Raw genomic sequence first — 45,289 nt, forward strand, 5'->3', positions numbered from 1 at the left:
CGGGTTTCTGGTCCCCCGGGGGGGGCTCCCGGCCGGCCCCGGGGGGGGGCCGGCGGGTGTGTCCCCCGGGCGCCCGCCCGCGCCGACCCCGGTACGGGGCGGCGCGACCCGGGGGAGGACGCCGGGCCCGGTCTCAAAGCCGGCCGGAGTCGGGGGACTTGCCGAGCGCGGTCACCAGGAGGGCGGCCGCCGCCAGGCCGCCGCCCAGCCACATCACGGCGGTGACGTCGATCCCGTCGGCGGTCAGCCCGCCCAGCAGGGCGCCCAGGGCGATGGCCCCGTTGAAGACGCCGACGAACAGGGCGGACACACCTTCCCGCGCCTGCGGCGCCGAGGCCAGCAGCCAGGTCTGGGTGCTGACCGACACTCCGCCGTACGACAGCCCCCACACCGCGAGCAGCGCCCCGGCGCTCAGCACCGAGCCGCCGAGCAGCGGCATCAGCGCGACCGTCGCCGCCAGCACGGCGCTGATCGCAAGCAGGGTGCCGCGCGGCGAACGCCCGGCGCCCGCACCGGAGGCGAAGTTGCCCGCGACGCCGGCGAGTCCGTACACCAGCAGCAGGGTGCCGATCATCCCCGCACTCGCCCCGGAGACCTCCTCCAGGACGGGCCGCACGTACGTGTAGGCGGCGAAGTGGCCGGTGACCAGCAGGGCCACCACGGCCAGTCCCGTACGCACCCGGGGGCTGCCGAACAGCCGCAGCACACCCCCGAGATGCATGTCCTGTTCGGCGGGGAGCCTCGGCAGCAGGGCTGCCAGCGCGACCAGCACCACCAGCGCCAGCACGCCCACGGTGACGAACGCCATCCGCCAGTCGGCCAGTTCACCGATGTATGTGCCCGCGGGCACCCCGAGCACCGAGGCCACGGCGATCCCGCTGAAGACGAGCGAGGTCGCCGGCCCGACCGACTTCGGCGGCACGAGCCGCACCGCCAGCCCCGCCGCGATCGCCCAGACCCCGCCCATGCCGACGCCGACCAGCACGCGGGCGGCCACCATCACCGCGAAGTGCGGTGACCAGGCGGCGAGCAGGTTCCCCGCGGTCAGCACCGCCATCAGCGCGCACAGCACGGTCCGCCGGTCGAACCGTCCCAGCAGCGGTGTCAGCAGCGGTGCCGACACCGCGCCCACCAGACCGGTGATGGTCAGGGTCAGGCCGGCGGTACCCTCGGTCACCTCCAGCGCGTCGCCGATGGGCGTCAGCAGGCCCACCGGCAGCATCTCCGACGTCACCACGGTGAACGTCGCGCTCGCGACCGCCGCGACGCCCATCCAGCCGCGTGCCGCGGACCATTCGGGTCCCCCTGTGGTCTCCGCAATTTCCTCAGTCTGTGCCATGCCCTCAGCCAACCCGCCGCGACCTGCGGGAACAACGGCCGATCCCTCATCCTTCGATGAGCTGGGCTACTCGATGAACCACGGCCGTGCCGGGACCTGCCGTGCGCAAGCCGTGTAGAAAGGGACATCATGGAGGGAACAGCATGAGCGGTGTGGAAATACGGGAACTGGAGGCCTTCCTGGTCCTGGCCCAGGAGCTGCACTTCGGCCGGGCCGGGGAACGGCTGTACGTCTCGCAGAGCCGGGTGAGCCAGCTGCTCAGGTCGCTGGAACACCGCATCGGCGCCCCGCTCGTCGAACGCACCAGCCGCCGGGTGGCACTGACCCCGCTCGGCGAGAGCTTCCTCGCCGGCCTGCGCCCCGCGTACGAGGCCCTGCGCGCCACCGTCGACGACGCGCGGGCCGCCGCCCGCGGGATGGGCGGGGTCCTGCGCATCGGCTTCCAGGGAACGGTCGACGACTACCTGAGCCGGGCCATCGCCCGCTTCGGCGACCTCTACCCCGAATGCGCCATCGACATCGTGGAGATCCCGCTCTCCGACCCCTTCGGGCCGCTGCGCCGCCAGGAGGTGGACTGCGCGGTGGTCCTGCTTCCGGTGGCCGAGGACGACCTGGTCCTCGGGCCGGTCTTCTCGCGGCAGCCGCAGACCCTCGCCGTGTCGGTGCGGCACCCGCTCGCCGCCCGGGAGTCGCTGTCCGCCGAGGAACTCGCCGACTGCCTGCTCATCGGCATCGGCGGGGGCGCCCCGGACTACTGGCGCAGCGCCCAGGCGCCGGCCCTGACCCCGGGCGGCCTGACCGTGCCGGCCGGGCCGGGCGTCAACACCCTCCAGGAAGGGCTGAGCCTGACCGCGGCCAACCGCGGCGCCATGCTGCTGTGCCGCTCGACGGCCGAGTACCACGGCCGCCGCGACTCCCTCACCTTCATCCCCGTGCAGGGCCTGCCCGACTCCGAACTGGGCCTGATCCGCCACCGCCAGAGGCCCTCGGCCCAGGCCTCCGCCTTCGCCGAGGCCCTCGCCGAAGCCACCGCCCCCTCACAGCCGGCCGCGTAGCGTCCGACGCGGGCCCGCCGGCGGTGGTGACCGGGCTCTGGGGTGATGACGTGGCCGTCGCGCAGTTCCACCACGCGGTCGGCGAGTTCGATCAGGCTGGGGTCGCCGGCGGCGACGAGGATGGTGACCGACTCGCTGCGGACCACCGCCCGCAGCAGCTCCATGATGAAGGGGCCATCCGGAACTCCTGACGATTGCTCCAATTCGGAGGCGGCATCGCGCAAACGACCGGCACGTACACCGGGCGTTCCGCGCCTCCGTACGCGTCCTCGGGGAGGGCATCGACATCACCGGTGAGGGGGCGTGCAGGCCACCTGCTCCGGCGATACCCGCTGCTCGCAAGTCGAGATCGTGCAGAACATCGGCAGCGCCCTCCGCCTCAACAGGGGCTGAGGGCCTCCACCACACCGTCCATGCCTTGCCCTGCGCCCACCATCTCGCAGGCGATCGTTCTGGCAGCGAGGCCTACCGGGCCGTCAGCCCCGCACGACGGTGCACAGCACTGGTGTATGGATGCCGAGGTGAGCGGCCGAGTCGGCCACCGTCGCAGCGAGCCAGCCGACAGCGTCACAGGACCACTCCGCCAACGCGCCGGAGAGCGTCACCCCGTGCGACGGTGGACCTTTCCAGAAGCGGTCGTCGAACGGCGGCCCCGGGAAGACTCCTGGGGGAACGACCTCATCGATGTGGCCGGCGAACACATGCTGGTCCGCAGGAACGATGCGGCGGGCGAACTGGGACGCCAACGAGGGGATCGCCGGGTCGACGCCGCCGTCGATGCGGACCTTCAGCGGCGCCCGTGCCCCGGGGTCGCATTCCCCGAACCAGCCCGTGTCTTCATGGAGGCACCAGTGCGTACGGCGGGCGAGCCGAGGCGTCGATACCCTGCACCGGCAGAAGAACCTGGACCGCGGTGAGGTGCACGGCGCCGATCCGTTCTGTCGTGTCCTGCGCGCAGCGCAGGAACGGTTGCACGGGAAGGGGCCGGTCGTCGGCCAACGCGCTCACGTCGACCTGGAACCACGACCTGCGCCGCCGCGCGATCCGCTGGACCATCCCGGACACGGCTGACCAGGCACGCAACCGCCGAAAGCTCGGCTCCCGGGACGGCCGGCCACCGCGCTACGACCCGGTCGACTACCGCGAGCGCCACGCCGTGGAGTGCGGGATCAACCGCCTCAAGAGGCACCGTGCTGTCGCCACCAGGTACGACAAGCTCGCGGTCCGATACGAGGCGACGGTTCTGATCGCAGTCATCAACGAGTGGCTGTGACTACCTGGTTCCGGCTGGGCGCAATGCGGGTCGTGAGCAGTTCTCGCAGGAGTTCCACGACGAGGCCTGGCTGCCCCACGAAACAGCACCCTTACCCGCCCCCGGGGAATCCTCATCCTGTGTGTTCGTGGTCCGGCTGCAGCACGAATTCTTGGATCTCTGCCATGCCGGGCGCGTAGCCGTCGGAGGTGTCGACCAGCAGACTGGGGGCGCTCAAGCTGATGGGAACGAACCGGTCGGGGTCGTACACGCCGGCCTCCATGTCGGCGAGCAGGGCCTTGTCACCATGGGCGACCCGGTGGCTGTCGTGGTGGACACGGTCGGAGATGCGCCGGGCGATGGTGGACGTGGGAGTGGTGCACCGGATGATCCGTAGGTTGGCGAAGGCCGTGAGCGGCTCCAGTCCGGGGCGCCAGAGCCGGTCCTGGAAGGCCGCTTCGGCGACGACGGTCGAGCCGGCCCGCAGAAGTACGGCGATCGTCGCGAAGAACGCCTCCAGCGCCGGAATGTTGAGCGGGGCGTCACCATTGAGGTCGTGATCGGGGTGGTTCATGACCATGCCCTGCTTGATCTCGTCGCGCAGGATCGCGGGGCAGCCCAGGTGCTGGGCGAGTTCCCGGGCGAGGGTGGTCTTGCCGGTCGCCGGCGGACCGCTGACCACGGCCAGGAGCGGACGTTGGATAGGCACGGGGGGACTCCAGAGGTGGTGGAGGCGGCCGGGATGGAGCCCAGGTTCCAGAGTGCTGCTTGCGGAGCCGGACGGCCATGAAGCCAGGCTGGCGGGTCAGTTTCTCGTGGTCGGTTGGATGGTGGCGGGCCATCGACGGAAGGGGCTGGTGCCAATAGCGGTGTGTCATGCCGTTCGACCGGGGCTCCTCGATGAAGCCGCTGGTGAAGTAGCTGCCGCCGTAGGCAAGCCAGTCCGCCGTGGGGTGGCTGGTCGAGACGACGACCTGCCCTCTGGCCCGCAGGACGCGGGGCGAGTTCCCGCAGCGTGCTGACCCGATCGGGAGGTAGTGAAGGACCAAGGTGAGCAGGACACCGTCGAAGCTCTCGTCGTCCGCCCAGGTGAGGGGCTCGGTCACGTCGTGATGGCGGACTTCCGCGAGGGAGCCGAGGAGCTGGCTGGCGAGGCGGACGAGGACCGCCCTCCTTCCAAGGACCGGAGCCCGCATCCTGATCGAGGTCGGCGACGGCAGCACCTTCCCGGCCGTAGGCCACCTCGCCGCCTACGGGCAAACATCACACCCAGACCCTCCTCTGCCTCGCACGACGCCGGGTCGACGTCCTCATCGCCGTGCTCCGGGACGGAACCTTCAACGAACCCAGCTGCACCAGCGTGATGAGCAGGCAAGAAGACGGACTGGCGGCTACCGCTCCTCGCCTGCACCAGGAACGTGAACCGCCACGTCGTAGTTGCCGATCAGGTCGGCCAGAGCACGCGGACTCACGCCCTTCGCGTTCTGCCGCTCGGGATCGGCTCCCGCCGCCAGCAGCACCTGGAGCGTTGCCGGATCGCCTCGATAGCCGTGTTGCCGTCACGGTCGCCCACATCCACCATCACCCCCGCGACCAGAAGCAACTCGGCAGCCAGCGCGCTCTGGGACTGCGCGGCAAAATGCAGCGGCGTCATGCCTGCCTTGTCTGCCAGGTCCGGATCCGCCCCGCCCACCAGCGCCTCACGCAGGCCAACAACGTCTCCCTGCACAGCGCAGTAATGCACTGTCGAGCGACCCATCCAGTCCAGCCCCTGCCCCGCATCCACCATGGCATCCATCCTCTCCGAGCTTGACGAAGGAGATAGGGCCCCCCGGAGCCGCCCCCCAGGGCAGAATCCGGAACAGGGCAGTCAGCACCTGCCCAAGGCCCGTTCCCCCGATGACGAAATAGCTGTCCCCCGGACGGTCGTCACACCGTGCCGATAGCGTCGGTCCGAGTCGACGACAGGGGCAGCCGATGACTGGGAAAGCGCAGCACGACAGGAGCACCGGGGATCGTGGCAGCACAAGGCGCACTCCGGCCCCCTCGTCCAGCTCGCGCGGGACTGGGAACGACCGCCCCTCCTGCAGGCCGCGCACACCGCCCGTACCGCGTACCGCGTCGATACCTCCCTCGCGGACGGCATCGCCGTCGTGAAGGCCCGAAGCGGCTCCGCCGGACAAGACCGGGTTCGCCCTGGGTCTGGCCATGTCCGTCAACCAGATCGCCATCATCGCCGTGCGCCCCGTGCTGGGCCTGCTGGTCGACCTCACCGGCGGCTTCATCCCGGCCTGGGCACTGCTTTGCCTGCTGACGATCAACGCCCTGGCGGTCACGGCCAAGGCGGAACTCCGCTCCTGTCATGAACTTCTGACGAAATGACCTTCGAGCTTGTGGGGTCACCCTGGGACCGAGTAGTCCGCGGTGCCGCGCGGTGGCATGGACAAGGCCGTCGAAGCAGCCCTGCACATCCGTCGCCGGGACATCAGGCAAGCTCTGTCACATTTACAATCGGCGGCCCGCGTATCGAAGCATGGGCCATCGCTTGGCAAAACGAGGGGAAGAAACAGTGCAACGGATCGGGATCATCGGCGTAGGCGAGATCGGCCGGGCCCTCGTGGACGGCCTGTGTGAGGGCGTCGAGGAGCCACCGGAGCTCTACCTCTCGCCACGGGGCGCCCGTACAGCCGCCGAGCTGTCGCAGCGCTATCCGACCGTGTATGTGTGCGCCGACAACCAGGACGTGCTGAACCGCTCAGAGTTGGTGATCCTCGCCGTCCGCCCCCAGGACCGTGTCGCGGCCCTCTCCGGACTCCGGGTCGGTGAGGACAGGGTCGTGGTCAGCGTCATGACCGGTGTCGCCATCAGCGAGGTGCGCCACATGCTGGGCACCGATGCCCCCGTGGTACGCGCCATCCCCTTGCCCTCCGCGCGCGAGCGCCGGTCCGTCACCGCGACCTGTCCCTTCCACCCGGCCGTGGACGACCTCTTCGATGGCCTCGGTGGGACGCTCCCCGTCGCGGACGAGGCGACCCTCAACGTCTTCCAAATGCTCACGGGCACGCTGACCACCCATTACCAGTACCTGGCCACGCTCGCCGATTGGGCCGTCCGGCAGGGCATTTCCCCCGAGGGGGCGGACCGCTACCTCCGTGGTCTCTTCCAGGACGTCGGGCGCGCGCTGGGCGACGACACGCGCTCGTTGCAGCAGCTCGCGGGCGACCACGAGACACCGAAGGGACTCAACGAGCGCCTGCGCACCACGTGGTTCGACCCGGCCAATACCGAGGCCCTCACCAAGGCGCTCGACGCGCTCCTCGCAGACCTCAAATAGCCGCGTCGGCACAGACCCCCGCACCCCACCTCCCGAACCCACTCAACCAGTCAGAGGAGTGAGCACAGGCGCCCCCAGCAGATCAGCCCACACCCGAGGGTGCGGGCCGCTGTCCCTGATGGCCGTGGACAACGAGGCGTGGCGCTGGGGCGGGAAGGCAACGAGCCCTCTCCACGAGCCGTCGTTGCATGACGCCCGCCTCCGGATTCGCCCGAACATGATCCGCCCGATTGCCTGCATGTTCACTCGGCCCCAACAGGCCCTGCTGTCGTGTGGCTCGTCGCAGTGGGGCCATGGCTCCTCGGCGGGCCCCAGGAGCGACCCGCCGACGGAGCTGTCGTGCACGATCGGTGGTCCCGGCCGCGGGTGCAGCCGGGTCGCCGTACGGGCCAGCGGGGCCAGTCGAGGAAAAGCACGGTGACGTCGAACGGCCGCGACGGGGTGGTAAACATGGCGCTCACAGCGGTGATGCTGCCAGCAGCCCCTGACACAGCTCCTGCCTGGTCTATTGGATCATGCTGGTGTGGTGGGAGCACGTCGTGCAGAAGTAGAGCTGTAGATGGTTGCCTTTGGAGACCTGGATGCCGGGCGGGTTGTGCACAGGGTCGTCGTCGATCACGGCGATGCCTTGCTCCTCAGCCGGAACCCAGCCCCTCCGGTAGTCGCGGGATTCCTCCGAGGCGATGGTCAGCAGCGGGGCCATCACGGTTCCGCAGTTGATGCAGAACCGGTCGGCGGCGTCGGTCAGGCCCCACGGCGGCCACCCGCCGACCTTCCACCCCGGGGCCTCGGACAGTTCGTCGGAGTAGTACTCCTGCGGCTCCTCGTAGGCATCGTCCATCACGATGCCGGCCGCCCGCCAGGCGCTCCAGTCGTTGACCTTTTCTCGTAGTTGTTCGCTCAACTCCAGGAAGTTGGGGTACTCGGTGACCTGCTCCGGGGACAGCACACACGGCTTCGGCATGTAGCCGTCCTGGACGTCGGTCGGAGTGGGCGGTGAGGTGAGGACGCTGCTGACGTCGGCGGCTGTCCGCCAGAACAGCTTGGTCGTCGGTTTGAGGAACGGGGGGTGCTCGGAGGGGCACCACAGCACTTGAAGCAGATCGGCCCGTCGGGGCGGCCGCAGCTCAGGAACGTCGCGCGCGTACAGCTGGGCCACGGGCACCAGCGGAGACACCGGGCCCTCGTGCCACTTGTCGCAGTACGGCCATGGCTGCGAGGCGGGCCACAGCAGCGGCCCGCCGACCGAGCTGTCGTAGGGCGAGGGAGAGCCAGGCCGGGGATGGAGCCGTGTCGTAGTGCGAGCCAGCGGCGTCAGTTCAGGGAAAAGCGCGCTGACGTCGCACGGCCGCGGTGGGGTGGTACGTATGCCGTTCACAGCATCGATAGTGTCAGCCGCGTCGGACAATCGAAGTGCCGACTCGCGTCCGTCAAAGTTCGATGGCACAGGACAGCCACACAGCCCGCCTGGGCGTGCGTGCCGCCGCCCATGACTGCGCTGATGGGCTGAGGTCGCCGGCGGCTCGTAGGCCAGGATTTCATTTTTGTCCTTCGCAGGGTGTTGCGAAGATCGTCCCCATGACCTATTCGTTCTCCGTCGACCGGATTCTCGGAGACCGCTCTTTCGCCGAGATCGGTCACCCCACCCTTACCGTGGTTGACGGACGGCAGGGGCTGCTCGCTGTGGCGGGTACGCACCGTTTTTCCGAGCACCCGACAGTCGGAATCTACGACACCGCCGCCCTGTCCTGCCGTGCACAGATCCGCTCTCGCCTCGGGGTCCAGGCGATGGCCTTCCACCCCACCCTGCCGCTGCTCGCCGTCGGAACTGGTGCCTACGACGGCGGGTACTTCTTCGGCGGTGAACTGCTCCTGCTCAACCTGAGGACGGGAACGACCGTCTCGGCCTTCGAAAATATGGACGGGCGTCAGGTCCAGGGGCTGGAATGGCTCGACGAGCAGCGACTTCGCGTGCTTGTGGCCCCGCCCGATGACTCGCAGGACGAGGAAGCGCACACGCACGGTCACACTGCCGTGGTACGCCGGTCCGACTGGAGCTTGGTGCCGCCCAGGTCCATCACGCCCAACGAGCTGGCCGGCCCCCGGGTGCCAGCGGCCCGTCCCGATGGCAGGGCAGCCGCGTGTCGGCTGGTGACCGAGCTCGGACCGGACTGGGAGCCCCGTCTCGCTGTTCAGGCAGTGGAAGAACTCTCGGACGGCCGGATCCTCGCCACGCTCGACGGAGTGCAGTTGGAGTGCTGGCTCCCGTCGGGGGAACGGGCATGGGCCGTCCCGGATGACGAAGGGGGCCGCGAGATTGCCGTGGCCCGGGACGAGAGCTCAGCCTGGGTCTCCCTCATGCGCCCCGCAAGACACGACCGGCGACGCCTGCAGTCTGTGGTCCGGCTGTCTCTGGCGGACGGTGCGCAAGTGGACCAGGTCGCACCGTCCGGCTACGTGTCGCTGTCGCGTGCGGCGGACGGTGAACCGGTCCTTGCCTCCGCCGGGTACTGGATCCAGGGTGTACCCGTCTGCGCCAGGGCTGCCCTGCGCGTCCGGAACGCCAGCCGCACCTGGTTCCTGTCCTACGCGAAGCAGGAGGGCACCCGGCGTTCGCACCCCGGAGTCCCCTGGGTGGCCACGGCCGAGCTGACATCCGGACGCGAGTCCGGCCGACCGGTCGAGCCGGCGCAGAAGGACACACGAAGGCTGTTCCCCTACTCCTGGGTTCCTGAGGAAGAACACTTCGGTGGGCCCGGCGTCGAAGCCGCCGACGGGAGCCTGGTCCACGCGGGCACGGTCTTCCGGCAGCGGCGCCAGCCCGGTGACTCGTTCGTCGTACGACGCGATGCCTCGGACGGGTCACCTCGATGGGTCTTCCGCACCGACCGCTCCGCAACCGCACTGACCGCCGACGCAAGCACGGTCTTCACCGCCTACGACGACGGCGAGATCGTCGCTCTCAGCCTCGACGACGGCACCGTGCTCCGACGAGACCACCTCACCCTCGGAGACGTGTCCGTCATCCCCACGGCGCTCACCGTCACCCCGTCGGGGCGACTCCTCATCGGGACCCGCGACAGCCGGATCCTCGTCTGCTCCACCACCACGTGACGGCCTCTGAGCGCTTCGATCGGTGAACCCCGCCAACTCAAGCGTTCGGTCACAGGTGTGACTGAGCGTCGTAGGTGGGCCGTCCGGCCGACGAGGCCCGGCAGTTCAGGGTGTTGCAGGGTCAGGCGGTGAGGAGCACCCTGGCGCGGTGTCGGAAGGCTTCGTCCTGGCCGATGATGCGATCTTCGACGCCCGAGCGGACCACCCGGGCGTCGCCGTTGGCGAGTGCGGCAAGCCGGCGCGTTTGGCCTCCGGTCAGTGTGTGGGGGCCAAGTGCTTCCAGAGCGTCGCATGCGCCCTCCGGATCGGCGTCCGATTCGGCCGACCGCAAGGCGGCTTCGGCGAGCGCGGTGCGGTCCAGCGAGGCGGGTTCGCCCACGGCCGTAAGGGCCAGCACCGCGGCCGGTGCCTGTGCAGGATCGTCGAGAGCGGCTTCCAGGCGGGCAGCGAGCGCCCGTCCCGCAGGGCCGAGGAGGACCATCACACGGGCGGCCCGCACCACGGACCACCGGGACCAGGGGTTCTGTTCGGCGCGCGCGAAGACAGAGTCCAGAACGGCGACTACCGCGTCCGCGTCCGCCGTGACACGCCACAGAGCCTCAGCGAGGGCCGTGTCCGCATCCAGTGCGGGGGCCGTTCCGCTGAGCGCCTGGCGCAGGGCAGGCTCCAGCTCGGCTGCCCGGGGACCGAGCTCAGCAGCGATGCTGGCAGCCTCCCCGAGCGCGTGGAATCCAGGCCGGAGGGCCTGTTCGAGGCAGTGCAGCAGCGGCGCGATCTCGCCGTCGAGGTCGTGCAGGGCCTTCGTGACGGAGAGGTCTCCCAGCTCGGCCGCCACCGCCCGCAACGAGGTGATCGCCCGAGCCCGGTCCGCCGGGGCGCAGTGGGCGGCGACGGAGGCAAGGGCTTGGGCGGCCTGGCCGGGAAAATGATGGAGCGCCGCGCACAGTTCGGGCAACGCCGGCGCTGCCTCGCTGCCCCACCCTGCCAGGAGGTTCGTCAGCTGCCAGGGTTCGTTGCCGCTCAGGGCCTCGGGCCGGGCAAGGCGGCCCCGGACCGCGTCGAGGAGTTCGCCGTTGTAGGGGAATGCGGAACTCTCCGGGCTCTGGAGCTCGGAGGCTGCATCGAGCGCCCGCGGGCGCCTCCCGAGGCCGGCGGCCAGGAGCGGGGCCGATTGGTCGGGCGCTATCAGTACGAGTGCGGCCAGGGCCCGGTCGGCATGGTCGTCGTCGTGATCCGGGTTCCGGCCGGCGAGGGCGGCGAGGATGTCCGCGACGGGTGCGGCGACGCTGCCCACTCGGCCCAGGAGGGACGACATGGCGACCACCGACGCCTCGTCGACGGCTGCCGCTCGCAGGTTCCACACGAGTCTCCGCGGGGCACTGCGGGAGAGCATGCAGGCGCGGTCGGCCGCCCAGAGGCCTTCGGCTCGCACCTCGGGCCGGCCATCGTGCAGGGCTGCGTCGACCAGCGCGAAAGCCATCTTGCGCTCCATCCGGCTGCCCCGGCCCAGGAGTGCCTCGACGGCGGCGGCCAATGGCTCGCCGCGTTCGACGTCGAGGTCAGAGCGCAGGGAGTCGGCGGGCAGAAGGACAACATCGTCGTGTGCAGGGGCTCGGTCCACGTGACGCCTGCATCGAGGGAGGCGAACACGGCGGCCATGCGCACCTCGGCCGGATGGGACTCGTCCAGGACGGTGGCGGCCGCCGCCGCCCCCTCCCGTGGGTCGAGTCGCGCGATCCCTCTCAGGACCTCCGCACGCACGAAGGGTTCAGGTTCCTCGTCCCAGCGTGCGCGGAGGGCGGGGAGCGCGATCGCGGTCGCGCGGGTATGGGACACCGTGCAGGCCGCGGTCCGGCGGACATCCCGCTCCGGGGAGGTCAAGAGCGGCAGGAGCAGAGGGAGCCCGTCCGCTACAGCCGCCCGGACCGCGCCCGGTTCCACCCCGGACTCGTCCTCGCTCTCTGCCATGCCGCCGAGCAGCGCCAACACGTCTGCCGTGCGGTGACCGGCCGCCGCGATCCGAGTCAGGAACGGCACCGCCTCCGCGCTGGCGGGATAGACCGTCCCCTGGTGGAGAACGCTTCCGTACAGCTCCGACAGCGCGTCATCCGCCGCGCCCGCGTCGCCGCCGGTCAGAGCGCGCAGCAGATCGGGAAGGTCCTCCGCGCTGCCGTACGCATGGGAGAGGGAAGACCAGGGCCGGGCATCCAGGCCGTCGAGCGGGTGTACGAGATCCATGCACGCATCGTGCCAGCAGCCTCCGACACTCCCCCGCACCCGCTCCCATAGAACCGATCATGGCACTCACCGCTGACAACGAGCCCGTAAGACCGCCGAACCCAAACATCGATCACCACGCAGCGTCACCGGCCACAGAACTTGAGCCAGAGCCCAGTCCTGGCCCCACTCACTGGCCTGTCGGGGCAGGAAGCGTGGGTCGGCCGTCAGGACGTACTGGCTGAGGAGTTCGCGGTTGTGGAAGGCGGAGTACAAGAGGACAGCCAGGTCCGTGAGGGCTTTGCGGTCGCTGCTTGAAACGACGAACGTGCCAGCTTCTGATCCGAAGTGGAGCGTGTCCGCGCTGTCATTGCTCTCGGCGTTGTGCTCCTCGAAGACGTCGGCGAGCTGTTCCATGTCGCCGACGAAGAGATAGAGGCAGTGGGAGGGGTCAGGTTCGCCGGTTTCGTCCAGGTGGAACGGTGCCAGGGCTGATGGGTCGATCATGCGGTGATGGTAGGTGCCCTGGTCCTGGTCTGGACGGGGCGGTTCGTCAGGCTGAGCGGGTGTTCGCCTTTGCCGTCCTGGCTTCGTCTGGGCGAGTCGGTAGGACTCGGTGCCGGCCTCGATGATGGTGCCGTTAAAGGTGAGCCGGTCGACGATGGCCGCGCAGAGCCGCGGGGCGGTGAACGTCTTGGTCCAGCCTCCGAACGATTCGTTCGAGGCGACGCCCCGCCGGTCCAACTCGAGATAGCCCAGCTCATCGATGCAGAGAAGATCGACGCGCCCGTAGCGGGCGATCGTCTTGGACAGCTGCTTCTCGTCGGCGGCCTCGACGAGCTCGTTGACGAGCTTGGCGGCCAGGGCATAGCGGACGCGGCAGCCGGCCATGGCCGCCGCCGTCCCGAGCCCGATCAGCAGGTGGGACTTGCCGGTTCCGGAGTCCCCGATCAGGCACTGCGACTCACCCTTCTTGACCCACTCGCAGGTGGCGAGGTTGTTGACCACAGCCGGGACGACGTTGGAGTTGGCGCTGTAGTCGAAGTCGGAGAGCCATTTCTGGCGGGGGAAGCCAGCCGCCCGAATCCGTCGCTCCGAGCGTCGCCGGTCCCGGTCCTCGCCCTCGGCCATCAGCAGCTCGGCCAGGAACCCCCGGGAGGAGAGATGGTCGCGTTCGGCGCGGGCGACGAGGTCGGGGAACTGGGCTCGCATGGTGGGCAGCCGCAGGACCCGGCAGGCGTGTCGATCGCTGCGTCGGAGGCGGTCTCGGTCAGGTTGTGGTGCAGGCCGGTCATTGCGCGTCCTTCCTGGAGCGGTTCAGCAGCTGGTCCCAGCGGTCGAGAGAGGGCAGGGGACGCTGGTCGGTGGGGAGGCGGACGGCCCGGTGGGCGTTCAGGCTGACCACCTCGCTGGGCTCCGGCCCAGGCAGAGCCGGTGCTGGCCCGGTGACCGTCACGGTGCACACACGGTTACGCCCGGCATAAACGTCTCCCCTCCCGCACGAGCGGCTCACCCCAGGTAGGACACTCTGCCCCGACAACCGCCCGCGGGGACATCCAGGAAGTGGACAGCGCGGATAGCCCAACACCCCACGGTCGCCCCCTCCCGCTTGGCCCGCGGTCGTCGACGCGACCGCCAACCAGCAGTGCGGAACATCCCTAGGCCGACTTCCCATTGGGGCGCTGGTCCCATCCGTACTGTGACCTGCGGGTTTCATAACACTGGCCTCACCGGGGGCGGACAACTGCGTGCTGTCTCAGTCCTGCGGGCTGAGCCAGAGCCCCACGGTGCACGGCCCCGAGCCGAGCGGCGGCGCATCGCCGTCGACGGGGTGGCGGCGCAGGATCGTCCTGTGCCACCACCCCGGGGACGGTTGCGGTGATGCGGGGCCGGGTCAGGCGAGGGGCAGGTCCAGGTAGGACGGCTTGCCTTCGGGTGAGGAGAGGGTGAGCTTGGCGCCGGCCTGGTTGGCGTCGCTGTAGAAGGGGTCCTTGGTGTCGAGGACGAGGATCAGGCGGTGGCCGGCCGGTACGTCGTAGCCGGCGGCCTGGAGCGCGATGTCCGCGACGACCGGCTCGCCCGGGGTGGCGCCCCGGACGGTGAAGGGCGCGTGGGTGATGATCGAGGCGTTGCCGTCGGCAGCCGCGTCGAAGAGGTAGGCGACGAACGAGGCGCTCGCGGCGCTCGGCTGGAAGGTCAGCCGGAGCCGGGGGATTCCGCGGACCTTGGCCGTCTTGGTCAGGGTCTCGCCCGCCCACACGGCGGCGTCCGTGCGGCTGATCTGGTGGGTCGGGTAGACCTTGGGCTTGCCCAGCATTTCGGCGTAGCCGGTCTTGATGATCGCGTCGGCCACGGTGGCCGGTGTGTCGGTGCCGGTGGACAGGACGGTGGTCCAGCCGTTCTGGGGCTTGTCGGCGAGGCCGCCGTCGGTGGCGCCGACCGCGGGCCCGGTCAGGTGGAGGCGCGCGGGGGTCCCGGTCGCCGCCTCCCAGTCCGGGTGGGACTCCAGGGTGGGCAGCAGGGGCTTGCCCCACATGACCTCGCTGACGACCTGGGCGTCGGTGATGCCGTTGTCCGCGCCCTTGAGGTGCTGGTCGAGCCAGCGGTGGGCATCGGTCCAAATCCGGTTGGGCAGGCCGATCAGACCCGACATCTCCGGGGAGGAGTGGTCACCGACCGCCAGGTCGAGACGCTTGGGAGCGGTGAGCGTGCTGAACAGCTCCAGCGTCTGGTTGACGGGGAAGAGCGTCTCGTGCCAGGCGTGCGAGAAGAAGACCGGCACTCGCCGCTCGTTGAGCTTGTCCGCGTGCGTGAGCGGGGAGCGTTCGTTCGCCCAGTCACGGACCTCGTCGGAGATGCTCTCGCTGTTCTGCACCTGGTCGAAGGCCCACTGGGTCCGCTTGCTCAGCCGGGCGTTGGCGGCGGCGCCCTCCAGGGCGGCGACGGAGGCCACGTGGCGGGTGCCGTTCTCGTGGAACGCCTCGAAGAGGCTGCCCCAGGTGCTCAGGGCGCCGACCGCCGACACCCGGGGGTCGTCTGCGGCGACGAGCAGGCTGATGCCGGAGCCGTAGGAGTCGCCGAGGAATCCGATCCGGCTCGGGTCGGCGGCGGGAAGGTTCGCCAGCAGGAAGTCGATGACGGCGCTGCCGTCCTGGACGTCGAGCGGGCCCGCGACCTCGACCTCGCCGGTGGACTTGCCGAACCCGCGGGGCGTGTAAGCCAGCACGATGTAGCCCTTGACCGCGAGCTGCGTCGCCTGCGCAGCGTACGCGATCCAGCCCAGGTCGGCCCACGGCGCGGGCATCACCACGACGGGGAACGGCCCCGCGCCCTTCGGCTGCCACAGCGCCCCGTCCAGCCGAGCGCCGTCGACCGGCACCTGGACCTTCGAGAGCTGGATCAGCCCGCGGGCCCGGCTCGCCTCCTCGGCAAGCTCGGCGGACAGCGTCGAGGTGCCACCGCCCTCCAGCGCGGTGACGAACTGCGTGAGCGCCGCCTCGTCCAGCTGCGGGTAAAGACCTTCCGATGCCATGTGCCTACCGCCCTCTAACGCCACGTCGGTCCGTCTCTGCTTGTCGTCGCCCAGGTCACCCATACCGTGGGACACGGCGCGGGGCCCGGAGCGGCTTCAGTATCGGCAGACCGATCCGCCGCACGCGCACGCGCTTCGCGATTGACCGGAAGCGATCAAGAAAGATCGGCGCGAGCGAACGTTCCAGGCCAGGGGCCGTTCGGCCAGTGACCCCGCGCAGAAGGGTGCCGGCTCGGTTCGCCGTCGAAACGGCTGCCAGCTGGCGCGAACGCCCTGTGGTGCACCCATGCGCCCCACGTGCCCGCCTGTTCCCAGTAGCGGCGATTGCCTTTGCTGGGGGTGTGTCTAGATCTTGTTGCGCCGGGCGTGGCCGATGCCCGGCTCCTCCCTGCTACGGCCTTGTGACCTGCGCTGCTTGGCCCCGGTCGTCTAGTAACGCGGTGTGCCGGGGGGAAACGCTGGGGCCTGCGTCCGTGGGTGCGTGCCGGCCCCGGCGGGGCGGAGGGGTGCGGGCTCGGCGTTCCGAGGTCGGGGCGTGCTGCGTGGAGGCGCCCGCTCCCTTCTCGGCGGAGGAGGCCCTCTTCCTCTCGCGGGCCGTCCCGGCGGTCGTGCCGAGGGAGGGGATATGACGGCGGCTGCCTCCGGTCTGCCGGATGTGGCCGCGTTGCGCCGGAAGGTCACCTCCGTGCTGGCGGGCTTCGTGGAGGAGAAGGCCGCTGCCGCGGCGGAACTGCGGATGCCGACCGAGGTGACCGGGTGTCTGCGCGCTTTCCTGGCCAGAGGTGGGAAGCGGCTGCGGCCCCTGCTGTGTGTGACCGGCTGGCAGGCCGCCGGCGGTGAAGGCGTTCCGGAACCGGTGATCCGGACGGCGGCGTCGCTGGAGATGTTCCACACCTTCTGCCTCATCCACGACGACGTCATGGACGACAGCGGCATGCGCCGTGGCGCCCCCACGCTCCACCGACAACTCGCCCGGCACCACGAACACGGCCGCAGCATCGCCGACGCCGAACGGGTGGGCGCCAGCTGCGCCACCCTCATCGGTGACCTGGCCCTGGCTTGGTCGGACGAACTCCTCCATTCCGCCGCCCTCACCCCGGCTCAGCTCGCCGCCGTGCTGCCACTGGTCAGCGCCATGCGCAGTGAGGTGATGTACGGCCAGTACCTGGACGTCACCACCGCCGGACACCCCACCACGGATGTGGAGCGGGCGCTGCGCATCGTCCGGTACAAGACCGCCAAATACACCGTGGAGCGCCCGCTGCACATCGGCGCCGCCCTCGCCGACGCGCCCGATACCGTGCACGAGGCGCTGAGCGCCTACGCGCTGCCCATCGGCGAGGCCTTCCAGCTCCGCGACGACCTCCTAGGCGTCTTCGGAACTCCGCAGGAGACCGGCAAACCGGCGCTGGACGATCTACGCGAGGGCAAGCACACCGTCTTGCTCTCCCTCGCGCTCCAAACGGCAGGAGCCGCCCACCGCGAGGAGTTGCGCCGACTGATCGGCAACCGCGAGCTCACCGAACCGGAAGCCGCCCACGTCCGCGGCATCCTCACCGGCACCGGTGCCCGCCAGACCGTCGAAACCATGATCAGCCGACGACGCGAACAAGCCCTGACCGCACTCGAACACCCCGCCATCACCCCCCGGGCCCGGGCCTTGCTGTACCACCTCGCCGATTCGGCCACCCACCGGACCTCCTGAGGCCGGCCCGTCAGCGGCGAACCGCCGAACGCGAAAGGACCCTGCCGTTCCCATGGCGCACACCACCCCGCCTCGCGGCCCCGAGCACGGCGTGGCGCAGGAGATCCGTGCCGTCCTCGACGAGCTCACCGTGCTGCTGCCCATCAGCACGAACCCGCTCGCCGAGGAGATCGAAGCGACCACCGTCGCCTGGCTCGCCGCCCTGCCCATCGGAGACCGGGACAGACGCAGACGGCTGCGGGCCTCCCGCATCGGCCTTGGCACGGCGGCGTCCTTCCCGCACGTGCCCCTCGGCGTGGCACGGCTCATCTCCCGCCTCGCCCTCTACCTGATCGCGTTCGACGACACGGTCGCCGAGGACAACGCCGCACGCGACCTGCCCGCCTTCCTGCGGCAAGCAGCCCCCGTCTGGCGCACCCTCCAGGACTTCGCCGAAACCGAACGGCTCCCGGGACCGTGGACGGACCCTCTCCACGAACTGCTCGACGAAGCCGACTCCCTCCTCCCGCAGCCCGTGGCCCAACGCGTCCGGCAGGCCGCCCGCGACTACCTCTTCGCCGCCGCATGGGAAGCATCCGCCCGCGCCGACGCCACGCCACCGGCTTTCGACGAGTACCAGGCCATGTTCCGCCACGCCACGCAGAGCGCGGTCAGCCTGACCTTCCTGGAAGCCACATTTCACGGCCCGTCCCGCGTGGATCCCCTCCATGGCGAGCGGATCCGCCGGGGCCGCACGGCAGCGGCCGACCTGGTGCTGCACATCGGCCGGCTCGCCTCCCACCCCATCGAGGAGGCCCGCGGAACCGCCTTCGCTCCCGCCCCGCCCCCCAGCGGGGCTCCCGACCACGCCACCCGGGCCCGCGCCTGCGCGGAAACGATCATCCGCCTGCGGGACACCTGCGCCCACGACCCCGTGACGGGCCCCTACAGCCGCGCGCTGGCCGCCTGGGCCGCGGGCGTCGTCCACTGGCACCGCCTCGCCCTCACCACCCGCTACGCACTGCCCGCCCCCACACCTCGCTGCCACACACCTGGCGAAACCGGGACGACCGACGAAGGAAGTCAGCAATGACGCACACGCCCCCGCCTGTCCGCGAACTGTCGCCCTCGGTCTACGACATCGCCGTCACCGCTCTGGTCGACGGCCCCCAGCAGCAGGCATGCGTCCAGTGGCTGAGCGAACACCGCACGACCCCCACCACCTGGGGCGCCGACCCCCAAGTGAACTGGTACGACGCCTACCTCTCCACCTACAGCGCCGCCCTCGCCCTCCACCACGCCGGCGACACCGAGGTCGCCGACCGCTCCCTGGCCGACCTGCCCCGTCTCGTGCCCGCCGACCCCCGGCGGACTCTGGAGACCCTGACGTTCGGCGCTTTGATCGGCGCGCTGGACACCTACCACGCCCTCCACATCGGCCCACCGGCTCCCCACCCCCCGCCCGTCCGGGAGGTCATCGAGCGCGAAGCCGGCAAGTGGCGTCGCATGAAGGTGTGGGACGGGTTCCTCGACCCGGCCGTGTCCATCGCCGGGTACTGCGCCGAGCGCGTCCTGGGCGACGACGACATCGACCTCGAAGCCTTCCTGGACGCCTTCCAAGCCCCCAACGGCTCCGTGGCCAACGCCCCCGGCGCCTCCGCACTGCTCCTGCTGGAGGCCGAGCGCCGAGGAACCCCACCGACACCGGCACTCCGCAGCCTGCGCGACTACGTACACGCCCGCCAGGCCCCCGACATCGCCTACCTCGACTGGGTCCCCTACTTCACGAGCCTGTGGAGCAGCCTGTTCACCAACGAGACCGGCCCCAGCACAACCCTGCCCTCCCACGCCCTCGACGCCCTGATCCACGACCTGGCGGACCCCTCCGGCCTCATGGGCTCACTCGGCTCCATCCGGCCCCACGGCCCGGCCACCATCCCCGGCGACTCCGACGTCACCGCCTGCGCCATGGTCGCCGCCCGCCTCCACGGCCGCACCCCACCCCCCTCCACCAACCTCGACTCCCTCTACGACCCCACCCGTGGCTGCTACCTGACCTTCCACTTCGAACACGACGCCTCGCTGACCACCAACATCCACGTCGCCCACGCCCTCGCTCTGGAAGAACGCACCGACCGCCTCACCGACGTCCTCACCTGGCTCACCAAAGCCTTCGACGACCCCGCCACCATCGGCTGCAAATGGCACCTCTCACCGCTGTACGCACTCGGAGAGCTCGCCCGCGTCACCGCGCACATCGGCCACCCCCTCGCCACCGCCCTCCACGACAGGGCCACCACCCGCCTCCTCACCGCCCAGAACCCGGACGGCGGATGGGGCACGCACGGCTCGACCGCTGAGGAAACCGGCTACGCCGTCCTCGGCCTCACCGCCGCCCTCACCGTCCCACCCGACCCCGCAACCCCTCTGGCGCGAGCCCTTCGCCATGCCCACCGCCACCTCACCGCCGACGTCCCCCGCCATGTCCCCCTCTGGCTGGGAAAGACCCTCTACTGCGTCGAACCACTCGTTCCCCTGCTCCACGCCACCGCCCTCACCCGCATCGAGCAGGTCACACTCGACTGAGGAGACGGCCGCCACCACCCCGCGCGGTCGGTGAGCCAGCGGACCCTCGGCGTGCACAGTCACGCCCCTCCGGCGGGTCCGGCCGTGCGGGACGGCCCCGCGGCCCTGCTGGGCGAGGACGAATGTGGAACCGCGTCGGCTGGCGAACACCGGAGACATTCGGGACGTGGATGGCTCCCAGAACTTCCCGTTCCACGCCAGCTTCTCCGTCTGGGACCCACCAGGACCAAGATCCGGACCATGAACGGGCCGGCCCCCACCGCAGGAGACAACGAATCTGCCGGCCTGCATGCTCAGGAAGTTCGAGAGTGGGGGCCCGAGATCGCCAGTGGCGTGGGCGCCAGGGTACTGAGGTCGGTGGTGTCGCCGGGCCGGGCGAGGTAGAGCCGGTAGGGCTCTCCGTCGGCGGGGCGCAGCGTCACCTTCTGGCCCTCCGCATGACCTGCGGCCAAGACCTGCAGGACCTGTTCGGCGTCCTCGGCCAGGACGCGGGGGTGGTAGATGTGGACGGGGCCGAGGGGCAGCTCACGGTCGGCGAACGGGAAGTCGAAGGTCGCAAGCCGCGCTCTGTTGGCGGCGCCGTCTCCCGTCAGGAGTGCGCGCAGGACTGGGGAGTCCTGGCCGGTGCCTCGCGTGCTGCTGGACCCACTGCAGGTCTTCTACGGTCAACCGGAGCCTGGCGAGCCGTTCGCGGTCGTCACGGGTGAGTGCTGCCCCGGGGAACGTGCCTGTACTGAGTTCCTGCCCGTTGAGGCGCAAGCCGAAGGGGCCCTTCCATGGCCGGGCCGTAGATGTCAAGGGCCTGGAGCGCATCTGGACAGGACGGGCCGGTCAAGTCGACGGCCAGGTCCACCTCCGTCGGGATACTCGTGTCGTCGGCGTGGCGGATCGCGAGCCGGATGCCGGTGAACGCCAGGTCAAGGCTGCTGCCGAGTTCCCCCTTTCCCAAGGCGCGCACGGTCCCCTCGTGGACTGATCACACTCCGCCAAAACCGTCGTAGAAGACCAGCTCGACGGTCTGCCCCTGGCCCGGCGCCGGTGACAACGGCGTCATGCGTACCTCGGCGTTCTCGCCGTCGATGTGGAGCCACTCGGGGCCGTGCACACTGAGCTCCTGGATAAGGCAAGCGGGGAGGACGAGCTCCTCGGCGGTGCCGAATCCCACGACGCGCCGCACCGCAGCCGCCAGGCCTGGATCGGCGTCCTTCAGGCGGCCGCGGACGGCGAAGCAGATCGGACTCGCCTGGTGCGCACGGGGGTGCTTGGGCCGCAGGGTCTTCACCACCGCGCCATTACGGTAGGCGACGTTGATGGACCAGTGCAGGTCGAGCCGGTCGAAGGCCAGTTCCGCCCTGTAGTCGCGGGCCGCCTCCCGCAGATCGTCCCGGACGAACGCGCTCTCCAGATCGACGTGGAGGGCCAGTTTGTCGTCCAGCCAGGCCCGGTCCAGGACACGAACAGCGGGTCGCTCCGCTCCCGCACCGAGAGCCTTGACGAAGCGACCGCTTGATGCCTGCTCTGCGGCCCTGGTACGAGCCGGGGAAACCCTCGGGGAAACCACTTCGGCTTCCTCGGCGTAGAGCCGGTGCACCAATGAGGCTGCCGAGTAGCCGCAGCCGGCGGCTCCAGACCGGCTTCCCATTTGCACGCCTCTGGCCCCAAACGCTCCGCCCTCAACGCTCCGTAACCAGCACCGAACCAGCACGGGTGTGGAGACGAGGGGTGCTGACGTGGGGTTTTGGGTCAGCACCGAACCAGCACGGGAGTCAGCAGCGACCCTCCAAAACGGGCGGAATTTTGCAAATCCGGCGCGATCCGGAGGGCCCAATTCTGAGGGCGGAAATGAGCCACGGATGGTTGTGTGGTGGCAGGGCACACAAGACGGCACCTGATTGTGATGGCCCGCCACATATGCCGCTGACCTGGGGACTTCTACGTTGTGGCGACACCCCGACGTCCCCGCAGACCCCCTGGAAGTGGTGCACATGGTCGCCCCCGCAGCGATCAGAACGAGTCCGTCCGGCATACGCAGGATCGTCGCCGCGAGCCTCGTCGGGACCCCCACCGAGTGGTATGACAACTCATCCGGTCAAGGCTATGACCTGGGCGTTTCCCCTCGCTGAGACCCGGTGGTCAGCACCGAACCAGCACCGCGGCTTCTCGTGCCGGTGCGGCAAGGACGGCATGCCCACCCGGCTCGACCGCAGACCTGCGGACAGGAACCAGGAAGAGTCACGCACCAGAGCGCGTCTCCCCCGCTCCCCCAGCTGGACGCGGTTCCGGCCCGAGGGTGATGGCTCGCCGGCAACGGGTATTCGTCTCCCTTGGCGCCCGGGAGCATCGTGTTCCGTTCGGGTGCGCACACTGGGGGTACGGATTGACCTCGTCCAGAACAACGACCAGCGGCCCCTCGGCCGGATCCTGGACGACCAGCACCGTCGGCTGGCCCCGCCCGAGGGGCGTGACAACTTCCTCACCGTGGTCCGGCCGGTGTCCAGGAACGGGGACGCGCCCGCCCCGGCGGCGCCCCGCCGGAGGGTGCGCCTGCTGATCGCCGGCATGAGTCTCTGCAGGGAGGCCGCGCGGTCGGCTGTGCCCCGAACGGGGGGCCATGGCCGACCAGGGGGCGCGTGTGGGGCGGTCGGAGACCGGTCAGCCCTGGGTGGGGCCGGCGGTGAGGTTGAGCCAGGCCCATGCGGACCAGGTGGAGAAGCCGGTCTGCCATTTGTGGAAGGTGCCGGTGTGGTTGGTGCCGAAGACTTCCATCCGGCCGTCGGCGTTGGTGACCGCCGTGACCTCGGTGCCGCCGCCGCCGAAGGCGTTCCAGTCACCGTACGCCCCGTTGACGGCGCGCTGCCAGGTGTGCATAGCCGTACTGCCGTTCATGGCGAAGACCTCGACCCGGCCGTCCGGTGTGCGTTCGCTGCTGAGTTGTGCGTCGGCGGGACCTCCGGTCCCCTCCCAGCCGGACCAACCGACCTCGTTGGTCTGATACTTGTGGAACACCCCGTTCGGACCTGAGGCGAACACCTCCAGGCGGCCGTCGGCATTGTGGTCGACGGTGAGGTCGTGGCCGCCGCCTCCGAAGGGCTCCCACGGGGACCAGCCGCCGCTGGGGGCCGTCTGGTAGGCGTGCTGGAAGGAATCGGCGCCCAGGGCGAACACCTCCAAGCGGCCGTCGGGCGCCTTCTCCATCTCCACCCGGCTGTCGGCGGGGCCGCCGCCGGTGGCCTCCCATTCCGACCACCCGCCGTTGGGGACGAGTTGGTACCGGTGGAAGAGGCCGACGGGTCCGGAGGCATAGACCTCGATACGGCCGTCGGCGTTGACACCGGCCGCGGTGTCGCGGCCGCCTCCGCCGAAGGTCTCCCAGTTCGACCAGCCACCGGAGGGGGACAGCTGCCAGCGGTGCTGGAAGGTGCTGCCCGACAGGGCGAACATCTCCAGACGGCCATCTGCATTGGGCGCGATCGCCAGTTCGGCGTTGCCCGGCCCGCCGAGCGGTTCCCAGGCCGACCAGTCACCGTTCGCTTCCCGCTGCCAGGCGTGGTGCACCCCGTCGGCGCCGGCGACGAACACCTCGAGCCGTCCGTCCGCCGACCGTGCCGACACCACGCGTCCCGACTCCGCCGGATACACCGGCGGCTTGGGCCGCGGCCCGCTGCCCGGGGTGCAGGGCAGGACGACGCCGCGCTCCGCCAGGTAGGCCTCGGGGTCGATGCCGTAGGAGGTGGACCGGTCCCCCCAGATCCGCAGGTGGAGGTGGGGGCCGTCGACGTTGGTGCCCTCAGCGCCCATCAGGGCGATCTGCTGGCCTGCCACGACGTGGTCGCCCACGGAGACGTCGCGGCGGGACATGTGCCCGTACTCGGAGATCCGCCCGTCGGGGTGGAGCACGCGGATCCACTGGCCGTAGTCGCCGGTGTATCCGGAGATGGTCACTTCGCCGTCGCCGACGGCGTAGATCGGTGTCCCGACGTCGTTGGCGATGTCGACGCCGTTGTGGCTGCTGTGGAAGTGCTGGGACACCCAGCCGGCGGTCGGGCAGGCCGCGGTGAGCTCGGCGGGCCGGGCCTCGGCCGAACCCGTGGCGGCCAGCACCGACAGCGCCGAAAGGAGTACGGCAGTCGCCGTGAGGACGCGGCTCAGGGGGCCGTTCACGCCTTGCGCAGCCGGTCGATGATGCCATTGATGTCGTCCTGCAGCAGATCCCGGCGGACATAGTGACCGCCGCCCACCTCGTGCTGCTCGTAGGGGATGCCCGCGCGGTCGAGGTTCCACTTGAACTCCCGCTGGGTGGCGAGAACCAGGGTTTCGTTGGCGTAACCCTGGATGTCCTCGGGGCTGGTGCCGGCGACCAGGAAGACCCGCTTGTTCCGGTAGCTCTCGATGCGCTCGCACGGGTTGTCCGCGCTGACCCGGGCCTGGTCCCAGAAGGGCACGCCATAGATGCTGCCGCCGTTCAGTTCCACCGCGGCGGAGGAGGCGTTGGCCCAGTGGGTCACCAGATCGCCGTTGCCCCCGCGCAGGTTGGCCGGGCCGGAATGGGCGCTGACCGAGGCGAAGTGGCCGTAGTACTTGGCCGCGTACTTCAGGGCGCCGAAGCCGCCCATGGAAAACCCGGAGACGGCGCGGCCGTCGTATTCGGCGTAGGTACGGAAGTTCGCGTCGATCCAGGGGATCAGCTGACCTATGTGGAAGTACTCCCAGTTCCGGGCACCGATGTTGGAGCTCACCGGGTTGGAGTACCAGCCGGCGCGTCCGCCGTCGGGCATCACGACGATGAGGTCCTTCCAGGCGGTCAGACCCCGTATGTCGTGGAACCGGTCGAAGGTGATGAAGTCCTCCAGGCCACCGTGGAGCAGGTAGAGGACGGGGTAGCGGCGCCCGCTGGTGTGGTAGCCGTCGGGGAGCAGCACGTTGACGGCCGGGGTCCAGCCGCCGATGGCGGAAGTCTGGAACCGGTAGTACCACATCCGGGGATCCTGCTCGCCGCGTTCCGTGATGTGCAGGCCGGGAATGTCACCGACGGCGGAAGCGGTCGACGCGGCGGAGAGGACTCCCGCGCCGCCCATGGCCATCGCGGCCGTGAGGCCACCGGCGGTCTTCAGGATGTTCCTGCGGCTGGGGTGCTGCGCGCTCACTGTGTCCTCCTGGTCCGGAGCCTGACGATGCTTCCGGAAGGTAGCAACGGTGCCCGGGCCGGGAGACCCTGGAAGATTCCGGACTGACAGGGCCCAGGCACGTCGGCTAGACCCGTACTTCGCGGGTCGTTGATTCGTATGGTGTGACCGGTGCGGGGGTGTCCTGGGCCCGGGGTGTGGCGTTGGATCGGGTGTGTCGATGACTTCCCGGTCCCCGCGGCCACGGTCTCAGCGTCAGCGTTTTGAAGTGGCGGTGACGTCCGTGGTGGAGAAGCGTCTGGGCGCTCTGCCTGTCGCTGCCGAGTTTCTGCGCCGGCTGGATGTCGCGGGAATCGTCGACGAGGTGTGTCCTGGCGGCGCGAGGGCGCTGGTGACGCACGGGCAGGTGATCGAGGCGTTGGTGGCCAACCGGCTGACGTCGCCCGCGCCGCTGGTGCGCGTGGAGGACTGGGCCAGGTGCTGGGCGGTGGAGGAGGTCTTCGGGATCGAGTCCGGTCTGCTCAACGATGATCGTCTGGCCCGGGCACTGGACGCGATCGCTCCGCACCTGGAGCACATCGCGGGCACGGTCGGGGCGCGGGCGATCGGTGAGTTCAGGATCGACGTGGCCCGGATGCACTGGGACATGACCAGCATGTCCGTGCACGGGGCCTTCCCGGCTGAGGGCCAGGACGAGGACTTCCCCGTCATCGGCCACGGGCATCCCAAGGACCGGCGCTTTGATCTCAAGCAGGTCCAGGCCGGGCTCGCGGTGTCGGCCGACGGCGGCATCCCGCTCCACGTCCGGGTCGTCGGCGGTGGTGCGGCCGAGGTCAGCCAGGTCGTCGGCGCGATGAAGGACCTGCGGGCCGTGGCCGGTGAGCGCGACTTCCTGATGGTCGCCGACTCCAAGCTGGTGTCCTACTCCAACATCCGTGCCCTGCTCGCGGCCGGGGTCCGGTTCATCGCCCCGACCCCGGCCGCGCAGGTCAAGGACGAGGTCTATGCCGCCCTCGGCCTCGCGCAGGCCGCTGTCGTGGACTGGACCCCGGACCGGGAGGCGGGGACGCCCGCCGAGCTGCGCGAGACCTACCGCGTGCTGGAGGACGCCCACACCCTGACGGGGCCCCGCAAGAGCGATCCGCCGCTCACCGTGCGGCGGATCCTGGTCCACTCCACCGCCAACGCCGCCGGCCGGCAAGCCGCCCGGGACAAACGCCTGGCCAAGGCCACCGAAGATCTGAACAAGCTCACTGCTGCGGCCGGCGGACGCCACTACGGGACCCGGGAGAAGATCGTCGCCCGGATCGGTGTCATCGCCGCCAAGCGCCGCGTCACCTCCTGTCTGCGCTGGACCGTCACCGACAACGACGACGGCACCCCGGTCCTGGCCTGGCACTTCGACACCAGCGTGCTGAAGGCCGAAGCCGCTGTCGACGGCTGGTACGCACTGCTGACGTCCGTCCCCGCCGACCAGGCGGATGCCGGGCAGGCCCTGATCCACTACAAGGGCCAGGGCACGGTCGAACGCAGATACCACGACTTCAAGGGCACCGCTCGCGGTTGCGCCGGTCTTCGTCCAGCACAACCGGCGCGTCGCCGCCCTCATCCAGGTCATCTGCCTGGCCCTGCTGGTCTCCTGTCTGATCGAACGCCAGGTCAGACGGGCGCTCGGCCCTGAGCAGACCATGAGCGGTCTCTCCCCCGACAACCGCCGCGTCCGCCCCACCGGCCGCATGATCTTCTACCACCTCGGCGAACTCACCCTCCAGATCGGCAGCATCACCGACCCGCCCACCGTCCAGATCACCCGCGGCGTCCAACCCCACCTCCTCGACCTGCTCGACACCGACGCCGACATCGGACAGACCTGCTGGCCGCAGACCTGAAACGGTGGCCGCGAAGTCCGGGGCCAGAGGGGACCACGCCTCACACAAGGCCGAGATCGTTATGCATTACTTGTCTCGAATAGGACTGGTCGCTCATGCACCCATACGTGTAGTGCGCAGGGCTGCCGGCACGGCCCACCACTGGTCCGGGCGGTCGACGACCGGGGCGTCGGGGCCGGTCTCGCCGTACCGGGCGAGGCGCAGAAGGTAGGCCGCGATGCCTGCCGCGCCCTGCATCCACGTCGTGCCGGGCGGCAGCAGCGGCGGGTCCTCGCGGTGTTCCAGAAAGCGCCAACGGGCGCCCGCGTCATCCCTGATGACCCGGTCGACCAACGCGTCACCCATCCTGTGCGCGGCCCGCAGCAGGGTCTGTCTCCTCTCCGGCGCCCGGCAGTCCTGGGCCGCGTCCAGCAGGACGTCTCCGACGCCCGCTGTTCCGCAGCAGCGGCCGTCGTTGTCCCAGAAGCCGGGACGGAGGCGTTCCGGCACACCCGAGGTGAGGATCGAGGTCATACAGCGGTGCCGCAGTTCGTCGACGTCGTGGCCAGCCACCTCGGTGACCCCTGCGTGCGCCAGCGCGGTGAACAGGTGCGAGGTGCCCGCCGGGCCGTGGCACCACGTGTACGTCACCGGTTCCACCTCCCGGCGCGACGGCGGGATCGTGTGCGGGACGACGAAGCCCGCATCCTTCAACGACCCCACCGAGAGGACGTGCCGGGCGCCCGCGACCGCTGCCTCGACGAAGTCCTCGCGGTCCAGGGCGGCGCCCGCGACCGCCAAAGCGGCCGCGACCCCAGCGGTTCCGTGCGAGTAGTTCGGCGCCCTCGACGCCGCCCCCGGTGTCATACCCCAGTCGAGGCCCGCCTGCGTGCGGTCCGCCGCCCGCAGCAGGGCCTCACCTCCCGTCGTCGCGATCGCGTCTGTGAACCCGCTCTTCGCCCAGACCGCCGTCATCACCACGCCCGCGGTGCCCATGATGACGTCGGTGAGGGGCGCGTCGGAGCCCGGCTCGAAGTCGAGCGTGGTCTTCCATCCGTCGCCGGTCGCCAGGGCGGCCAGCCGCCGCAGCGCCACCACTTCCTCGCCCGGGGCGAGCAGTCTGAGCGCCGTCGCGTCGCCCGCGAGGCCGTCGTACAGCGAGGGTTCCGTTCGCTGCCCGGCCTGTGCCGACAGTCTGGTTACGATGCCGGTCGCCAGCGCCGTTTCCCGCACGCCCAGCTCCCGGTACTGCGCGATCTCGGCCAGCACCGGGGCCAGGCCGGCGATCCCCGCGTACAGCGAGTCGCGGTCCTGGGCAGGTGACGTTGCCTCAGGACCGCCCTCCACCACGGCCTGCACCAGCCACGGGCCCTCGTCCTCGCGCACGTGGTCCAGCACCCACGACCACGCGGCCTCGCCCACATCCCGATATACGTCGCTTCTCACCAGGCCACGCTACAACCGCCGGATCACCGGCCCGTGCGGTGCGGTGTTGCCGCTCCGTCAGTTCCGGCGGTCGCGGAGAGCCGGTCAAGACGCTGACGCTGAGCCCGTGGCCGCGGAGACCGGGAAGTCATCGACACACCCGATCCAACGCCACACCACCGGCCCAGGACACCACCGAACCGGTCACACCAAACGAATCAACGACCCGCGAAGTACGGGGCTAGAGGCTGGGGCGGGGGCATCGGGGAACGGTCGGAGCCGGTGTCGGCGTCATCGGGATTTCATCGCTCCTCCCTAGCGTGGCCGCGGTCAGACGAAGGCCCGGAGCACTGGGGAAGGACGGCTCGATGGCGCGGAGGAGATTCAGAGCGAGGCTGCCGATGGTGGCCACGGCCGCGGTGGCGGCGGTGATGAGCACGATGGCGGCAACCGGGGCGCCGGCTCCGGGACAGGCGCCCGACAAGCCGACCATCCGTTACACCGAGTACGGGATCCCGCACATCATCGCTTCCGACTGGGCGGGTCTGGGCACGGGGTACGGATACGCCGCGGCCAAGGACAACATCTGCACCTTGGCCGACACCTATCTGATGGTCAACGCCCAGCGGTCCCGCTATCTGGGGCCGGACGGCAAGGCGAGCCCCGGCGAGCACCAGAACACCACGACTAACCTCAACAGCGACATCTACTTCCAACGGATGAACGACAACCGGGTGGTGGAGCGGCTGATCGACCTGCCCGCGCCCAACGGACCGGAGCCGGAGGTCAAGGAGGCCATTCGCGGCTACGTCCAGGGCTACAACAGGTACTTGGCCGAGACGGGCGTGGACCACATCAGCGACCCGGCCTGCCGAGGCAAGGCGTGGGTGCGGCCGATCACGGAGCTGGACGTCTACCGGCACGCGCACGCCGAGATCATCATGGGCACCGCCGACGTGCTGCTCGACGGCCAGGTGAACGCGGCTCCCCCGGGGGCTTCGGCCGCCGCTTCGGCCGCCGCCCCGCCGCCCTCCTCGGCCGCGGAGACCGCGTCGAAGATCCGTGACGCGATGGCGGTCAGCCGTCAGCAGAGCATGGGCAGCAACGCGCTGGCGGTCGGCTCGCAGGGCGTGTCCGGGGGCACGAGCATGCTGCTCGCGAATCCGCACTTCCCCTGGCAGGGCAAGAACCGGATGTGGCAGAGCCAGCTGACGATCCCGGGCAGGATCAACGTCTCCGGCGCCAGCCTCCTCGGCTTCCCTGCGGTGAACATCGGGCACAACGACGATGTCGCCTGGAGCCACACCGTCGCCACCGTGGCCCCCTTCGGGCTGTTCGACGTACAGGTCGATCCACTGCATCCGACCAACTACCTGGTCGACGGCGCCTGGGAGGCGATGACCTCACAGCAGGTCGGTGTCGACGTGCTGAACGCGGACGGTTCCATCGGCAGGGTCAACAGGACCTTGTGGGCGACGCGTTACGGCCCGATCACCACACAGGTGCTGACCGTCCCGCTGCCCTGGGTGGTCAGCGCGCACGCGGTGCGCGACGCGAACATGGACAACTTGCGGGCACTGAACACCTGGTTCCGCCTCGACCAGGCCAAGGACGTCCACGAGGTGGTGAACACCTTGGAGACCACGCAGGGCGTCCCCTTCTTCAACACCGTCGCCTCCGACCGCAAGGGCAACGCCCTGTACGCGGACATCCAGGCCACCCCGAACATCACCGACGAGCACGCCCAGTCGTGCCTCACCCTGACCGGCCAGGCGCTGTTCAACCAGGTGCTGCGGCTGCCGAACGTGCCGCCCGTCTCCATCTTCGACGGCAAACGCAGCGCTTGCGACTGGCCCACCGATCCGAACGCGGTCGCGCCAGGGTTGCTGGACCCGCACAGGCAGCCACGGCTGATCCGCAAGGACTTCGTCGGCAACGCCAACGACAGCGCCTGGCTGGCCAACCCCGAGCAACCGCTGTCCTTCCCCCGGGTGATGGGCGACACGGCGGCGCCCCGATCGCTGCGCACCCAGGAGTTGATCCTGACTGCGCAGAAGCGGATCAACGGCACCGACGGCCTGCCCGGCCGGGGGTTCACGCCGGAGAACATGCGGCAGCTGCTGTTCGCCGACAACAGCCGGGCCGCCGATCTGGCCCTCGACGCCACGGTGACGATGTGCCGGGCCCAGCCCTTCGGGCTCATCCTGGTGGATGGCCAGCTGGTCAACGTGAGCGAGGCCTGCCCGATCCTGGCCGGATGGAAGAGCCACGACTTCACGGCGGACAGCCGGGGGTCCTGGCTGTTCGAGAGCTACTGGTACGCCCTGCTCGGCGGCCAGTCGGTGGAGAAGCTGCCGTGGCGGATCCCCTTCGACCCCAACGACCCGGTGCACACCCCCAACTCGCTCGACTCCGGAAGCTCCGCCGTTCGCGACGCGTTCGGCCGGACGGTCATCGCCTTCCGTAACGCGGGGATTCCACTGGACGCGGCGTTGTCGGACGTACAGAAGATCACGCGCAACGGCGAGCAGATCCCGATCCACGGGGCGGTCCACGAGCTGGGCGTGCTGAACGTGGTCACCCCCGGCTCGGTCGACGGCAAGATGGACATCACCTTCGGCTCCAGCTTCGTCCAGCAGGTGCGGTTCACCGCCGACGGACCGCCGCAGGCCTCTTCCGTACTGGCCTACTCCCAGTCGGCCGACCCGAATTCACCGCACTACGCCGATCAGACCAAGTTGTTCTCGGCCGGCCAGTGGGTGACCGAGCGGTTCACCGAGGAGCAGATCGCGGCCTCGCCGGCCTTGGAGGTCAAGGTCCTGAACTGAGACCGGTCTCCCGATCGGTCTCGCACCCGCACGACGACAGAACTCACGAGGGAGCACGCTGTGACGAGGACATCGAGTCGGTGGCGAATCGTGGTGGCCCTGATGGCCGCCGTGGTGGGAATGACGCTGCCGGCGGGTACGGCACAGGCCGCCGAAGGCACCGAGCCACCGAGGATGACGGACGGGTTCGGCCTGACCCAGGTCGACACGACGGTGGGCAGTCCCACCAACTTCTACATCACCGTGGCCACACCTGAGGTCTCGGGCAAGCACCACATCAAGATCATCCTGCCGAGCGGTTACTACGACGACCCGACCAGGCGCTACCCGGTGCTGTACTTCCTGCACGGTTCGCCCGACGACCCGATCCAGCAGAACTACCCGGCGCTGGCCACCTCGAACGAGATGATCACCGTCATCCCGGACGGGGGTGCCCGGGGCTGGTACGCCAACTGGCTCAACCAGAGGACCGCGGCCGGTGCCCAGAACTGGGAGAACTTCCACCTCAAGCAGGTGATTCCGTTCATCGACGCGAACCTGCGGACCATCGCCGCCAAAAAGGCCAGGGCCGTCGCCGGTGTCTCCATGGGCGGGTTCGGGGCCCTGCACTACGCCCAGGTCCGCCCCGACCTGTTCGGCCAGACCGCGTCCCTGTCAGGTGACATCGACCTGTCGGTCCGATCCATGGACCTGCGGATGGCCGTCGTCGCCTCCCTCGTCGGCTACTCCCCCGGCGTGGACAGTGACGCCGCGTTCGGCTCGCCCTACCCGGTGTTCAACGCCGACTGGAGGTTCAACGAGGTGGACCCGGCGGCGCACATGGACAAGCTCGCGGGAGTCGGGGTCTCCATCTACGTCGGCAACGGACGCGGAGACGCCACCGACCTGGAGTTCTGGGTGGAGAGCGCGTCCAAGCACGTCAAGGACAGCATGGACGCCCTGCGCATGCCCTACTACTACGTCGACTACGGCGACGGCGGCGGCTGGGGCACCAACTGCAACGGCGGCCACAACGCCTGGTGCTGGGAAGCGGACCTCCAGGACCTGGTTCCCCGGCTGGAACGGTCCTTCGCCTCCTGACGGGATGACCGGGCCGCCCCCTCCGGCGGCGGCCCGGTCATCCCAGCGGCGTGATGATGCCGAGGCCCGCTTCGTCCCCGCGCAGGACCAACTGGCGCGTCCGCTGCAGCAGCCGGCCCGGGGGAACGCCGAGTTCGTCGGCCAGCCGGCGGCGGGCCCGGTCGAACACGGTCAGCGCGTCGGCCCGTCGGCCGCTGCGGTACAGCGCCCGCATCAGCATCGCGGCCACCGGCTCGTGCAGGGGGTGGGCCGTGGACAGGGCGAACAGTTCGGCGACCGCTTCGGAGTGCTGCCCCAGCCGCAGCTGCCACTCCAGCTTCCGCTGCGCGATGGTGATCCTGCGCTCGTTGAGCCGCAACCGCTCCAGCTCGGCGAGCGGCCCGGGCAGGCCGGCCAAGGGCTCCCCGCGGAACAGGTCCAGCGCCTGCGAACACAGGCGGACCGCCTCCGCCGGTTCTCCCGCCCGGTCGGCCGCCGCGATGTCGGTGACCAGCTTCTCCATGCGGGACACGTCCACGTCGACCAGACCGGAGACCAGCCGGTAGCCGCACCGGTCGTGCTCGATCACCGCGTCGGGGCGGCCATCCCCGGTGCGCAGGGTCTTGCGCAGCCGGTAGACGTACACCGGCACCACGTTCGTACCCGGCGAGTTGGCCCCCCATACTCCGTCGAGCAGTTCCTGCTGACCGACAGTGCGGCCCGCACACAGCGCGAGCGCCGCCAGTACGGCTTGCTGGCGCAGGTGCCCGAGCTGCAACCGCCGCCCGCCATGCCATGCCTGCAGCGGTCCGAGCAGAGAGATGTGCATCGTCGGTCCGGTATCCCGGCCGGTGGGGACCCGCGGCGCCGGGTTCTCCGCCTGCGTACGCGGGCCACTGCCGGGGACGACCAGGCCGCTGTCGAAGGCGTGGACGATGGCCGCGGCCCGGTCGCGCAGCCCGAGCTTCACGAGGACCCGCGCGAGGTGTCCCGCGACGGCGTCCTCGGAAAGGGCGAGAGCGGCGGCTATCTCGTCGTCCCGCAGGCCGCAGCCGACCGCGTGGAGCACCTTGCGCTCCTGGTGCCCGAGCGCAGTGGCGATCGGTCGGCAGGTGGTGGCGGTCGTCGGCATCGCTGCTCCCCCGGGCTCCGGGCTGATCGGTTCGGTCGGTCGGTTCCGCAGGTATGACGGAAGCCGTCGACAAAGTAGGGGGAGAGCGCCGGGCCAGGCATCCGGAACGATCCGGAGTGACAGACGCGAAGCCTCCGACATCCCTGGACACGGCGCCGCCCCGGCGGCGTAGGCCGTTGGCCCATCTGCCCTGCCAGCCAAGGCAGTTGCCGATTCCATCGGCATTTCATCGGTGCGCCCTACTGTCGGCTGCCGACGACGGGAGAGTTCCGGTGACGACTTCGAGATCATGGTGCGGCAGAGTGCTCCTGCTGCTGATAGCAGGCGCGGCCGCCATCGCCGCGACCGCTCCCACTGCCGCGATGGCGGCCGTCTCGTCCGACCGCGGCGGCCCGATCACCCGTAGCGAGGTGATCGGGCGGGCCCAGTACTGGATGGACCAGCATCCCCCGTACAACCAGCAAGGGTCCGCGCCCGACGCCGGCGGCGATTTCCGCTACCGCACCGACTGTTCCGGTTACGTCTCCATGGCGTGGCATCTGAACACGAGCCCGAATACCCAAGGGCTGCCCGGCTATTCGCACGAGATCGCGCGGGACGAGTTGCGCGCCGGGGACATTCTCAATTCGTTCTACGACCACACCCTGATCTTCCACAAATGGGAGGACGATCACGGCGGGTTCTCCTACTACAGCTTCGGCGGAGGTTCCAGCGGCGTAGAGCCTCCGGGGCACTTCCGCACGAACATCAACAACGCCACGATCGACGGTCACCCCAACAGCGACTACAAGGCACTCCGGTACGACAACATCGTCGAGGAATCCGCGACGCGGCCGCACCCGTACGCCCCGGGCCGGGTCACCTCGGGGCGGTCCGCGGACGGTCGGCTCGAGGCCTTCGCCGCCGGAGCCGACGGCGTGTACCACTCCTGGCAGACCGCGGTGAACGGCGCCTGGTCGACGTGGCGGTTCGAAGGCGGACCCCGCAACGCACAACTCTCCGTCGCGGCCAACGCCGACGGACGGCTCGAGGTCTTCGCCCTCTCCGACACCACCTTCGACCACATGTGGCAGACCGGCGTGAACGGCTCGTGGTCCACATGGGCCAACTTCGGCGGCGGCGGACACCGACTCGCCACCGGCAACAACGCCGAAGGCCGCATCGAAGTCTTCGCCTCCAACACCAACGGAGTCTTCCACCGCTGGCAGACCACACCCAACGGCAACTGGGCCAACTGGGAAGGCACCGGAGGCGGCCCCGCCACCTCACGCCTCGCCCTCGAAACCGCACCCGACGGCCGACTCGAAGTCTTCGCCCTCTCCGACACCACCTTCCAACACCTCTACCAGACCACGGCCAACGGCGGCTGGTCGGCCTGGGAGAACTTCGGCGGCGGCGGACACGACCTCACCGTGAATCACAACACCGACGGACGGCTGGAGGTCTTCGCCTCCAACACCGACGGCGTGTTCCACCGCTGGCAGACCAGCCCCTCCGCCTGGTCGGGCTGGGAGGGGATGAGCGGTCCGGTGAACTCCGAGCTGGCGTCGAACCGTTCGGTGGACGGCCGGGTCGAGGTGTTCGCGATCAACGGCAGTGCCGCCGCCCACATCTGGCAGACCGATCCGAACGCCCCCTATTCGGGTTGGGAAACCTTCGGCGGTGGCGGCACGGAAATCACCGCCGGCCACAACGCCGACGGGCGCATCGAAGTCTTCGCGACGAGCAGCACCGGTGTCTTCCACCGCTGGCAGACCGGTTTCTCCGCCTGGTCCGAATGGGGCTGGGTGGGCACTTCCGCAGGGCCGGGCATCGCGTGAACCCCGCACATTTCACCTCACGGCTGAAGGGCAGACCATGGCGATAACTGAATTGCGCCGCGTGTTCACCAGACTGGCCTTCGTGGCCGGCACCTGGGCGTTGGCCGTCGGGATGACCGCCTCGGTCGCCGTAGCCGCACACGCGCCCGTTTCGCCTCCGGTTCCGGTTCCGGTTCCGGGCACGGATCACTCCGGGGTCTCCCGTTATTTCAGCGGCCCGCAGGGCTTCGCCATTCCGACCGTGCCATGTGATCCGGCCGGTCCGTCGGCCGCCGACGCCATCATGGCCGACCAGCTCAACCCGCAGTTGCACGCGAAGATGGCCGGGTACATGGACGCCTACAAGGTGTCCTGCGCGCGGATGGTCACGCAGGCCGTCAAGGACCGGGGCCTCAACCAGAGGGCCGCGGCCATCGCGATCGCCACGATCATCGTGGAGTCCAGCGTCAACAACTACGCCCAGGCCGTCGACTACACCAGCCTCGGGCTGTTCCAGCAGCAGGAATGGTGGGGCACACGTGAGGAGCGGCTGAACCCGGCCCACGCCACCAACGCCTTCTTCGACGAGGTGGAACGGATGTATCCAGGCGGCTCGTGGAACAACGAGGCCATCGGCGAGGTGTGCTGGCACGTCCAGCGACCGCGCGAGGACCTGCGCGGCCTCTACGCCATCGAGGCGGACGACGCGGTGATCATGGCCAACGCGCTGTGGTCCGGTACGAGCGCCGGCCCCAAACACCCCTACGGCGCCGGCCGTGTGGTGTCCGGGCGGTCCGCGGACGGTCGGCTCGAGGCCTTCGCCGCCGGAGCCGACGGCGTCTACCACTCCTGGCAGACCGCGGTCAACGGCGCCTGGTCGACGTGGCGGTTCGAAGGCGGACCCCGCAACGCACAACTCTCCGTCGCGGCCAACGCCGACGGACGGCTCGAGGTCTTCGCCCTCTCCGACACCACCTTCGACCACATGTGGCAGACCGGCGTGAACGGCTCGTGGTCCACATGGGCCAACTTCGGCGGCGGCGGACACCGACTCGCCACCGGCAACAACGCCGACGGCCGCATCGAAGTCTTCGCCTCCAACACCAACGGAGTCTTCCACCGCTGGCAGACCACACCCAACGGCAACTGGGCCAACTGGGAAGGCACCGGAGGCGGCCCCGCCACCTCACGCCTCGCCCTCGAAACCGCACCCGACGGCCGACTCGAAGTCTTCGCCCTCTCCGACACCACCTTCCAACACCTCTACCAGACCACGGCCAACGGCGGCTGGTCGGCCTGGGAGAACTTCGGCGGCGGCGGACACGACCTCACGGCCGGCTACAACCAGGACGGCAGGCTGGAGGTGTTCGCCTCCAACTCCACCGGTGTGTTCCACCGTTGGCAGACCAGCCCGACCTCGTGGTCGGAATGGGCAGGCATGGGAGGGATCTCCAACGCCGAACTGACCCACTCGCGGTCGGCCGACGGCCGCGTCGAGGTGTTCGCGATCAACGCCACCGCCGCGAGCCACGCCTGGCAGACCCGCCCGAACGCGCCGTACTCGGAGTGGGAGACCTTCGGCGGCGGCGGCACTGAGATCGCCGCGGGCAACGACGCCGACGGGCGCATCGAAGTCTTCGCGACCAGCAGCGCCGGTGTCTACCACAAGTGGCAGACGGGCTTCGCCACTTGGTCGGACTGGGCCTGGCTGAACAATTCCGGACCAGCAATCAACTAGTAGTGCTTTGTTAGGTGGTGTCGTAGGGCTGCCAGCCGGAACCCCGCACCATCCGGCTGTCCACACCCGGAGCTGTCCATCCGGACACGCCGACCAGTCCAACACGAACGAGGGAAGCTACGGGATACGGATTGCCATCCGCCCTCACCAGAGAGCCGAAAATCCTGCACAGCTAGCATCCACACGTGCACCCCGAGCCTCGATCGACCCTCAGGACCCCGCTCCCGCCCGGCCGGATGATCACATCCGACGAGGGCGACGGAGATGTGCAGCCCTTTTGGCTCAGCGATCGGCCCGCCCCGGTCGAACTGTGGGCACAGATCCAGACCGAGCACGCAACCTCCGGCCTCTGGCCACTCCTCCTCGACTCCCCTGATTCAGACGGCGGCGACTTCCGCCCATGGGGATCGGGCGAGATCTTCCCCGAGCAGATGTCATCCCCGGCAAGCCATGACCCGGCCGGCCTGCTCGCGCAGTGGTGGGCGGCCCACACCGCCGTCGATGAAGACGACGTGCTCCCCGCCGCGGAACGCCTCCCCGTTACAGCCCCCTTCGGCCAGAGCTGGCCCGGCCTCGCGCCCAGCAGAGAATCGGCAACGAACGCCGACCAACTGGCCGGCGAGTACGCGCAGGCATTCCTCACCGACCGGCCCCAATCCCGACTGGGACTGGTCATCGCCGCGTCCGGCGCCGAGGCCCTCACCGCCGCAGGCTGGGCCGGCCCCTGCAACTACGACGACGACACGGCAAAGTTCTCCGCGGTCATCGCGGATTGGGAGCACCGCTTCGGTGCTCGTGTCGTCGCCGTCGGATTCTCCACCCTGCACATCAGCGTGGCCGCTCCACCGATGAACCGGGAAGACGCTCTGCTGGTCGCCGCTGAGCACTTCGCCTTCTGCCCGGACAACATCCGGCAAGGCAGCCGCCCGCACACACTGGCCGTGTACGCAGAACGACTCACCGGCGCACACAACTGGGACTTCTGGTGGGACTGATCTTCTCTGCCGCAACGGGACCCACACGCCCTACACGCACGACAACGGACCTTCACCGGAAAACGACAGCGGCCTTCACCAACCGGACGACACCCCGGCAACGCGGTGCCCAACCCCGCCACACCCGCCACCAGTGAAAACCCGTGACGCACACCCAGTGCACGTCACACGACGCGCATCACTGCCCTTTCCAAGGGGCTGGTGCCGGTGCTGGAGAGGTCAGTCGTCCAGCCGAAGGCCCATCAGAACATCGTCCACGTATGCGCCGTCCAACAGGAACTCCTCCGGTAGCACGCCCTCGACCTGGAAACCGCACCGCTCATACAACCGCCGTGCCGGGAGGTTGTGCCCGAGCACGCGGAGCGTGATCCGGCGGGCGCCCTGGGCACGGGCGGCCCTGCAGGCGGCCTCGACCAGGGCCTGTCCCACCCCGCGCCCGCGGACGTCATGGGAGACGCGCAGACCTTGGATCTGCCGGACATGCTGGTTACTGGCGAGCGGGGTCGGCGGGATCTGGCGGATGTAGCCGACCACGCGGCCGGCGAGCTCGGCCACCAGGAAGGGCTCGACCCCGTACCGCTCATCGAACATCAACGCGTCCTCGGCCCGCTGCGGCATGACATCGCTCAGCCAGGACCAGCCGGCCCTCTCGAGCGCCATCAACGCCGGGCCATCCGACGTGGAGGCACGGCGGATCGTCAGATCATCATTCAGCACGGCGACATGCTAGCGGCGTTGGGTACGTCCCAGCGGGAGCGGCAACCATACGATCCGGGCCCGCAGGGCCTGGGCCGCGAACGAGCGAGCCGGCCCAGGGGCGTCGCGGCCGCCGTCCTCGGCGACGGCGAGCGTAACCGCAAGCTCCAGGGGCGCGGCCAGGAAGCGGGGGCAGAGCCTGGTGCAGCACGAAGGGGCGAGCGAGCCTTCACCGACCGAACGACACCCCGGCAACGCGGTACCCAAGCCCGCTACACGCACCACCAGTGAAAACCCGTGACGCACACCCAGTGCACATCCCACGACGCCCATCAGGTGCTGATGGGGACGTGACCTCAAACCCCCGCCGTGCAGAACACGCACCCCTGCCAGAACGGCAGTGCGTCCAGCACCCGGTGGCGTACGCAGGAGGCCACTGCGGCCTCCTGCGGCCCCGGCAGGACACCCGTGCCGGCCCTGGCGGTCGCAGGGTCGAACTCCTCCACCATTGCCCGGTACGTGCGCAGATACCCCTCGGCCCGTGGCGGCTCGTACGTCAGTTCCTCCCACCGGTGACGGGACAGTGCAAGATCGAGCACGCGCAGCAAGAAGTCCTTGGCCTCGGCTCGCTCCTGCGGCGTCTCGCCCCAGTCGAGCTCCGCCAAGCCGAAACCGACCATCCCACGCCCCATCACGTTCTGGTCCTGGAGCGTCAGCAGGCCGGCGAAGCGGAAGTCCCACGGCCTGTGGGCCAGCGCGGACGCGGCGAGCATCAACACGTCCACGAACACCGCCGTGCCGCCGTTGGTCATCTCCAGGTACCGGCCGTCACCGCCGTCAAACATGTTCATGTCTCGAGAGTAAAGAGAGGAAAGCCTGCGGGCCGGCCCGGCCGGACGGGGTCTGTTCCTTTGCCCCCAGCAGCGGGCTCCGGCGCGCAGCGCGCTCAATAGGGGCCCCGGAGCGAAGCGACCTGCCCCCAGGGCAGCTTCCGTCGCCCGCCCGTGCCCCGAACTACATCCTCCCGGCGCTTCACGGACGACGACTGAGATCTCTCAGTGTCGTCCCAGTGCACCACCTGCACGAACACCGCTGTGAATAGGCCCGCCCATGTCAGCCAGCCATCCTCGCAATGGGCGCCTGACGGCAGCGGCTTGGTCACCTCGTGACAGCCGTGCTCACCATCGCTGGGCAGCATGAGCAGGGATAGCTCTCCCGTCCTCGCTGACGCCCATCCGATAAGGCTGTGCAGCGCAGGCCGCCGCCGGGGTGCCACTCCATCACCAGGCCCGCCTCCGCCCTGTGCTCTTGGCACCAGGTCACCGGGTCCACGCCGCCGCAGTCGAACCGGCGGCAGAGGCGCTTGTCGCCGGGCGCCGCGCACGTCGTCCCGTGCTCGACGCCCACCCCGCCCGCCCGGCCGTCTGCGGAGGGCGGCCGGGGTCATGGGCGCTACTTGATCCAGAACATCTCCATCGGCAGGCCACGGCCTGTGCTGCCGATCTCCATGACCAGCCAGTTGTTCACGAAGTAGCGCGGTCCGGACAGCCAGCCGTCATTCCTGATGTACGCGTTGCCCTGCGGGCTGTCCGGGGTCGTGTCGAAGTAGACGCGCATGGCCTCCATCGGGTTGTAGAACCCGACGGTTCCGGTGGTGCCGATCTGGATTTCGTGGTTGTTGCTGGCGCACTCGTAGTGGTCGTCCCAACCGTAGTTGGACCGGTGTGCCTTGGCGCAGACCTTGAAGACGTCCGACGGTGCGTTGACGTGGATGCGGACCGCTTCGAGGTTGCGTGCCTGCCCTTGGGTGCCCGCCCACTCACCGTCGCACTTCCAGTCCATCCAGCCGATGTCCTGGACGTGCGCCTGGTAGCAGATGCCACCGTTGGGCGTGGGCCGTGCCTCGGCCTGGGCCGCCCCGGTACCGAGAGCGGCAACCGTGATCGAGAGTGCGGCCAGTATGCGTGTCGCGTGCTTGAGCATGATTCCCCCGTGCGTGGTGTGTGGAGCCGAGTGCGGGTGAAGCAGCGCTTCCCAGTCGGCCGGGGCCCGGCCGGCGCGGCGAGCAGGGCCCCGGTGTCCTGCCTTCAGATCAAAGCGGCGGAACGTGACGTCACGTCTCGCCCCTTGTTGAAGACTGCACGAGCTGAGGTGGCCACGTCAACAGAGGACCCGACGTCTGTCATCATCCGGTCATGCCCCACGCACCCAACCCCGACCTGCGAAGCCCGCGCGTCTACCGTTCCACCCTCGACGCCGCCCTTGAGCTCGCCACCCGCGACGGCTACGCCAACGTCACCGTCGAGGCCATCGCAGCAGCCGCACGCGTCGGGAAGCAGACCATCTACCGGTGGTGGCCCAACAAGGCAGCCGTCCTGCTGGAAGCGCTCAACGACCGCACCGGCCCCGCCTCGCAGGTCCCCGACACGGGCGACATCACCGCCGACCTCACCGCCGCGCTGCAAGGAGTCATGAACCTCCTGTCCACGGCCCTCGGAACGATCTGGAGGGGCCTGATCGCCGATGCCCAGCGCGACCCGCGCCTGGCCGAAGACATACGCCAGACCTTCTTCGAACCCCGCATGGTGCGCTGGGAAGAACGCCTCGACGCAGCCATCGCGGCAGGCCAGATACGCGCCGACGTCCCCACACGGTCCGTCGTCGAACTCCTCTTCGGCCCCGTCTACTACCGGCTCCTCCTGGAGACCGACCCACTCGATCCCGAGAGCGCCGCCGCACGGGTCGACTACCTCCTCAACGGCCTCAAGCCCTGAACCCGGTCCCGCGGCCGCCGAAGCCACCCACACCGGGTGACGGTGAACCTCGGCGGCAGCCTCCTGCCGCTCGCCGTCCGAAATCCACCGCTCTCAGGCGGCCTGCTGGGAGGCGGCTGCCTCGGGGTGGAGGTCGTCGAGGGTGAGCCGGTGCGCCGGAGGATCGTGAAGGATGATCTGGCGGGTGAGGCGGAGGTCGGGGCCGACGTGGAGGAGTTCGCCGGGTTCCATCTGCCTCCAGTGGGGATTGTCGTCCATGGGCTCGCTGGCGACGACGACCGCGGGGCATTCGGCCAGATGCGAGGAGTGGACGCGCATACGGCCGTCGGTACCGGTGTGGTCAAGGTGCCGACTGCCGTGCTGGCCGCCCGCTCGGCGCTCGAGCACGTACAGACCGTGGGTGTCCGGGTAGCGCAGCGCCCACAGTTCCGTGGGGGTGATCAGGATCAGGTTGATGGCGTAGACGGGCACGTTCGCGGCGATCCACGCGGCGGCCTGCCGGATGCCCTCGGTGACGTCGCCGTCGTGGCGCCGGGTCTCCCGGGTGATCAGGGCGAAGAACCGCTCGGAATCGGTGTCGCCCTTCACCAGGGACCGGTCTTCATCGAGATGGTCGTCCAGTCTGTCGAGGCCCTCGATGACCCCGTTGTGCGCGAACAGCCGCCCGTCCTGCACGAAGGGATGGGTGTTGCGCAGGTCGAGGCTGCCGGTGGAGGCGTAGCGGACGTGGGCGATGAAGGTGGCCGACTCCGCCTGCCGGGCCTTCTCGGCGAAGGCGCGGTCGCGGTAGGCGGCGATGGGCGCCTTGTCGACCAGGGGGGTGCCGCCGGTGCTGAAGTAGCCGAGGCCGGTGCCGTCGGGGTCGTGGTGGCTCTGTCGGCTGAGACTGTCGGGGGCGTCCAGCAGCCAGAAGGTGGCGTGCGTGCGTCGCGGGGCACTGCTCAGGCCGAAAAGACGGCACACGGCGTTCCTCCGGAGGGGTCGGCCCGAGCGGAACGCGTCGGGCTGGCGGTTCGTAACCTGGGGCGGTGGCGGTCGGGCCGGCGCGGGTTCTGGTCTGCACGCCGTAGGCGGAGCGACAGCCTCCCGCTGGTGGTGAGGTTCGTGCTGCTTGTCCGGTCGGGGCAGGATACGGCGCGAGTCCTCCAGGCGCAGGCCGGCCCGGTCGTGTCCGAAGCGACAGCGGACGGGCCCGCTCACCGCCGTCGCGAAGCTGGGCGTGGACTGGGCGTGACAAGCTGCCCGGCTCGTCGTTGAGCGGGGAGGTCAGCGAAGTGGAGGCCCCGGGGCGTCATGACCCCGGGGCCTACGTCTTGCCTCCGGGCACCCGATGGTGGTGCAACGCGGGCTGCAACACGAGCCTTCTGACGGCTGTCAGGTCTCGTTTGCACAGGTCAGGGCTGCAACGCGCAGGTTTGTTGCAGCGACCGTGTCGCACGGCCGAGCGGGGTGCTGTGCTGCGGCACAGGGCCCGGCCGGTGTGGCTACCGGGCACCGGCCGGGTCCTGCTTGCGTGGGGCAACCCGTCGCCCGGTCTTCCCACCTGGACTGTCACACGCGAGGGCTCTCGGGCGTGACGGGTGTGGCGGGTGGGTGACCCTTCGACCGGGGCGGCGCCGTCAACGCGCCGGGGTCGTGCCCGGCATCGAGCATGGACGCCGCCCCGCCCCCGCCGACCTGCCCGGGCTGGGGCACGCCTTCGGGCTGGCCGTGGCGGCAGTCCTCCGCGCGGCCGGCCTGACAGTGGAAACGCGAGACGACGAGTGGCTGCTGGTCGTCTTCGACCGCGCCGCCGACGCCTCCTGAGAGGTGGTAGGCGGCCGGGGGCGGTTCAGGGCGTCGGGGTCCGGCCGTCGCGAATGGAGAACAGGGCCAGCGCCCGTCATCTCCAGCAGCCGCTCCAGTTGGGCAGGCAACGGCCCCGCCAGGAACGGCGAGCAGCTGTTGTTCAGCCGGATCAGGACGTTGAGGAGGGACGAGTCGGCGAACGCCACCCCGGTGACGTCGACCACCAGGAGCCCCGCCCGGAGGTTGGGGGCGCAGTCCAGGCAGTGGGGGCACCTCCCGGGCCGATCACTCCTCGTTGAGCCAGCCGCATACGTAGTACTGCTGGTCCGCGTCTCGCTCGATGATCCACTGGTTGAGGACGTCGCCGGCGAGTTGCCCGGTTTCCGGGTCCCGTCGGGTGATCTTCGCTTCCACGCTGAGCTGGTCCATGCCGGCGGGGATCTCGTAGGGCTGGAGTTCCCACCGGTCCACGAGGTAGCCGTTGAGGAGGAACCCGAGCAGACCGGAACGCAGCCGGGGGCAGGTGCCCCGGCGCAGGGAGGTCATGTCGTGGTTGGCCAGACCGTTCATGTAGAGCGCGAAGACGCGCTCGACGGCTTGTCGGTCGAGCGGAGCGTGCGAGGTCTTCGGCTTGGGCGTCGGCTTGGGTGTCGGGGTCCCCGAGGAGTTGTTCGGGGAGGGTGTGGCAGGGGAGGGCGAGGGGGGCGGGGAGTGCTGGGTGGGCGTCGCGGATCCGGCCGCGCGGGTACCGCCGTCGCCGTCGGTGGCGGACCGGGAATCCGGTAACCACCAGGGCACCGCGACCAGCACGGCCACCACGGCTCCCGCCAGCATGGCCAGCCGGTATCCCCATGGCCGGGACCGACGGGCCCGGGCCGGCGGGCTCGGTGGTTCCGCCCCGGGGGCTCTGCCCAGCCGCATCGTGGATGCGGAGGTCGGGGCGGGCTCCCGCCGGGAGGGCCGCGGTCCGCCCGCCGGTCCGGCGAGCAGGTCGTACGCCTCCTCGGCGGTGAGGCGTTGAGCCGGGTCCTTGCGCAAGAGGCCCGTCAGTACGGGGGCGAGGTCGCCGGCGCGGACGGCGGTGGCGGGTTCCTCGGTGGCGATGGCGACGAAGACGGCCCAGGAACCGGAGCCGCCGAACGGAGGGTGTCCCTCCACCGCGGTGAACAGCGTCGCGCCGAGGGACCACAGGTCGGATTCGGCGGTTGCCGGCAGGCCGCGTACCTGCTCGGGTGACATGTAGGACGGGGTGCCCATGAGGGCTCCCGACCGGGTCAGACCGGGCTCCCCCTCCACGGCGGCGATTCCGAAGTCGGTCAGCACCACGCGGTCGCCTTCGAGCAGCACGTTGGCGGGTTTGATGTCCCGGTGGGTCACCCCGGTGGCGTGCACGGCGCGCAGCGCGTCCAGGATCTCCCGGCCGATCCTGGCCACCCGGGCTGGGGGAAGCGGACCGTCCTCCTCGATCAGGTCGCCGAGGGAGCGGCCGCGGACGAGTTCCATCACGATCCACGGGCGGCCGTCCTCGTCGGCTATCCGGTCGTGGACGGTGATCACCCCTGGGTGTTTCAGCCTGGCGGCCGCCCGCGCCTCACGGTCGAGGCGGCCGATCCATGCCTGGCGCCGGGAGGTGTCGAGGCCGTCGGGGAATCGGAGCTCCTTGAGGGCGACCTCGCGGCCGAGGTGTTCGTCGTGGGCTCGCCAGACGGTTCCCATGCCGCCCTGGCCCAGCAGTTCGGCCAGCCGGTACCGGCCGGCCAGCAGTCGTCCGCGATCGTGAGTCACGATCAGGAACCTAGCCCACACCCCTGCCCGTGATAAACGCCCCCCGGCCAGACCATGACCGACACCCTGCCCCCCCCCGTTACCGTCTTCGTGGCTCCGCAATGGGGCCTCCGGCCTTCGGACCCGGCATGACTTCCCCCTCCTGTTGAAGTTGATGATCCGGGGG

34 protein-coding genes and 4 pseudogenes are annotated in these 45,289 nt (G+C 69.9%); 18 read left to right on the forward strand and 20 right to left on the reverse strand.

What is annotated here, in order from left to right; translation table 11 throughout:
* Positions 1-133 precede the first annotated feature (133 nt).
* Complete coding sequence (locus ACFVXK_RS15810) at positions 134-1,339, reverse strand: MFS transporter (protein ID WP_389612086.1); 1,206 nt, start codon at positions 1,337-1,339, stop codon at positions 134-136.
* 143 nt (positions 1,340-1,482) lie between these two features.
* Here ACFVXK_RS15810 and ACFVXK_RS15815 point away from each other — a divergent pair, with 143 nt between their 5' ends.
* The gene (locus ACFVXK_RS15815; protein WP_389612087.1) at positions 1,483-2,394 is read left to right on the forward strand and encodes a LysR family transcriptional regulator; all 912 of its coding nucleotides are present in this window, start codon (positions 1,483-1,485) and stop codon (positions 2,392-2,394) included.
* 44 nt (positions 2,395-2,438) lie between these two features.
* On the opposite strand, the pseudogene ACFVXK_RS15820 reads toward ACFVXK_RS15815, so the two are convergent.
* Positions 2,439-2,570, reverse strand: a pseudogene (locus ACFVXK_RS15820) (ABC transporter ATP-binding protein); the annotation flags it as partial.
* A gap of 767 nt (positions 2,571-3,337) precedes the next feature.
* Here ACFVXK_RS15820 and ACFVXK_RS15825 point away from each other — a divergent pair.
* Complete coding sequence (locus ACFVXK_RS15825) at positions 3,338-3,667, forward strand: hypothetical protein (protein WP_389612088.1); 330 nt, start codon at positions 3,338-3,340, stop codon at positions 3,665-3,667.
* A 112-nt stretch (positions 3,668-3,779) separates the two neighbouring features.
* Here the strand turns inward: ACFVXK_RS15825 and ACFVXK_RS15830 are convergent, their stop codons facing one another.
* Positions 3,780-4,355 carry an AAA family ATPase gene (locus tag ACFVXK_RS15830; RefSeq protein ID WP_389612089.1) on the reverse strand — a complete coding sequence of 192 codons (576 nt, stop codon included), beginning with the start codon at positions 4,353-4,355 and terminating at the stop codon, positions 3,780-3,782.
* 470 nt (positions 4,356-4,825) lie between these two features.
* Here ACFVXK_RS15830 and ACFVXK_RS15835 point away from each other — a divergent pair.
* Positions 4,826-4,994: pseudogene (locus ACFVXK_RS15835) on the forward strand (IS110 family transposase); the annotation flags it as partial.
* A gap of 120 nt (positions 4,995-5,114) precedes the next feature.
* On the opposite strand, the gene ACFVXK_RS15840 reads toward ACFVXK_RS15835, so the two are convergent.
* Entirely contained in the window at positions 5,115-5,444 is a 330-nt protein-coding gene (locus tag ACFVXK_RS15840; RefSeq protein ID WP_389612090.1) for an ankyrin repeat domain-containing protein, read from the reverse strand.
* Between the two features lie 410 nt (positions 5,445-5,854).
* On the opposite strand from ACFVXK_RS15840, the gene ACFVXK_RS15845 reads away from it, so the two are divergent.
* Entirely contained in the window at positions 5,855-6,028 is a 174-nt protein-coding gene (locus ACFVXK_RS15845; RefSeq protein WP_389612091.1) for a hypothetical protein, read from the forward strand.
* A gap of 187 nt (positions 6,029-6,215) precedes the next feature.
* Entirely contained in the window at positions 6,216-6,980 is a 765-nt protein-coding gene (locus ACFVXK_RS15850; protein WP_389612092.1) for an NAD(P)-binding domain-containing protein, read from the forward strand.
* A gap of 270 nt (positions 6,981-7,250) precedes the next feature.
* On the opposite strand, the pseudogene ACFVXK_RS15855 reads toward ACFVXK_RS15850, so the two are convergent.
* Both ACFVXK_RS15855 and ACFVXK_RS15860 read right to left on the reverse strand, forming a co-directional pair.
* Positions 7,251-7,432: pseudogene (locus ACFVXK_RS15855) on the reverse strand (hypothetical protein); the annotation flags it as partial.
* A 53-nt stretch (positions 7,433-7,485) separates the two neighbouring features.
* Positions 7,486-8,139, reverse strand: a complete 654-nt coding sequence (locus ACFVXK_RS15860; protein ID WP_389612093.1) for a hypothetical protein — start codon at positions 8,137-8,139, stop codon at positions 7,486-7,488.
* A 419-nt stretch (positions 8,140-8,558) separates the two neighbouring features.
* Here ACFVXK_RS15860 and ACFVXK_RS15865 point away from each other — a divergent pair, with 419 nt between their 5' ends.
* Positions 8,559-10,094: a hypothetical protein gene (locus ACFVXK_RS15865; RefSeq protein ID WP_389612094.1), complete on the forward strand. Its 1,536-nt coding sequence runs from the start codon at positions 8,559-8,561 to the stop codon at positions 10,092-10,094.
* A 121-nt stretch (positions 10,095-10,215) separates the two neighbouring features.
* Here the strand turns inward: ACFVXK_RS15865 and ACFVXK_RS15870 are convergent, their stop codons facing one another.
* From ACFVXK_RS15870 to ACFVXK_RS15885, 4 genes and pseudogenes are all read right to left on the reverse strand, one after another.
* A complete protein-coding gene (locus tag ACFVXK_RS15870; RefSeq protein WP_389612095.1) occupies positions 10,216-11,574 on the reverse strand; it encodes a hypothetical protein in 1,359 nt (452 codons plus the stop codon).
* Positions 11,575-12,398: 824 nt separating this feature from the next.
* Positions 12,399-12,818: an Imm51 family immunity protein gene (locus tag ACFVXK_RS15875; RefSeq protein ID WP_389612119.1), complete on the reverse strand. Its 420-nt coding sequence runs from the start codon at positions 12,816-12,818 to the stop codon at positions 12,399-12,401.
* Between the two features lie 81 nt (positions 12,819-12,899).
* Positions 12,900-13,606 (reverse strand): annotated as a pseudogene (locus ACFVXK_RS15880) (ATP-binding protein); the annotation flags it as partial.
* Positions 13,607-14,205: 599 nt separating this feature from the next.
* A complete protein-coding gene (locus tag ACFVXK_RS15885; RefSeq protein WP_389612096.1) occupies positions 14,206-15,843 on the reverse strand; it encodes a CocE/NonD family hydrolase in 1,638 nt (545 codons plus the stop codon).
* 625 nt (positions 15,844-16,468) lie between these two features.
* On the opposite strand from ACFVXK_RS15885, the gene ACFVXK_RS15890 reads away from it, so the two are divergent.
* The 3 genes from ACFVXK_RS15890 to ACFVXK_RS15900 are packed head-to-tail and all read left to right on the forward strand — an operon-like array spanning position 16,469 to position 20,113.
* Complete coding sequence (locus tag ACFVXK_RS15890) at positions 16,469-17,548, forward strand: polyprenyl synthetase family protein (RefSeq protein WP_389612097.1); 1,080 nt, start codon at positions 16,469-16,471, stop codon at positions 17,546-17,548.
* Positions 17,549-17,600: 52 nt separating this feature from the next.
* Complete coding sequence (locus tag ACFVXK_RS15895) at positions 17,601-18,620, forward strand: hypothetical protein (RefSeq protein WP_389612098.1); 1,020 nt, start codon at positions 17,601-17,603, stop codon at positions 18,618-18,620.
* Entirely contained in the window at positions 18,617-20,113 is a 1,497-nt protein-coding gene (locus ACFVXK_RS15900) for a hypothetical protein (protein ID WP_389612099.1), read from the forward strand. The genes ACFVXK_RS15895 and ACFVXK_RS15900 overlap by 4 nt, the downstream gene beginning before the upstream one ends.
* Before the next feature lie 976 nt (positions 20,114-21,089).
* Here the strand turns inward: ACFVXK_RS15900 and ACFVXK_RS15905 are convergent.
* From ACFVXK_RS15905 to ACFVXK_RS15915, 3 genes are all read right to left on the reverse strand, one after another.
* Positions 21,090-21,704, reverse strand: a complete 615-nt coding sequence (locus ACFVXK_RS15905) for a hypothetical protein (RefSeq protein WP_389612101.1) — start codon at positions 21,702-21,704, stop codon at positions 21,090-21,092.
* A 1,061-nt stretch (positions 21,705-22,765) separates the two neighbouring features.
* Positions 22,766-24,274, reverse strand: a complete 1,509-nt coding sequence (locus tag ACFVXK_RS15910) for a peptidoglycan DD-metalloendopeptidase family protein (RefSeq protein WP_389612102.1) — start codon at positions 24,272-24,274, stop codon at positions 22,766-22,768.
* Positions 24,271-25,257 (reverse strand): alpha/beta hydrolase-fold protein, encoded by a 987-nt coding sequence (locus ACFVXK_RS15915; RefSeq protein WP_389612103.1) that lies wholly within the window; start codon positions 25,255-25,257, stop codon positions 24,271-24,273. The genes ACFVXK_RS15910 and ACFVXK_RS15915 overlap by 4 nt, the downstream gene beginning before the upstream one ends.
* A 199-nt stretch (positions 25,258-25,456) precedes the next feature.
* Between ACFVXK_RS15915 and ACFVXK_RS15920 the strand changes: the two genes are divergently transcribed.
* Together ACFVXK_RS15920 and ACFVXK_RS15925 are read left to right on the forward strand one after the other, a co-directional pair.
* On the forward strand, positions 25,457-26,917 hold the full coding sequence (locus ACFVXK_RS15920) for an IS1634 family transposase (protein WP_389612120.1): 1,461 nt from the start codon (positions 25,457-25,459) through the stop codon (positions 26,915-26,917).
* A 7-nt stretch (positions 26,918-26,924) separates the two neighbouring features.
* Entirely contained in the window at positions 26,925-27,125 is a 201-nt protein-coding gene (locus ACFVXK_RS15925) for a hypothetical protein (RefSeq protein ID WP_389612104.1), read from the forward strand.
* A 93-nt stretch (positions 27,126-27,218) separates the two neighbouring features.
* On the opposite strand, the gene ACFVXK_RS15930 is transcribed toward ACFVXK_RS15925, so the two are convergent.
* Entirely contained in the window at positions 27,219-28,550 is a 1,332-nt protein-coding gene (locus tag ACFVXK_RS15930; RefSeq protein ID WP_389612105.1) for a lanthionine synthetase LanC family protein, read from the reverse strand.
* Between the two features lie 347 nt (positions 28,551-28,897).
* Between ACFVXK_RS15930 and ACFVXK_RS15935 the strand changes: the two genes are divergently transcribed.
* Positions 28,898-31,357 carry a penicillin acylase family protein gene (locus ACFVXK_RS15935; protein WP_389612106.1) on the forward strand — a complete coding sequence of 820 codons (2,460 nt, stop codon included), beginning with the start codon at positions 28,898-28,900 and terminating at the stop codon, positions 31,355-31,357.
* 102 nt (positions 31,358-31,459) lie between these two features.
* Complete coding sequence (locus ACFVXK_RS15940) at positions 31,460-32,437, forward strand: alpha/beta hydrolase (protein ID WP_389612107.1); 978 nt, start codon at positions 31,460-31,462, stop codon at positions 32,435-32,437.
* 37 nt (positions 32,438-32,474) lie between these two features.
* Here ACFVXK_RS15940 and ACFVXK_RS15945 read toward each other — a convergent pair whose 3' ends face one another.
* Positions 32,475-33,548 (reverse strand): BTAD domain-containing putative transcriptional regulator, encoded by a 1,074-nt coding sequence (locus tag ACFVXK_RS15945; RefSeq protein WP_389612108.1) that lies wholly within the window; start codon positions 33,546-33,548, stop codon positions 32,475-32,477.
* Positions 33,549-33,850: 302 nt separating this feature from the next.
* Between ACFVXK_RS15945 and ACFVXK_RS15950 the strand changes: the two genes are divergently transcribed.
* The 3 genes from ACFVXK_RS15950 to ACFVXK_RS15960 all read left to right on the forward strand — a co-directional run bounded on the left by ACFVXK_RS15950 (position 33,851) and on the right by ACFVXK_RS15960 (position 38,080).
* A complete protein-coding gene (locus ACFVXK_RS15950; protein ID WP_389612109.1) occupies positions 33,851-35,368 on the forward strand; it encodes a hypothetical protein in 1,518 nt (505 codons plus the stop codon).
* A gap of 37 nt (positions 35,369-35,405) precedes the next feature.
* The gene (locus ACFVXK_RS15955) at positions 35,406-37,085 is read left to right on the forward strand and encodes a peptidase M23 (RefSeq protein ID WP_389612110.1); all 1,680 of its coding nucleotides are present in this window, start codon (positions 35,406-35,408) and stop codon (positions 37,083-37,085) included.
* Between the two features lie 236 nt (positions 37,086-37,321).
* A complete protein-coding gene (locus ACFVXK_RS15960; protein WP_389612111.1) occupies positions 37,322-38,080 on the forward strand; it encodes a DUF4253 domain-containing protein in 759 nt (252 codons plus the stop codon).
* Positions 38,081-38,299: 219 nt separating this feature from the next.
* Here the strand turns inward: ACFVXK_RS15960 and ACFVXK_RS15965 are convergent, their stop codons facing one another.
* The 3 genes from ACFVXK_RS15965 to ACFVXK_RS15975 all read right to left on the reverse strand — a co-directional run bounded on the left by ACFVXK_RS15965 (position 38,300) and on the right by ACFVXK_RS15975 (position 40,759).
* Entirely contained in the window at positions 38,300-38,797 is a 498-nt protein-coding gene (locus tag ACFVXK_RS15965; protein WP_389612112.1) for a GNAT family N-acetyltransferase, read from the reverse strand.
* A 335-nt stretch (positions 38,798-39,132) separates the two neighbouring features.
* Positions 39,133-39,627, reverse strand: a complete 495-nt coding sequence (locus tag ACFVXK_RS15970) for a hypothetical protein (RefSeq protein ID WP_389612113.1) — start codon at positions 39,625-39,627, stop codon at positions 39,133-39,135.
* Positions 39,628-40,228: 601 nt separating this feature from the next.
* Positions 40,229-40,759 (reverse strand): hypothetical protein, encoded by a 531-nt coding sequence (locus ACFVXK_RS15975; RefSeq protein WP_389612114.1) that lies wholly within the window; start codon positions 40,757-40,759, stop codon positions 40,229-40,231.
* 212 nt (positions 40,760-40,971) lie between these two features.
* Here ACFVXK_RS15975 and ACFVXK_RS15980 point away from each other — a divergent pair, with 212 nt between their 5' ends.
* Positions 40,972-41,550, forward strand: coding sequence for a TetR/AcrR family transcriptional regulator (locus ACFVXK_RS15980; RefSeq protein ID WP_389612115.1), 579 nt, complete (start codon positions 40,972-40,974; stop codon positions 41,548-41,550).
* Between the two features lie 93 nt (positions 41,551-41,643).
* Here the strand turns inward: ACFVXK_RS15980 and ACFVXK_RS15985 are convergent, their stop codons facing one another.
* On the reverse strand, positions 41,644-42,513 hold the full coding sequence (locus ACFVXK_RS15985) for a class II glutamine amidotransferase (protein ID WP_389612116.1): 870 nt from the start codon (positions 42,511-42,513) through the stop codon (positions 41,644-41,646).
* Positions 42,514-43,185: 672 nt separating this feature from the next.
* Between ACFVXK_RS15985 and ACFVXK_RS15990 the strand changes: the two genes are divergently transcribed.
* Positions 43,186-43,356, forward strand: a complete 171-nt coding sequence (locus ACFVXK_RS15990) for a hypothetical protein (protein WP_389612117.1) — start codon at positions 43,186-43,188, stop codon at positions 43,354-43,356.
* A 267-nt stretch (positions 43,357-43,623) separates the two neighbouring features.
* On the opposite strand, the gene ACFVXK_RS15995 is transcribed toward ACFVXK_RS15990, so the two are convergent.
* Positions 43,624-45,123 carry a serine/threonine-protein kinase gene (locus ACFVXK_RS15995; protein WP_389612118.1) on the reverse strand — a complete coding sequence of 500 codons (1,500 nt, stop codon included), beginning with the start codon at positions 45,121-45,123 and terminating at the stop codon, positions 43,624-43,626.
* Positions 45,124-45,289 lie beyond the last annotated feature (166 nt).

It is taken from the genome of Streptomyces sp. NPDC058157 (assembly GCF_042884105.1).
GTDB lineage: Bacteria > Actinomycetota > Actinomycetes > Streptomycetales > Streptomycetaceae > Streptomyces.

Coding starts and splice junctions, on each gene's coding strand:
- ACFVXK_RS15810 (WP_389612086.1), bottom strand. CDS start 1,339: ATGGCACAGACTGAGGAAATTGCGGAGACCACAGGGGGACCCGAATGG.
- ACFVXK_RS15815 (WP_389612087.1), top strand. CDS start 1,483: ATGAGCGGTGTGGAAATACGGGAACTGGAGGCCTTCCTGGTCCTGGCC.
- ACFVXK_RS15840 (WP_389612090.1), bottom strand. CDS start 5,444: ATGGATGCCATGGTGGATGCGGGGCAGGGGCTGGACTGGATGGGTCGC.
- ACFVXK_RS15845 (WP_389612091.1), top strand. CDS start 5,855: ATGTCCGTCAACCAGATCGCCATCATCGCCGTGCGCCCCGTGCTGGGC.
- ACFVXK_RS15865 (WP_389612094.1), top strand. CDS start 8,559: ATGACCTATTCGTTCTCCGTCGACCGGATTCTCGGAGACCGCTCTTTC.
- ACFVXK_RS15870 (WP_389612095.1), bottom strand. CDS start 11,574: ATGGCTTTCGCGCTGGTCGACGCAGCCCTGCACGATGGCCGGCCCGAG.
- ACFVXK_RS15875 (WP_389612119.1), bottom strand. CDS start 12,818: ATGATCGACCCATCAGCCCTGGCACCGTTCCACCTGGACGAAACCGGC.
- ACFVXK_RS15885 (WP_389612096.1), bottom strand. CDS start 15,843: ATGGCATCGGAAGGTCTTTACCCGCAGCTGGACGAGGCGGCGCTCACG.
- ACFVXK_RS15890 (WP_389612097.1), top strand. CDS start 16,469: ATGACGGCGGCTGCCTCCGGTCTGCCGGATGTGGCCGCGTTGCGCCGG.
- ACFVXK_RS15895 (WP_389612098.1), top strand. CDS start 17,601: ATGGCGCACACCACCCCGCCTCGCGGCCCCGAGCACGGCGTGGCGCAG.
- ACFVXK_RS15900 (WP_389612099.1), top strand. CDS start 18,617: ATGACGCACACGCCCCCGCCTGTCCGCGAACTGTCGCCCTCGGTCTAC.
- ACFVXK_RS15920 (WP_389612120.1), top strand. CDS start 25,457: ATGACTTCCCGGTCCCCGCGGCCACGGTCTCAGCGTCAGCGTTTTGAA.
- ACFVXK_RS15925 (WP_389612104.1), top strand. CDS start 26,925: ATGAGCGGTCTCTCCCCCGACAACCGCCGCGTCCGCCCCACCGGCCGC.
- ACFVXK_RS15935 (WP_389612106.1), top strand. CDS start 28,898: ATGGCGCGGAGGAGATTCAGAGCGAGGCTGCCGATGGTGGCCACGGCC.
- ACFVXK_RS15940 (WP_389612107.1), top strand. CDS start 31,460: ATGGCCGCCGTGGTGGGAATGACGCTGCCGGCGGGTACGGCACAGGCC.
- ACFVXK_RS15945 (WP_389612108.1), bottom strand. CDS start 33,548: ATGCCGACGACCGCCACCACCTGCCGACCGATCGCCACTGCGCTCGGG.
- ACFVXK_RS15955 (WP_389612110.1), top strand. CDS start 35,406: ATGGCGATAACTGAATTGCGCCGCGTGTTCACCAGACTGGCCTTCGTG.
- ACFVXK_RS15960 (WP_389612111.1), top strand. CDS start 37,322: ATGATCACATCCGACGAGGGCGACGGAGATGTGCAGCCCTTTTGGCTC.
- ACFVXK_RS15970 (WP_389612113.1), bottom strand. CDS start 39,627: ATGAACATGTTTGACGGCGGTGACGGCCGGTACCTGGAGATGACCAAC.
- ACFVXK_RS15975 (WP_389612114.1), bottom strand. CDS start 40,759: ATGCTCAAGCACGCGACACGCATACTGGCCGCACTCTCGATCACGGTT.
- ACFVXK_RS15980 (WP_389612115.1), top strand. CDS start 40,972: ATGCCCCACGCACCCAACCCCGACCTGCGAAGCCCGCGCGTCTACCGT.